This is a genomic window from Citricoccus zhacaiensis (assembly GCF_014645315.1).
Lineage (GTDB): Bacteria > Actinomycetota > Actinomycetes > Actinomycetales > Micrococcaceae > Citricoccus > Citricoccus zhacaiensis.
On record NZ_BMLQ01000006.1, the window covers coordinates 230,686 to 282,420 of the forward strand.

Below are 51,735 nucleotides of genomic sequence, written 5' to 3' on the forward strand. Positions count from 1 at the left end.
AGCGAGTTGCCGGAGCCGGAGCCGATGATGATCAGGTCAAACGATTCGGTGATGTCGGTGCCCATGGACCCAGCCTACGGTCCACGGGCACCGTCCCCGGCCCGATCTCACTCGACGACCCCCGTGTCAGTCCACGACGAGGAGCAGGTCGCCGCCCTCCACCGGTGTGGTCCCGCTCAGCACCACGCGGGACACGGTCCCACTGGCCTGGGCCGTGATGGCCGCCTCCATCTTCATGGCCTCGATGGTGGCAACCGTGGCGCCGGCCTCCACCGCATCACCCTCGGCGACGTTGACCGTCACGACCCCGGCGAACGGCGCCGCGACGTGACCGGTGGCCGCGGGGTCCGCCTTCTCGGCGGCACGGGCCGTCGATTCCACGGAGCGATCCCGGACCGTGATCTGGCGCGCCTGCCCGTTCAGGGTCACCATGACGGGTCGCAGGCCCTTGGCATCGGGCTCGCCAATCGCCTGGAGCGTGGCCAGCAGGCGGACGCCCTTGCCCAGGGAGATGACGTGCTCCTGCCCCGTCACCATCCCGTAGAGCCAATCGCGGGTGTGGAGGACCGAGGTGTCTCCGAACTCGTCCCGGTTGGCCTCGAACTCCTGCGTGGGGCCCGGGAACAGCAGCCGGTTGAGCGTCGCCTGGCGAGGGGCGCCGGGCTCGGCCAACGACGCGCGGTCCTCGGCCGTGAGCTCCGCCTCCGGGCGGCGCTGTCCCCGGTTCTGCAGGGCCCGGCTGCGGAACGGTTCCGGCCAGCCTCCGGGCGGATCTCCCAGCTCACCGGAGAGGAAGCCGATCACGGAGTCCGGCACATCGAAGTCCTGCGGGTTCTCGGCGAAGGCCGCGGGGTCCACGTCCATGCCGACCAGCTGGAGGGCGAGGTCGCCGACCACCTTGGAGCTGGGCGTGACCTTGACGATGTTCCCCAGCATCGCGTTGGCCGCCTCGTACATCTTCTCGATCTGCTCGAATCGGTCCCCCAGTCCCAGGGCGATCGCCTGCTGGCGCAGGTTGGAGAGCTGGCCGCCGGGGATCTCGTGGCGGTACACACGACCGGTGGGTGCGGAGAGGCCGGATTCGAAGGGACGGTAGATCTCTCGGATCGTCTCCCAGTACGGCTCGAGTCCCGCGGCGTGGTCCAGTCCCAGTCCGGTGTCCCGCTCTCCATGCTCCAGGGCGGCGACGAGGGCTGACATGGGGACCTGGCTGGTGGTCCCCGCCATGGACGCCACGGCGGTGTCCACGGCGTCGACTCCGGCCTCGGCCGCGGCCAGCAGGGTCGCCAGCTGGCCGCCCGCCGTGTCATGCGTGTGCAGGTGCACCGGCAGGTCGAACTCGCTGCGCAGGGCACCGACCAGTTCCCTGGCCGCCTGGGGGCGCAGCAGTCCGGCCATGTCCTTGATGGCCAGGATGTGCGCGCCGGCGTCCACCATCTGCCGGGTGAGCCCCAGGTAGTAGTCGAGCGTGTACAGCTTCTCGGCCGGATCCAGCAGGTTGCCCGTGTAACACAGGGCCGCCTCCGCGACGGCGGTCCCCGTGGCACGGACCGCCTCGATGGCGGGGGCGATCTGATGGACATCGTTCAGGGCGTCGAAGATGCGGAAGATGTCCACGCCGGTGTCCGCGGCCTCCTGCACGAAGGCGTTGGTCACCTCGACCGGGTACGGGGTGTAGCCCACCGTGTTGCGGCCGCGCAGCAGCATCTGCAACGGGATGTTCGGCAGTTCCTCCCGCAACAGCCGCAGCCGGGCCCACGGGTCCTCGGCCAGGAAGCGCAGCGCGACGTCATAGGTGGCCCCGCCCCAGGCCTCGACGGAGAACAGCCCCGGCAGGGTGTGGGCGACAGCGGGCGCGGCGGCCAGCAGGTCTCGAGTGCGGACCCTGGTGGCCAGCAACGACTGGTGGGCATCACGGAAGGTGGTGTCCGTGACGGCAAGTTCGGTGCGGGAGCGCAGCTCCGCGGCGAAGCCCTCCGGCCCCTGCTCCAGCAGCACCTGACGCCATCCGGCCGGTGGCTGACTGGACGACGGGCCGTCGAAGGGGCTGCGGTCCGGCTCCTCGGACTTGTCCCCGGGGAAGTGCGGCAGCTTGTCCCGGGGATCGATGCCGTCCACCCGCGGACCGTGCGGTTGGTTCACGGTGACGTCGGCCAGGTACTGCAGGGCCTTGGAACCCCGGTTCTGGCTGCGGTTCACCTGGGCCAGCTCCGGGTGGGCATCGATGAAGTCGGTGGCCACGTCCCCGGCCACGAAGGTCGGGTCGTCCAGCACGTTCATCAGGAAAGGGATGTTGGTGGCGACGCCGCGCACACGGAACTCGGCCAGGGCGCGCCGGGTGCGGCGCACCGCCGTCGGGTAGTCGCGTCCCCGGCAGCTGAGCTTGACGAGCATCGAGTCGAAGTGCGGACTGATCTCGGCGCCGGTGTAGATGGTGCCGCCGTCGAGCCGGACGCCGGAGCCACCGGCCGAACGGTAGGCGGTGATGGTGCCGGTGTCCGGCCGGAAGCCGTTCGACGGGTCCTCGGTGGTGATGCGGCACTGCATCGCCGCCCCACGGATCCGCAGGTCCTCCTGGTGGATGCCGAGTTCCTGCAGGCTGTGCCCCGCCGCGATCCGCAGCTGGGAGGCCACGAGGTCCACATCCGTGATCTCCTCGGTGACCGTGTGCTCCACCTGGATGCGGGGATTCATCTCGATGAACACGTGCTGTCCGGCCCGCTCACCGGCAGTGTCCACGAGGAACTCGACCGTGCCGGCGTTGACGTAGTCCATGGCGCGGGCGAACTTCACCGCGTCGGCGTACAGCGCCTCACGGATGGAGTCGTCCAGGTTGGGCGCCGGAGCGATCTCGATGACCTTCTGGTGGCGCCGCTGCATGGAGCAGTCGCGTTCGAAGAGGTGGACCGTCTCCCCCGTCGCGTCGGCCAGCACCTGGACCTCGATGTGCCGGGGCCGCAGGACGGCCTGCTCCAGGAACATCGTGGGATCACCGAAGGCGGTCTCGGCCTCGCGCATGGCAGCATTCAGGGCGTCCGGCAGGTCGGCCGAGGTCTCGACCCGGCGCATGCCGCGGCCGCCGCCGCCGGCCACGGCCTTGACGAAGATCGGGAAGCCGATGTCCTCGGCCTGGGAGACGAGCCAGTCCACGTCCGAACTCGGCTCCGAGGACTTCAGCGTCGGGATCCCGGCGGCCTTGGCCGCTCGCAGGGCCTCGACCTTGTTGCCCGTCAGCTCGAGGACGTCGGCCGGCGGACCGACGAAGGCGATGCCCGCCTCCTCGCAGGCACGGGCCAGCCCTGCGTTCTCGGACAGGAACCCATACCCGGGGTAGATGGCGTCACATCCCGACTCCGTGGCCACCCGGATGATCTCGTCCACATCCAGGTAGGCGCGGATCGGGTGGCCTTCCTCACCGATCCGGTAGGCCTCGTCCGCCTTCTGCCGGTGGATGGAGTTCCGGTCTTCGTAGGGGAACACCGCCACCGTGCGGGCACCCAGCTCGTAACAGGCGCGGAAGGCGCGCACGGCTATCTCGCCTCGGTTGGCCACCAGCACTTTGGTGAACATGCCATCGGTCGTCCTGGGGGACATGGGACCTCCTCGGTGGCCGGCGGATCCGCCGGCCGACGCTATCGCGCTGGTCGCGCTCGGGTGAACCACCTCGTTGTGGTTCACATCACGCGCCAGTTTTGCACACGCCGGAGCCCTGCCCCTATGACGCCCGTCACATGGCGACCGGCACTAGACTAGGGGCTGGTCCTCCGGCCTTTCATCGGCCATGGCCCCACTTCGCCTACCGTGCCCCACCACAGTCAGGATTCCCACGCCGTGCAGATCATCTCCATTTCCAGCCTCAAGGGCGGGGTCGGCAAGACCTCGGTCACCCTCGGACTGGCCTCCGCGGCGCGGGCCCAGGGCATCCCCACCCTGGTGGTGGACATGGACCCCCATGCTGACGCCACCACCGGGCTGGGCGTCAAGCAGGGCCAGGACATCGAGGGCCGTGAGGACATCGGCACCCTGCTGGACCGCCCCCGGCGCGTGAGCCTGGCCGACCACGTCATCGCCTCCGGTTGGCCCGACCTCACGCCGGGGGCCACGGAGACCGGCGTCCCGGGAGGAACGAAGGTCCTCGACGTGGTGCGCGGCTCCTCTCGCACGTCCCTCTTCGAGCGACCCACCACCCGCCTGCGCGAACTGCGGCGGCTGAGCACCCTGCTGGAATCCGTGACCAAGTACGCCTTGGTGCTGGTCGACTGCCCGCCCGCCCTGAACGGCGTCACCCGCATGGCCTGGGCCGCCTCCACGGATGTACTGCTGGTGGCAGAGCCGAGCCTGTTCTCCGTGGCAGGCACGGAGCGGACCCTGCGGGCCCTCGATCTGTTCCGGAAGGAGTACGCCCAGGGGGTCCGTTCCACCGGTGTGGTCGCCAACCGGGTGCGCCCGGCCAGCACGGAGCACCAGTTCCGCCTGGGCGAGATGGAGCGCATGTATGGCGACCGCCTGCTCCCCGTTGCCATCCCCGAACAGGGCAATTGGCAGCAGATCCAGGGCGCCGCCTGGCCGGTGCATGCCTGGCCCGGAGAGACCGCGGCCCAGTCGGCCGAGCTCTTCGAGGAGCTGCTCTCCGCGTTGCACCGGCCGCAGGGCCGCCGCAGTCAGCGCCGGCACTGAAGTATGCGCTGATACATCGCTGGTCCACCGCTCAAACCTTGACTGCGCCCTCTCCGGCCCGGCACGGAACGACCACCAGGACCGGACACGACGACGGCCCCGCACCTCTCTCGGAGAGGTGCGGGGCCGCCGTCGTGAGGCTCAGGAGGCGGACTTGCGGCGCGTGCGCCGCTGGGACAGTTCGTCACCGGGGAAGTCCTCGGGGGCGCCCGCGTGGAGTTGCTCGGACGGAAGCTCGGCCAGCGAGCCCTCGACCTCGCGCCACACGCGGCCCACGGCAATGCCGAACACGCCCTGGCCGCCCTGGACCAGGTCGATGACCTCATCGGCAGACATGCACTCGTAGACCGAGGCGCCGTCGCTCATGAGGGTGATCTGTGCCAGGTCGTCCACGCCGCGTTCACGCAGGTGTTCCACGGCCGAGCGGATCTGCTGCAGGGAGACCCCGGTGTCCAGCAGGCGCTTGACGACCTTCAGCACGAGGATGTCACGGAAGGAATAGAGCCGTTGGGTGCCAGATCCGCTGGCGCCTCGGACGGTGGGGACCACCAGGCCGGTGCGGGCCCAGTAGTCGAGCTGACGGTAGGTGATGCCGGCGGCCTTGCACGCGGTCGGACCGCGGTAGCCGGCGCCCTCGTCAAGGACGGGTAGGTCTTCGGTGAACAGCATGCCCTGCGCAGGGGTGCGCGGGGGTGACTCGTGATGCGGATCCGGGGACTGCCCGGCCTCGCCCTTCGGACTCACTGGAACCCTCCTGGTCATGGTTCCACACTGGGGAAGGAAGTGCCCGGCGGTCCGGATCGGCGATCAATGCCGGGCATCGGCCCGGCACCAAACCGCCGATCGGTGCGATTGGACCGATAGGCAATGTGGAACCTCTGAACATGACGGTATGCCCGGACGGGTCCACGGTCAAAGACCTCGTGCATTCGTCCCCGCGCGTGTCGCCGTGCCGCCCGTGGTCAGGCACGGGTTTCCGGACTTCCGGTCACGCACGCCGGCCGCCGGAATCCGGGGTGGGTCCGGCGATCAGGACTGGCTGGAGCCGCCGTCGGCGAAGTCCTCCGGGTCCACGTTGTCCAGGAACTCTCGGAACCGGTTGAGTTCCGCATCACGCTCCGCGGCGCCAGTGACTCCGGTAACGGCCTCATCGACCCCGTCTTCGGAGTCCTCGTCGACATCCTCCGCCTGTTCAGGGTCCAGCCCGGCCGCCTCCAGCACCTCGGCCGCACAGAGCACCGGCGCCTCGGCCCGCAGTGCGCAGGCGATGGCGTCCGACGCGCGGGCGTCCACTCGCGCGCCATTGTCCAGAATCAGCTCGGCATGGAAGACGGCATCCTCGACAGATCCGATCCGTACCGACTCCAGAGCCGCACCCGTGGCCGCGAGGACCTCGATCAGCAGGTCGTGCGTCATGGGACGGGGCGGGGTGAGCCCCTGTTGCCACAGGGCGATGGCACTGGCCTCCGGTGCCCCGATCCAGATGGGAACGAGGGTGCCCGTGCCGGGATCCTGGAGGAGGACCAGGGGCTGGTTCCCGGGCAGCTCAACTCGCACGCCCAGCACCGTCATCTCGACATCCGGCAGGTTCATGCGGGTACCCTCACGTGTCCAGGTCAGCCACGGCTGCCGCCACAAGGGCGCTGTGCAGCCCCAGGCAGGCCTCGCTGAGCTCCCGCGCGGCATCGGCCATCCGGGCGTTGGCGGCGGCGTCCTTGCGGGTCGCCAGAGAGGCCGTGGCCCGTTCGATGAGGCCGAGCTCGCGATCGGCCGCAGCCCGGAAGGGACGCAGATGGCGCGGCTCCAGGCCGTGGGCGGCCAGGACGACGGCGGACCGCGTCGCCTTGAGGGCGTGCTCGGAATAGCGTCCGTTCTCATCCGGCGACACCATGCCGAACTGCTCCAGGGAGTCCAGCAGCTGTGTGGTGGCTCCGGAGATCCCCTGCAACTCGGCGCGGGTGAGCGGGCGGGTGTGCCCGGCCAGCTCCTGGGCCAGCTGGTCTGACACCGAACGCGGGGTCAGGGTGAGCCCCCCGGGCAGGGACTCGGGGTGCTCACCGCGGTCCACGGCATCGAGGTAGTCCTTGATGACCTTCAGCGGCAGGTACTGGTCTCGCTGCAGGGCGAGGATGAAGCGCAACCGGTCCACGTCGGCATCGGTGTACTTGCGATAGCCCGCGGCGGTGCGGCGGGGCGTGATGAGCCCCTTCTCCTCGAGGAAGCGGATCTTCGAGGCGCTGACCTGAGGGAAGTCGCCCTTCAGCTCCGCCAGGACCTCACCGATGTTCATGACGGCGCGGTTGCCTCCGGTCGCGGCGGCGGATGCGGCGGAAAGGGGGCGGCGGGAAGCTGCTGCGCTCACGGATGTCCTCGGTCGTTGGTCGAAGTGGCGGTCGTCGTCAGGGCGTCCTGGCCCTCGCAGGCCGGTTGACTCAGACGGCGGGGCGCTGGGTGCCGGCGTAGAACGTGAGCCGGAACTTGCCGATCTGCACTTCCATCCCGGACCGCAGGGCCACGGAATCCACCCGGTCGTGGTTCACGTAGGTCCCGTTCAAGGAGCCGGAGTCCACGATCACGAAGCCCTCGCCGGAGCGACGGAACTCGGCATGCTTCCGCGACACGGTGACGTCATCGAGGAAGATGTCGGCGTTCGGGTGGCGGCCGGCCATCGTCGAGTCCTGGTCCAGGAGGAACCGCGCACCCTGGTTGGGCCCGGCATGGGCCACCAGGAGAGCCGAGCCGACGGGCAGGGCGTTGATGGCCGCGCGGTCCTCCGCCTCGAGCGAGCGGTCAGGCGACGAGTCCAGATCGGGCAGGCCGATGCTGGTGGTCATCGCCTCCGGTTCGGTACCCGTGTTCCGGCCGTCCGGTTGCTGGGTCCCGTCCTGTGACATGGCTCCTCCGAGGATGTGTCCGACCTATCGTGGCGAACCCGATGGTCGTGGTGGCTTCGTGACCTGACTAGCCTACCTGCTGGCGGTAACCCTCCGCATCGAGCAGGCCTTCAACCTGTGCGGGATCCGAGACGGTCATCTCCAGGAGCCAGCCGTCCCCGTACGGATCGGAGTTCACCTTGGCCGGATCGGCGTCCAGGGACTCATTGCGGGCCGTGACGGTGCCGGAGACCGGCGCGAAGAGGTCGCTGACTGACTTGGTGGACTCCACCTCGCCGACCGTGGAGTCCGCGGTGATCTCCGCGCCCACCTCGGGCAGGTCGACGTAGACGACGTCACCGAGGGCATCCTGGGCGAAGTCGGTGATGCCGATGCGGACGACACCCTCGGCGTCTGGCCCGGAGACCCATTCGTGTTCGGCGCTGTAGCGAAGCCCATCGGGAATATTGCTCATGGTTCCTCCAGATCACAGGTGTGAGGTCCGGCCCGTGCAGGCCTCGCGGTACACCGACGACACTACTGGCCTCCGTGGCGGGGTGCCAATGCTGCAGGAGGCGGATTCCCGACGGCGGCCAGCACCTCGACGACCCGGTCCCGCTCGGCCACGGGCACCGGTTCCAGGATCCGCTCCTGGACCCGATTCACGGCGGGCCAGAGTTCGTCGACGAGCGCCCGGCCCACCGTGGTCAGGGAGACCAGGCGCGAGCGACGGTCGTCCGGGTCGGGGCGGCGCGCCGTCCAGCCCCGGGCCTCGAGCCGGCGAAGTACGTCGGAGGCACTGGACCGGTCGAGCGCGGCCCGTCCGGCCAGAGCGCCCTGACCAGTGGGACCGGACGTGACCAGGACCAGCAGGACGGCGAACTGCGGACCGGTGATGATGCCGCCCAGCTCGTCGGCCCACAACAGCGTGTGCCGTTGCTGGGCCAGCCGGATCAGGTGGCCGGGACGGAGGTCCTCCTCCACCTGGCCCACCTGGCGCACCCCGTGGCGGTCGGAATCGTCAGCTGTCCCCGCCGCGTCGTGATGACCGGAGAGGTCGACCAGCCGGCGCCCGAGCCAGACACGATCGGCTGCAGCCAGGGGCGCCACCAGCCGCTCCTGCACGGTGCGGACTGCCGGCGCCAATCCATCCAGGGCCACCGCAGCGGGTACGGGCAGGGTGACGACTTGCCGCCGTGCATCGGCCGGGTCACGCTCCCGCCGCAACCACCCCTGCTCCTCCAGGCGGCGGATCACTCCGGCCACCGTGGTCCGGTCCAGCCCTGCGGCCCGACCCACGGAGAGCTGGTCCAGGGGCCACTCGGCTGCGGCCACGGTGAACAGCACCGAGTACTGCGGCGATGTCAGCAATCCACCCACGGCGTCCGCCCAGACCGCGTTGTGCACCTGGTGGCACCGGCGCAGCTGATGCCCCACGAGGGCCCTCGAATCCATGCGGATCTCCCTTGATGTTCAGTACACGGATGAAGAATTGTCTCCACTCTACTGTGGTTCGCGTCACCAGCGTGCGCTATGCTCGGCACAGAATCGTGCAGTACACGGATGATTTAGTTGACGTTGGAGAAGGAGTCCCATGCAATACCACCTGGACGGCTACCGCTACGGCGATCCCACGATTGAGCCGGCGGCACTCGGCCGTGACGCCGGGCAGGGGCCCCTGCCGGAGGAGGTCGATGTCCTGATCGTGGGCACCGGCCCGGCCGGCACCGTTCTGGCAGCGCAGCTGGCCGAGTTCCCGGAGATCACCACCCGCGTGGTGGAGCGCCGCCAGGGGCCGCTGCCCGTGGGCCAGGCCGATGGGGTCTCCTGCCGCACCGTGGAGATGTTCAATGCCTTCGGCCTGGCCACCACGCTGTTGGACGAGGCGTACTGGGTCAATGAGACCACGTTCTGGGCCCCGTCCTCCCACGATCGCGGGGGCATCACCCGCACCGGCCAGATCCAGGACGTCGCGGACGGGCTCAGCGAGTATCCGCACGTGATCGTCAACCAGGCCCGCATGCAGGAGATGCTCCTGGCCAAGGCGTCGAAATCCGCCTCCCGGCTGGAGGTCGACTACGGGTTCAAGGCCCTCGGCGTGGACATCCCGGAGGATCCCGAGGCGCGGGTGACGGTCACCCTGGAGGTGACCGACCAGGACGGCAAGGGCACCGGAACCACCCGCACCGTCCAGGCCCGCTACGTGGTGGGATGCGACGGTGCCCGCTCGGTCATCCGCACCTCGATCGGACGGTCCCTGCATGGAGACGCCCAGAACCACGCCTGGGGCGTCATGGACATCCTCCCGGTCACCGACTTCCCGGACGTCCGCAAGAAGGCCGTCATGCAGTCTGCGTCCGGCTCCCTGCTCCAGATCCCACGCGAGGGCGGGAACCTGGTGCGCTACTACGTCGACCTCGGCGACCTGCCCGAGGGTGACCGCAGCGTCCGCGAGCGCACCACCTTCGAGGACATCCTCGCTGCCGCCCAGAAGGCACTGCACCCCTACACGCTGGACGCCAAGGACGTGGCCTGGTGGAGCGTGTACGAGGTCGGCCAGCGGGTGACGGACGGGTTCGATGACGTGCCGGCAGAAAGCGTCGGCGTCCTGGACCCGCGGGTGTTCATCGCCGGGGACGCCTGTCACACGCACTCCGCCAAGGCGGGGCAGGGCATGAACGTGTCCATGCAGGACACCTACAACCTGGGCTGGAAGCTGGCGGCCGTGCTGCAGGGCCGCTCAGCGAAGTCGTTGCTGGCCACCTACTCCGGCGAGCGTCAGAAGATCGCCCGGGAACTCATCGACTTCGACAAGCGCTGGTCCAGGATGATCGGGTCCAAGGTCTCCGACCCGAACGACCCGGAGTCCGGAGGCGTCGCCGCGAACGACGTCGAGGCGCACTTCGTGGCCGGTGGGAAGTTCACCGCGGGACTGTCCACGGTGTACGAGCGCTCCCTCCTGACGGGGGGGACGGAGTATCAGGGACTGGCCCCCGGGTTCGAGGTCGGGACCCGGTTCCACTCGGCTCCGGTCGTCCGAGTGGCGGATGCGAAGCCGGAGCAGCTGGGACACGTGCACGAGGCGGACGGCCGCTGGCGCCTCTACGCCTTCGGTGATGCCGCGGCAGTCGGGTCAGAGGACTCGGCCCTCGGCGAGCTGCTGAAGTTCCTGGACACCTCCGAGCAGTCCCCGGTCCGTCGGTTCACCCCGTCCGGCGCCCCGGACGACGCCGTGTTCGATGTCCGAGCGATCCTCCAGCAGGAGCACCGTTCCGTGGACCTGAACACCCTGCCGCCGTTCCTTCTCCCGGCCAAGGGCAGGTTCGGCCTGCGCGACTACGAGAAGGTCTTCTCTGCCGAGAGGACCAATGGTCACCTGCTCGGCACGGTGCCCGGCCTCCAGGCCACCCAGGACATCTACGACCTGCGTGGCGTCGACCGTGAGCGGGGCGCCCTCGTGGTCGTCCGCCCGGACCAGTACGTGGCACAGGTCCTCCCGCTGGGAGCCCATACCGAGCTGGCGGACTTCTTTGCCGCATTCATGATCGATCAGGGCGTCAATCAGGGACTCGATCAGGGCTGAGCCTCAAGGGGCGGGGCCCGGTGGAGCGGATTCTCAGTCCACCGGGTCCATCCCGACCACGTAGGCCGCCTGGCCCACGTGCTGCAGGGCGTCGGCATAGACGCTGACCAACCGCACCGCACGAGTGACCGGCGGGTCCCACTGCCGGTCGATCACCTCGTCGAGGTCCGTCTCTGACAGGGTCCCCAGGTAGTCCAGGGACTGTTCGGTCACGGCCGCCAGGTACCCGCGCAGCACCTCCTTGTCCTGGACGACGACGGCGCGTGCCGTGTCCGCCGACTGGCCGTAGCCGTGCTTATCGGCCGGCACGTCCGGGCCGAACCGATCGGCCCAGCCCTGCGCGGTCCACAACTGCTCGTGCCCGCCCAAGTGGGCGACCTGGGCGTCGATCTCACGGCCAGAGTGCCACAGCAGCCAGGCGATGGAGTTGGGGTGGCCGCCCGGGTGGGCGTTCACGTCGGCGGGGCCGATGCGGTCCCAGACCAGGTCCAGCTCATCGAGGGGGCGGCGGGCGAGTTCCTGCAACACGGCGATCGAGTTCATGGCCCCAGTGTGCACCCTGCGCCCACGTCATCTCCACCGACTCCACCATCCCTGTCTGCGCATACCAGCACATCGGGGGACGGCCCAGCTGGTGTACTTTCGTGGCCTCGTGGGTACCGTGTCCCCATGAGTATCGACATACCCTCCGCTGAAGACTTCGCCGAACTCACGCAGCACCGCCATCCCGCGAGCGTGACCGTGTATGTTGCCCCGTCCGGTTCGAGCGAGAGTCGATCGCCGATCGGCAGGAACCCCGAAGCAGCCCAGTTGTCCCTGCGCACGGCCGTGGGTGAGGGCGTCGCCCAGCTGACTGCCGCTGAGGTCCCTGCCGAGGATCTGAATCGGATCACTGAGGCCGTGGACCAGCTCGTGGACGACCGGGACTTCTGGTCCACCCAGGCACGCTCCCTCGCCGTCTTCGTCTCCCCGCTCGGGTTGCGGGCATTCCGGCTCATGAACAACCTCCGCACCCATTCTGGCGTCGGTGACCGTTTCGACGCGGGGCCGTTGATCCGGGCGACCACCTTCGCCCACAGTGGTTTCGTGCTCGCTCTGACGAAGGGCTCGGTCCGCCTGCTGGTGCTGGAGTCCGACGCCTCCTGCCATGAGGTGGAACTGACCGGACTGCCCGGGGACCTCGGCCTGGAGTTGCAGACGGCGGACAACGAGGGCCGGATGGACCGCCAGCGGGCGGACGGCGCCCTGCGGCCCAAGATCCAGCGCCGCGACTACTGCTCCACCGTGCAGGAGGCGGTCCTGCGTCAGATCAACGGCTCGAACCACCCGCTGGTGCTGGCGGCCAGCCCCGACCTCGAACCGGCCTACCGGGAGATCAACACCTACCGGCGTCTGGTCGACGAGGGCATCACGGCCAATCCTGCCTCCCTGGGTCTGGACGACCTCGCCCGCCGGGGACGCGACGTCCTGGACCGCAACTACGCCGCCCAGCTCGCCGACTGGAGGGAGCAGTTCGGCACCCTCCGCGCCCATGGCCGGGCCAGTGCGAAGCTCCGCGAGATCGCCAAGGCCGCCACGGCCGGCCAGGTGGACGTCCTCCTGTTCGATCTCACCGCGGAACGCGAGGGCACGATCGACGAATACGGCAACGTCACCCCCGCGGACGAGCCGAGCGCCCACACCTATGGACTGGCGGACGAGGTCGCGGCCCGCGTCCTGCGCACCGGCGGCACGGTCAAGGCGGTCCGCGGGGCGGATCTTCCCGACGGCGCCCGGATCGCCGCGACGTTCCGTTCGGCCTCCTGAGGGCACCAGGCCCCTGCGGTCCCCCGGCGCGTGGCGACGCTCAGGTACTGTCCATCAGGCCGGCGTCACGGGCCACGAGTGCAGCCTGGGTGCGTGACTGGACACCAAGCTTGGCCAGCACCCGGGAGACGTGGGTCTTCGCCGTGGCCTCGGAGATGCCCAGCTCGCGCGCCAGCTGACTGTTGGAGGCGCCCGCCCCCAGCTGGGCGAGGACATCGCGTTCCCGCACCGTGAGGCTTTCCAGCAGCGCCGTGGCCTGGCCGTCCCCGGTCGGACTGTTCCGGGCACTGGCGGTGGAGAGTTCCCGGAACACGCGCCGGGTCACCTCCGGGGCCACCACCCCGTCTCCGGCGGCCACCCGGCGCACGGCGGACACCAGTTCCCCGGCCTCAGCCGTCTTCAGGAGGAATCCGGCCGCGCCGGCGCGGATCGCGGACAGGACCACCTCGTCCTCGTCGAAGGTCGTCAGGACCAGCACGGCGGCGGTGCCCTCGGACACGATCTCCCGGGTGGCGGCCACGCCGTCCACCACCGGCATCCGGACATCCATCAGCACCACGTCCGGGCGCAGGGCCCGGGCGTTGACGACTGCCGCCGCGCCATCGGAGGCCTCCCCCACCACCTCGATCCCCTCGGCCCGCTCGAGGAGGGCCTTCAGGCCGGAGCGCACGGTGCCGTGGTCATCGGCCAACACCACCCTGATGCTCATGCCGCAGACTCCGAGGAACCCGGAGAGTCGGAGGACCCTGCCGGCTCCACGGGCACCTCGGCGCGGATTCGCCATCGTCCGTCGGCCCGCGTGATCTGCACCGTGCCGCCCACGGCCCGCAGCCGCTCACGCATGGAGGACAGCCCGATGCCGGGACCGGCCTCGCCGGAGGCCGATGGCCCGACGGGAGGGACCGGCGTCGGGTTCTCGATGTCCAGGCGGACCACCGTGGGGAGGCCGGACAGGCGCAATCGGACGGTGCCGGTCCCATGTTTGGCGGCATTGGCCAGGCCCTCCTGGGCGAACCGCAGCAGCGCTTGGCCCGCGGCGGGGCCGACCTCGACCGGCTGCAGCTCGGCGGACACCTCCACCCCGGCGGCCTCGGTGCGTTGGAGCAATCCGGGGAGGGCGTCCAACCCGTCCCGCACCTGGAGGTCCAGTGGTTCGCCGGGTTGGTGCAGCAGTCCGATCATGGTGCGCATCTCGTCCAGGGCCGCCAGCGATGCACTCCGGGTGTGCTGCAGGGCTCGACGGTCCAACTCGGCATCCGGTGCACCGGACAGGGCTGCCGCCGAGTGCAGGGCGATGCCGGACAGGTGCGCCGACACGGTGTCGTGGAGTTCACGGGCCATGGCGGTGCGTTCGCGGCGGACCGCCTCGGCCCGTTCCCGTTCCGCCTCGCGCCGTGCGGTCTCGGACCGTTCGCGTTCCCAGAGGGTGGCGGCACTGGCGCGGGCCGCCCGCTCGTCGCCGTTGCGCACTTCGGCACCCCACCAGAACGGGATGGCGACGCCGGCGGTCAGGGTCAACGCCACGGGCAGGGCATACTGATCACCGCCGGGGAGGGTGGCCAGCACGGCCCACAGCACGATGACGGCCAGACCAGTCAGCCCGATGGTCATCTGCCGCTGGCGTCGTTCGGCGCGACGGGCCACGGCATAGGCAGTGTCGGTCCAGGCCAAGAAGACACCCAGGTGCAGTCCCAGCGACGCGTCGGCCAGCGTGGCCACGGCCGCCAGGGCGAAACCGGCCACGGTATACCGGCGCTGGACGACGATCGCCGCACAGACCACCAGCAGTGGCACCACGTGCCACCCGGCGGAACCGGCGGCCGTAGGGACCAGGGGTGGGGTGATCTCCCAGGTCTCGCCGGACGCCAGCAGAGCTATTCCGACCGCCAGATACAACAAGGGCGAGAAGGTGGCCAGTCGGGATCGGTTCACGGTCTCCATGCTAGACATCGCCGAATGGTCGGCGAGTCATCCGAAAGGGGTACCTCCCCGGTCAGTCCTTTGGCGGACGACAATCCGGGACGGTGCCGGAAGGCTGGACGCCATGGACTTCCCTGACGCACTCTCCGGCGGACCGCTGTTCGCCATCCTTGCCGTCCTCGCCCTGGTGGACAGCACCAGTTTCGGCACCCTGGCCATCCCCGTGTGGCTCCTGATGGCTCCGGGCAGGGTCCGGGTGGGCCGGATGCTGCTCTACCTGGGGACGATCACCCTGTTCTACTTCGTGGTCGGGCTCGCCGTGCTGTTGGGTGCCGGGTGGATCGTGGAGAACCTGGGAGAACTGATGGAATCCCGGCTCGCCATGGCGTTCGGGATGATCCTGGGCGTGGGGCTGTTCCTCTGGAGTTTCCGCCTGGACTCCCCCGCCGCCAAGGAGCGGGCCCGGTCCGGCAACGGGCGCCTGGCGGCGTGGCGTCGGCGGGCCACCGGACAGGAGCCGGGCGGGTTGGGCTCCCTGGTGGGTCTCGCCCTCGGGGCGGGACTGGTGGAGGTGGCCTCCATGCTGCCGTATCTGGCCGCCATCGGGCTGATCGCGGCCCAGGGACCGGGCTGGCCGGCGTCGCCGCTGTGGCTGGCGGGCTACTGCCTCGTGATGGTCCTGCCCGCGTTGGTGCTGCTCGCGGCGCGGTGCGGAGCCGGGCGGCTGGTCGAGCGCCCGCTGGCGCGGCTGGACGCCTGGTTCGCCCGGCATGGGGCGAGCACGGCCGCCTGGGTGGTGGGCGCCGTCGGCGTGGTGCTGGTGCTGAACACCGCACCGGCCGTACTCTCGCCCGATGCGGTGTCCGATTCGGTGCCCGGTGGACTGCCGGCTGGGCTGTCCGCTGCCGTGAGGGCGCACGGCTGGTGAGGCCCGCGGTCGGCGGTCAGCGCTGGAGGGCCGTCCGGCCCTCCAGCGCGTGGGCCAGTGTCAGTCGACGCCCTTCATGGCCTTGTGGATCGGCTTGGAGACCAACAGCATGAGGACGCCGATACCGATGGTCACGGCCCCGAGGACACCGAAGTAGGTGCCCTCGTTGTCGGCACTGTAGAACCCGGCCAGCGAGCCGGCCAGCGCGGTGCCCAGCGCGACGGACAGGTTGTACAGGGCCACCATCATCACCGGGAAGTTCAGCGGGGCGAGCTTGGTGGACAGGGACAGCCCCACCGGGGAGACCAGCAGCTCACCCATGGTCGCGGCGAAGAGGATCAGCGCGATCCACAGCACCGGGACGGCCGCGGTGCTCACCATCGGCAGGAACAGCAGGAACGCAGAGCCCATCAGGGCGATGCCCAGGGCGAACTTCACCGGGGTGTTCGGCTGCCGCTGGCCCAGCCGGGTCCAGAGCCACGCGAACACCGGGGCGAAGAGGATGATGAAGATCGGGTTGATGGACTGCACCCACGGGATGGGCATCTCCCAGCCGAGGATCTCGCGGTCGAGCCGGGTGTCGGAGTACAGGGTGATCACGGTGAACTGCTGCTGGAACAGCGCGAAGAAGGCAGCCGAACCGATGAACAGCGGAATGAACGCGATGACGCGGGACCGCTCCACCCCGGTCACCTTCGAGGACGCCAGGAGGTAGGCGAAGATGGCGACCGCGGCCGCGGCCGCGAGGATCACCACGACGTCGGCCAGGTTGCCGGCGTGGACGACACCGGTCCCGAGCAGGACGCCCACGATCACCAGGGCGGCCGCTGCGATGGCGATCCACTTGGGGTACTGGCTGCGCGGCAGCGGATCCGGAACGGCGTGCACGTCCTCGGGGAGGTCCTTCCGGCGGATCGAGTACTGCAGGAGGCCGATGCCCATTCCGAGCGCGGCGAGCCCGAAACCGAGGTGGAAGCCCCAGCTCTGCTGGACCCAGCCGGTCACCAGCGGCCCGAAGAGCCCGCCGATGTTGACGCCCATGTAGAAGATGGAGAAGCCGGCGTCCCGGCGCGGGTCCTCGCGAGTGTAGAGGTGTCCCACGAGGTTGGCCACGTTGGCCTTGAGTCCGCCGGAGCCCACCGCCACCAGGAGCAGTCCGAGCACGAGCCCGGGGATGCCCGGCACGAGGGCGAGGGCGATGTGGCCGGCCATGATGAGCAGCGCGCTGTAGAACATGGCGCGTTCGGAGCCGATCAACCGGTCCGCCACCCAGCCGCCGAGGATGCAGAAGACGTAGACCATGCCGCCGTAGGCGCCCACGATGCCCGTGGCGACGCCCTCGTCGATCCCCAGACCACCCTCGGTGGTCTGGAAGTACATGTAGATCAGCAGGATGCCCTGCATGCCGTAGAAGGAGAACCTCTCCCACATCTCGACGCTGAACAGATTGGCCAGGGCGCCAGGCTGGCCCAGGAACGTCCGTCCCGAGGGGTTGCGGTCCACTGCGTCCGGCTCGGCGGTCCGGGTCTCGGTGACATGTGTCAGGCCGGGGTCGCCGGTTCCACCCAGGTCATGGGGCTCGTTTGAGGAGGGTTTTTTCACCCGTATACCGTGCTCCTGTTTGCCCGCCATTGCAAATCCCGGCACGCCCGGGCCATTCCGGGCGTACGGTGGGGTCATCCTGAAGGCGCGCAGGGCGGGGCTTCTCGACCGGGCCGCCAGTCATGCTGTCGATGCGAAAGGACCATGATGACGCAGAACTTCTCCGTGGGCGACCACGTGAGCTGGAACTCCGAGGCCGGGCGGGTCTCCGGGACGATCACCAAGGTGCATACCGCGGACTTCCAGTACAAGGGCCACACCCGCCGGGCCTCGAAGGATGATCCCCAGTACGAGATCCGTAGCGACAAGACCGACCATGTGGCCGCCCACAAGGGCGGGGCGCTGACGAAGCTGGCAAAGAAGAGCGGTTGAGCCGTTGGGCACGGAAGCCACGCCGTTCTACACGGTCGGTCACTCCAACCGTCCCCTGGAGGAGTTCCTGGACATCCTGGAGGCGGCCGGAGTCGGCCTCGTGGTGGACGTGCGCAAGCTGACGGGGTCCCGGCGGAACCCGCAGTTCAACGACGATGCCCTGGAGGCCTCGCTGTCAGCAGCGGGCATCGGCTACCGGAAGCTGGAGGCCCTCGCGGGGCGGCGGACGGTGTCCCACGAGACCCCCTTCGAGGTGAATGCCTTCTGGCAGAACCGCAGCTTCCACAACTATGCCGACCACGCGCTGACCGACGGCTTCCGGGACGGCCTGGACACGCTCCGCGAATGGGGTGCCGCGCAGACGGTCACCGTGATGTGTTCGGAGGCCGTGTGGTGGCGGTGTCACCGCCGGTTGATCGCGGACCATCTGCTCGCCCGCGGGGAACAGGTCCTGCACCTGATGGGACCGGAGAAGGTGACGCCGGCCCAGATGACGGCCGGCGCCGTCGTCGGCCCCGGGGAGGGGAACGTCACCTATCCGGCCCGGTGATCGGCGCCCTCTCCAGACGCCGCCAGCGCGTATTCGACCGAGACACGCCGGTAGACGGGCGTGAGGAACGCCAGGGCGGCGGCCACCACCATGATGAGCCCGGCCAGGAGGAAGACCAGCGCGATACCGCGGGCGGTGCCTTCCCCGAGCAGTGGTGCCAGGGCGGCGGCACCGGCCTCGCTGCGGGCAAAGGGGATGATCCACACCTCGGCGAGCGGCGCGACCACCAGTGCCGTGACCGGGGCGGCGGACGCCTCGAAGGCCAGGGCGAAGCCGAACACCCGGCCCTGCCGCTCGAGCGGGACCACGCGTTGGATGACGGTCTGTTCGGCCGCCTCCACCGCCGGGATCAGGCACATGTACAGCCAGATGCCCACGACGTACAACCACCCCCATTCGCGCAGGGTGAAGGTGGCCCCGATCAGGCCCATCACCATGACCACCACCAGCATGGTGCGCAGCGGGTTGCGACCCAGGCCGACCTTTCCGATCACGGCACCACCGATGATGAATCCGGTGGAGGCCAGTGCGAAGACCAGACCCCACGCCTCCACGCTGAACAGTTCGAGGCCGTAGGGGTCCATCAGGGCCATGTAGACGCCGCCGATGAAGTTGTTGAAGGTACTGAACAGGATCAGCGCGAAGAGGCCGGACACCGCCATCACCGCCCGCCAGGACCCGGCCAGGTCGAACCCGCCATGGGCATCGGAGAGTACGGGGACCGTCTCCTCCGGAAGGCTCACCGTCAGCAGGTGCAGGTACGCGGCCGCCGTCAGCACCAGCGCGATGACCACGGTCGGCCCCATACCGAGCATCCCGATGGACAGTCCGGAGAGCACGGAGGTGACCATGAAGGCGATGCCCTGCACCATGCCGACCAAGCCGTTGGCGTTCGCACGGCGTTCATCCTCGATCAGGATGGTGACCGTGGTGGACAGCGCGACGTTGCGCAGGTTCTCCACCACGGCCCCGATGAGCACCAGCAGGGCGAAGACCCAGAACCAGGGCCCGTCCAGCCGGGCGATCTCGTCCGCCGGAGCCAGGAGGAACACGGCTCCCGCACCCAGGAACATCGCCAGGGTGAACAGGGCCGCCAGGCGCATCAGGTCGAGTTTGCGGTAGCGGTCCACCAGCGTGCCGAAGCTGATGGAGGATCCGGCGAGCAGCAGCATGTAGACCCCGCCGGTCACGCCGGTGGCGATGACATTGCGGGTCTCGAGGTAGATCCAGAAGGTCAGTCCGAACCACAGGTAACTGGTGGTCAGGTTGGCCACTGCCGTGTTCGCGAGGATCTGGGCAAAGGTGCGCCAGCGTTCTTGGGCGGGGCGCGTGAGCTGATCCACGCGTAGAGCGTAGGCCCGGCCCGGGCCCCGGCGGTAGGCTCGGACGACGGCGGCCGTGGCGCGTTCGCGGGCACCGGCACTGGCACCGACCCCCGCGACCGTGGATCAGGTCCGAATGGCGCGGACGACCACGTCCTGCAGGGTGACGGAGCGTTCCCCCGTCTCCACGGTGCGGGTGGCCTCGTAACCGCGTTCCACGGTCCAGCCCGGCACCGAGAACAGTCCGGTGATCCCGGCCAAGGTGGCCGTGGACCCTTCAGGATGTCCGGATCCGGCCTGTCCAGCATGGCCGCCATGCTCACGTTGCTCGCCGTGATCACCGTGGCCGCTGTCCACCCCGTGCTCGTCGTGCGCGTGGTGTCCGGCGTGCGGCGCGTGCAGGTGCCCCACGATCAGCAAGGTGCCGCCAGGCGCCACCCAGGAGGCGATGCGCTCATAGAACGCCAGCTGCCCGGAGTCGGGGTGTGCGTAGTGAGTCATCACCAGGTCCCACATTCGGCCCGGTTCCCATCGGGTCAGGTCCGCTTCCGTCCAGGACACGCGATCAGCCATGCCCTCGGTCTCGGCCCGGGCAGACGCGGCCGTCAAGGCCGTCGCGGAGATGTCGGCGCCGGTCACCTGCCAACCTCGGTGGGCGAGCCAGAGCGCCTCGGTCCCGGTCCCGCATCCTGCGTCCAACGCGGTGGCCGGCCGCAGGTGGCCGATCTCGGCCTCGAGATAGGGGCTCACCGGCACCGGCGGGCGGGCATCCTCCCCCGTCTCGGCGTCGGGCATCCAATGCCGCTCCCAGTATTCCCGGTCGAAACGGTGCTGCTCTCTCGGATCGTCCTCTGTGTGCATGCCTCTGTCCTTCGTGCGCGGGTGCCTACATACTTACGTCGTTGCAGTGTCCCCTCCAGACTCGTCCTCAATTTCCCGAGATGCAAACCCTTGTGCCAAATGGCAAACTGAAGGGATGAACGAAACACCCGAACAGACGCTGGACGCCGTGGGGCCACGCCTCAAGCAACTGCGGCTACGCCGCGATGTCACGCTCACCCAATTGGCGGCCGAGACCCGGATCTCGGCCAGCACCCTTTCCCGGCTGGAGGCCGGACTGCGTCGGCCGACCCTGGAACAGCTGCTGCCCCTGGCCCGCTACTACGGCGTCACCATCGACTCCCTCGTGGATGCTCCGCGCACCGCGGATCCCCGGCTCGACCTACGGCCGATGTCCTGCCCCGACGGGTCCGTGATCATCCCCCTGAGCCGCAGACCGGGAGGCGTCCAGGCCTACAAGTTCGTCCGCCCCACCGGCAGCGATGATCTCGTCCCCGATCCACGGACCCACGAGGGGCATGACTGGGTGTACGTCCTCAACGGGACCCTGCGCCTGGTCCTCGGGGACCAGGACCTCCGCCTCAAGGCCGGCGAGGCTGCCGAATTCGACACCCGCACCCCGCACTGGTTCGGGGCCACCAGCGACGGACCGGTCGAGTACCTCTGCCTGGTCGGCCGGCAGGGCGAGCGTGCCCACCTCCGGGTCAACGAAAAGCCCGGACCCAATCATGGGTCCGGGCTGTCGCCGATCTCCTGAGAGATCACAATGGTCGGGCTAGCGGGATTTGAACCCACGACCTCTTCACCCCCAGTGAAGCGCGCTACCAAGCTGCGCCATAGCCCGTGGAACCGATCCTCACCGGATCAATCCACCAGTCAACTGTACACCAACGTTGAGGTGCCCAAGGACCATTGGGGCGGTGGCGGCAGCGGCGAGACCGTCGGCAGCGTCCGCAGCACGGATCAGCCGACCTTCACCACCATCTTGCCGGTGTTGCCCCCGTGCATCATGTCCCGGAACGCGTCCACGGTGTGCTCGAAACCCTCCGTGACAGTCTCCTCGTGGGTGATGTCTCCGGCCGACAGCCACCCGGTCATGCGCTCCCGGAACTCCTCGGTGACCCCCGGACGCTCGGAGGCCACCTCGGCCACGATGAACCCCTGCATCCGCAGGCGGCGGGTGACCATGTTGCCCATGTTGTCCGGTCCGGCAGGGCGTTCGGTGTCGTTGTAACCGGAGATCGCCCCGCACAGGGCCAGCCGGCCGAAGTCGTTCATGACCTCCAGGGCGGCCTCCAGGTGGTCGCCGCCCACGTTGTCGTAGAACACGTCCACGCCCTCGTGTCCCAACGCGTCCACCAGCTGCTCGCGGATCGGCGCGTCCCGGTAGTTCAGCGCCACGTCAAAGCCGTACTTGTCCTTCAGCAACCCGACCTTCTCACCGGACCCGGCGGACCCGATCAGGCGGGCGGCGCCCAGTTGCCGGGCGATCTGGCCGACGGCGGTGCCCACCGCTCCCGCGGCCCCGGAGACGAACAGGCTGTCCCCCGGTCGCAACTCGGCGACCCTCGTCAGCCCCACGTAGGCGGTCAGTCCCGGCATGCCGAGCAGGCCCAGGTACAGCGAGAGGGGCAGACCCTCGAGCTCCGGCACGGCCTGGAAGGTGGAGGCATCATCCTGGACCGCATCGGTCCATCCGTGCTGGTGCAACACCGCGGTGCCCTCGGGCAGGTCGTCCGCAGCGGACTGCACCACCCGGCCGACGGCACCACCGGTGATCGTCTCCCCCAGGCCGTAGGGCTTCACGTAGCTGCGGCCGGCACGCATCCGGCCACGCATGTAGGGATCAACCGAGATGAACTCGTTGGACACCCGCACCTGGCCGGGTCCCAGCTCGCCGTGGGCAACCTGGTCGACGGTGAAGTCCTCGGGCCTCGGCATCCCCTCGGGGCGGGAGGTCAGGCGGATCTCGGAACTGGTGAACGGGGACATGCACACTCCTTCAGGTCGGTCGTCTCCTGGACCGACCCTACGCCCCGTGTCTCAGCGCGGTCACCGCTTGCGTGAGCGCTTCTCACGCACCCGCATGCCCAGTTCGATCGGGCTTCCCTCGAAGCCGAAGGTCTCACGCAGGCGCCGGATGATGAAGCGGCGGTAGCCGGGCTCCAGGAATCCGGTGGTGAACAGCACGATCCGCGGCGGCTGGGTGGAGGGCTGCGTCGCGAACAGGATGCGGGGCTGCTTGCCGCCACGCACGGGGTGCGGGTGGGCTGCCACGAGCTCCCCGAGGAAGGCGTTGAGCTTGCCCGTCGGGATACGGGTGTCCCACGAGTCCAGCGCCGTGTCCAGGGCGGGCACGAGGCGGTCCTTGTGCCAGCCGGTCTTGGCCGAGAGGTTGACGCGCGGAGCCCAGGCCACGTGGGCCAGGTCCCGGTCGATCTCCCGTTCCAGGTAGGTGCGGCGGTCCTCGTCCATGAGGTCCCACTTGTTGAACGCCAGGACTACGGCCCGGCCGGAGTCCAGCACGAGCTGCAGGATGCGCACGTCCTGCTCGGAGAGCACCTCCGAGGCCTCCAGCAGCACCACGGCCACCTCGGCCTTGTCGAGGGCCGACTGGGTCCGCAGCGAGGCGTAGTAGTCGGAGCCGTGGGCCATGTGCTGCCGGCGGCGGATGCCGGCGGTGTCCACGAAGCGCCACATGCGGCCGCCCAGCTCGACGAGCTCGTCCACCGGGTCGCGCGTGGTCCCGGCCGTCTCGTCCACCACCACGCGGTCAGAGCCGGCGAGCTGGTTCAACAGTGAGGACTTGCCCACGTTCGGACGGCCCAGCAGCGCCACACGACGGGGGCCGCCGCGCGGGATGAGCCCACCGTAGGCGGTCACCTCGGGCAGGGCCTCCATGGCCGCGTCCAGCAGGTCACCGGTCCCCCGGCCGTGCACGGCGGAGACCGGGAACGGTTGGCCCAGCCCCAGGCCCCACAGGGAGGCCGCGTCGGCCTCCTGGGAGATGTCGTCCACCTTGTTGGCCACGAGCAGCACGGGGCGGCCCTTGCGGCGCAACAGCTTGACGACGGCCTCGTCGGTGGAGGTGGCGCCCACCGTGGAGTCCACCACGAACAGGACGGCGTCGGCCACGTCCACCGCGCGTTCGGCCTGCTCGGCCACGCGCTGGTGGATGCCCTTGGCGTCGTGCTCCCAACCGCCGGTGTCCACCACCGTGAAGGTCTTGCCGCCCCATTCGGACTCGTAGCTGACGCGGTCGCGGGTCACGCCCGGCACGTCCTCCACCACGGCCTCCCGGCGGCCGATGATGCGGTTGACGAGGGTGGACTTGCCCACGTTGGGGCGCCCGACGACGGCGAGCACCGGGGGTGCCGGTGCCTCCTCGGGCTCGGGGTCACCGTCCTCCCAGCCACGCAGCAGGGCAGCGTCCTCCTCGTCGAGGTCGTAGTCCTCGAGTCCGGCCCGGAGGGCCTCGGCCCGCTGCTGGGCCTCCTCGTCGGAGAGGGCGGCCAGCTTCTCCTCGATCTGGTCATTGCCGGTCGGCTGGTACTCGGTGCCGTCGTCGTCCGGCGTCAATGCTCCGGCGTCGCGTGACGCACTGTTCTCGGTGCTCATGCGCGGTCCCCTTCCGGGTTGGTCGTCTGCTTGGTCGTCCGGTTGGACTGTTGGCGGGTGATCTCGGCCAGCATGGCCTCGATGGTCGCCTCGACATCGAGTTCGGTGGAGTCCACCAGGCCCACCCCGTCGGACGGGGTCATGAAGTCCACCACCGTGGAGTCCTTGGCGTCCCGGCCGGACACCTGTTCTGCCAGGTCCTTCGCCTCCACAGCGCCTCCCAGCTGGGCGGCACGCCGGGCCGTTCGTGCCTCGGCGGACGCGGTGAGCAGGATCCGCGCGTCGGCGTCGGGAGCCACCACGGTGGTGATGTCCCGCCCCTCGGCCACGATCTTGCGGTGCGCGTCGATCTCTGCGCGCTGGCGGGCCACGAGCAGCTCACGTACGGCACGGTTGGTGGCCACCACGGACACGACGGCGGAGATGCCGGGTTCACGGATGGCCTCGGTGATGTCGTCGGTGCCCACTACCACGCGCTCGTGGTCCGGATCCACGGACAGGACCAGGTCCATGTCCTGGACCGCGGCGACGACCGCGTCAGGGTCATCGAGGACGCCCTGATGGCGGCAGTGCCACGCGACCGCCCGGTACATGGCACCGGTGTCCAGGTAGGCGGCACCGAGCCGGCGGGCGATGGCCCGGGAGACCGAGGACTTGCCGGAGCCGGAGGGCCCGTCCACGGCCACGACGAGGCGCTGGCTCGGGGGCTGGAGCCCGGTCGGGGTTGTCGTCTCGGTCATTCAGACCACCTTCCATCCCTGCGCTGTCAGCGCGTCCGTCAGATCCTGTTTGCGGCCGGGCAGCACGGAGATCTCCAGCATCCCGACCTCGTGGCCGGCGGAGTGGTCCATGCGTAGGTCCTCCACGTTGACGCCAGCCTTCCCCACATCCTGCAGGACGGCGGAGATCTGCCCCGGGGTGTCGTCCACGATCACGGTGACCACGGCGAAGGCCTGCGGCGGGGCGCCGTGCTTGCCCGGGATCCGGGCATGGCCGGCATTGCCCTCGGCGATCAGCTGGGCGATGTCCAGCCGGGCCCCGGGGGCCGTGGGCTCCTCCATGGTGGCGATCAGCCGGTCCAGGTCCTCGCGCACCCCGTAGAGGATCTCCAGGATGTCCGGGGCGTTGGCCGCCAGGATCTGCACCCACAGTTGGGGGTCGGAGGCCGCTATGCGGGTGGTGTCCCGCAGACCGTTGCCGGACAGGGCCAGGGACTGGGCCGGAGTCTCCTGCAGCCGCGATGACACGAGGGAGGCGGCGATCTGCGGCAGGTGGGAGATCAGGGCCACCGAGGCATCATGGTCCTCCGCGGACATCCGGTGCACGGTGGCCCCGAGCACTCGGGCGATCTCCTCCGCGACGGACACGGCCTCCGCCGAGGTGTCCCCCTTCGCGCAGACCACCCACGGGGCGGCGGTGAACAGGGCACCGCGGGCGGCCACCGGACCGGATCGTTCGCGCCCGGCCATGGGGTGGGTGCCCACGTACCGTGCGGCCTGCGCCGGTGTCAGATGCCCGCCCACGACGGCGGCGTCCACCTCACGCCGGATCGCCCCCTTGACAGAGGCGATGTCCAGCACGACGGCGCCCGGGAACCGTACGAGCGAATCGATGACGACGCGCCCGGCGACATCCGGCGGCGCGGCCACCACGACGACACCCGGCACGGGAGCTGTCTCGGCACCGGTGGTAGTGCCGTCGGCGCTGCCGGCCTCCACAGCAGCGGAAGCCGCCGAGGATGCCGTGAGGTCCCCCGGAAAGGCCTGGCCGGCACCGATGTCCACGGCGACCGCCTGGGCCGACGGGGAGGGGTCGGAGAGGTAGACGTCCGCACCGGCCGACCGCAGACCGAGGCCGATGGAGGTGCCCAGCAGCCCGGTTCCGCGGATCAGCACCGGTTCGGGGATACCCCGTGGGGCCATCACAGGTTCACAGCGGCCATGAGGTGGCCCTGTTCCTGGCGGCCCATCTGACGGATGGTGCCCTGCTTCTGGTCGCCGAGGCCGATCGGCCCGAACTTCACCCGGACGAGGCGCTCGACCGGGTACCCGACCTCCTTGAACATGCGGCGCACGATCCGGTTCTTGCCGGAGTGCATGACGACCTCCACCAGCACGTGGCCCGGGGTCGAGTCCACCAGCTTGAACGAGTCCACCTGCGCGAAGCCGTCCTCGAGCTGCATGCCCTCCTTGAGCTGCGCGCCGACGCCCTTGGCCATCGGGCCGTGGACCTGGACGAGATACGTCTTGGGGATCTCGAAGCTCGGGTGGGTCAACCGGTTGGCCAGTTCTCCGTCATTGGTCAGCAACAACAGGCCCTCGGTCTCGGTGTCCAGGCGGCCGACGTGGAAGAGGCGCGTCGAGTCGTACTTGCCCTTCTTGAGGTAATCGGAGATGCAGGGCCGGCCATCGGGGTCGTCCATGGTGGAGACGACGCCGCGGGGCTTGTTGAATGCGAAGTAGCGCAGGGTGGTGTCCAGCTGCAGGCGGATGCCGTCCACGTGGATGACGGCCGTGTCCGGATCCACGCGGACACCGGTCTCGGTGACGACCTTGCCGTCCACCTCCACGCGCCCCTCGGCGATGAGGTCCTCACAGACGCGGCGGGAGGCCACCCCGGCGGAGGCCATGACCTTCTGCAGTCGCACGCCTTCGGGGGTGTGGACGGACGAGAAGTTCTGGTCCCGCTGGGCGCGGTTGGGGCGGGCCGGCTTCCGGGCCGCTCCGAGGTTGCGGTCGTACCCCTTCTGGGAGTCCTCGCGGAACGGTCCGCCCCTCTGCCCGGGGCCCGGGGTGCCCCAGGACTTGCGCGGCTGCCCCGGGGAGGACTGGCCCTTGCCCGGCTTGCCTGGCTTGCCCTGCTGCGGCTTGCCGCGGTAGCTGTAGTTCTTCTTTCCGGAGCCTCCCGGCTTGCGGTCATTCATCAGTGCACTGTCCTGTTCGTTGCGTTGCGTTGGATTGGTGTGCCGTCTCGCCAGAGGGCGGTCAGGTGTTGAGTTCAGTCTGGTCCATGCCGGCCAGTTCCGACAGGCCGGGCAGGTGGTCCGAGAGCTTGGGCAGCTCCTGAAGGCTGCCCACCCCCAGTGTCTCCAGCAGGTAGCCCGTGGTCTCGTACAGCACCGCCCCGGAGTGCGGGTCGCTGCCGGCTTCCGCCACGAGCCCCCTGCTGACGAGGGTTCTCATGACCGAATCGGAGTTCACGCCGCGGATTCCCGCCACGCGGGTTCGCGTGACCGGCTGCAGGTAGGCGACCACGGCCAGTGTCTCCAGGGCGGCCTGGGTCAACCGTGCCGTCTGGCCTTCGACGATGAACCGCTCCACCACCTCTGCATGGGCCGGGCGGGAGTAGATTCGCCAGCCGCCGGCAAGTTCGCGTAGCTCGAAGCCGCGCCGTGGGGAGCCAGACAGTCCATCATAGTCGCTGGCGAGGGCTGCGAGCACATCGGCCACCTGCCGGGCGTCTGCACCGGTCGCCTCGGCCAGTTGGGCCACGGTCACGGGCTCGTCCACGACCATCAGCACGGCCTCAAGTTGTCCGCGCACGTCCTCGGGCTCGCTCATGACCACTCCTCGTCGCCTTCCGGACCGTCGTCCGGCCTCTCATCGGGGGCATCCGGGTCCCAGCGGACCAGCAGCTCGCCGAGCGGGACCTCCTGATCGAAGGTGACGGCGCGGTCCCGGAACATCTCCAACAGCGCGAGGAAGCGGGCGACGATCACGAGGGTGGAGCCGGCGTCGGACACCAACTCCCGGAAGGCGAGCCGGCCGGCCTCACGCAACCGGGCGGCCAGCAGGCCGGCCTGTTCCCGGACCGAGACGGGCGGGGCATGCAGGTGCTCCAGGCTCACCTGCTCCGCCGGCTTCGGGGTCCGGGCGAGGACGTCCTCGGCCAGCGCACCGAACTGTTCGGGGCTCAACGTCCACACCAGCTCCGGCAACAGGGACGCGAAGCGCGGGTCCAGCGTGGTCTGTCGCGGGAAGCGGCGGGCCTCGGCCCGCATCTTCTCGCCCAGGAGCGTGGAGATGTCGCGGAAGGCCTTGTACTGCAGCAGCCGGGCGAACAGCAGATCGCGGGCCTCGAGCAGGGCCACGTCCTCCTCCGCGTCCGTGGTGCCGGCCGGCAGCAGCCGGGCCGTCTTCAGGTCAAGCAGGGTGGCCGCGACCACCAGGAAGGCGCTGGAGGCGTCCAGGGCGGCCAGGTCCGGCCGGCCTCGCTGCCCCATGGTCCCGCCGGGACCCAGTTCGGGGTCCGGTCCGGTGCCGGCGTCATGCCGGAGGGTCCCGACGTAGGCGATGAACTCGTCTGTCACCTCGGCCAGCGCCACCTCGGTGATGTCCAACTGGCGGCGGGCGATGAGGGAGAGCAACAGGTCGAAGGGTCCGGCGAAGTTGGTCAGGGTGACGGAGAACCCGGAAGGGACACCGTCCTCACCATCCAGGTTCTCGGACAGGCCGCCGGCCAGATCCCTGGCGACGTCCGGGGCGGCTACCCCGGCGCCTGGGGTCACGGCGCCCCGCCGCGCCAGATCAGCTCGCGGGCCAGCGTGCGGTAGGCCTTGGCACCCTCATGGGTCTGGGCGAACGTGGTCATGGGTTCGGCGGCCACGGTGGCATCGGCGAACTTGATGGAGCGCTTGATCACGGTCTCGAAGACCCGGTCGCCGAAGGCCTCGACGAGGCGGCTGACGACCTCCTTCGAGTGCAGTGTCCGGGCATCGAACATGGTGGCCAGCACGCCGTCGATCTCCAGGTCCGGGTTGATGCGGTCCTGGATCTTCTCGATCGTCTCCACGAGCAGCGCGACGGCGCGCAGGGCGAAGAATTCGGCGGTCAGCGGGATGATCACGCCGTGGGATGCGGTCAGGGCATTGACGGTCAGCAGGCCCAGGGACGGCTGGCAGTCCACGAGGATGACGTCATAGTCGTCCCGGACCTGGCGCAGCGACCGCTCCAGGACTTGTTCCCGGGCGACCTCGTTGACGAGCTGGACCTCCGCCGCCGAGAGATCGATGTTGGCCGGCAGGAGGTCGATCCCCTCGAACTCGGTCTCCACGATGGCATCCCGGGCGGTGACGGACCGTTCCATCATGACGTTGTAGACGGTGGTGTCGAGTTCGTGGGGGCTGACGCCGAGGCCGGCGGAGAGGGCCCCCTGGGGGTCGAAATCGACCATGAGCACCCGCCGGCCGTAGCTGGCCAAGGCGGCTCCGAGGTTGATGGTGGAGGTCGTCTTGCCGACCCCGCCCTTCTGGTTGACCATGGAGATCACCCTCGCTGGACCGTGGGATTCCAGCTGCACCGGCTCCGGGAATTCGTGCTTGGGCCGTCCCGTGGGTCCGATGACCGGGTCACCGGTGATCATGAGGACTGGCGTGGGCTCTTCCTGGTTCACGATGCTGCCGTCTCCTGCCGTAGGTCCATGTGTCCGCCGTGCTGTGAGGTCGCCCACGTTGAACAACGTCAGCTGCTGCGGCATGGATACACCCTAGTCCGGATCGGCGTCCGCCCGGAAAATTCCCCTCTCGTCGCGGCGAGCCTTGACGTTCAACCGCAGACTGAAGGTGATATGTCTCAGGGTCTCAGCGCTGCGGGACCGAACCCACCACGTTGAGGCTGGACTCCGGGTGTCCCTCGAAGGCCTGCTCGGCCACTGTCGGCGACTCGCGGGGGTCGAAGCGTCGATCCTGGGACGCGGACTCGGGTGAGCCCTGACCGGCGCCCGGCTCCCCCCGTTCCGAGGAACGATCAGCGGAACGATCGGCAGAACGATCGGCCGGACGATTGTCGGAGTAGTCGCCCAAGCCATGCCCGGCCACCATCTCCTCGTCGAACGCGTCCCGCCCGGAGAGCACGTTGTCAGCCTTGACCCGGTCGAACTCCCCTACCCACTTGCCGATGAGCATGGTGGCCACGGCGTTGCCGGTGAAGTTGGTCAGGGCGCGGGCCTCGGACATGAACTTGTCGATGCCCACGATCACGCCCATGCCGCCGAGCAGCTGCGGCTGGTGTGCCTGGAGCCCCGCGGCCAGGGTGGCCAGGCCGGCTCCGGTGACACCGGCGGCGCCCTTGGAGGCGATGATCATGAACACCAGCAGGCCGATCTGCTCGCCGAGGCTCATCTCCAGGCCCATGGCGTTGGAGACGAACAGGGCGGCCATGGTCAGGTAGATGGCTGTGCCGTCCAGGTTGAAGGAATACCCGGTGGGCACGGTGACACCCACCACGGACTTGTGCACGCCGGCGTGCTCCATCTTGGCGATCAGGCGCGGCAGGGCGGATTCAGAGGAGGAGGTCGCGAAGATGAGCAGGTACTCGCGGCCCAGGTACTTCATCAGCTTGAAGATGCTCACGCCGGTGACGAGACGGAGCAGGGTACCGAGCACCACCACGATGAACACGATGCAGGTGGCATAGAAGGCGCCCATCAGCAGGGCCATGGCACCGATAGCGGACCAACCGGTGGAACCCACGACGGCGGCGATGGCACCGAAGGCGCCCACCGGGGCGATCCACATGATCATCATCAGGATGCGGAACACGACGCCCTGGATCAGGGTGAGACCCTTGAGCAGCGGCTTTCCGGACTCCCCCATCCCCTGGAGGGCGAAGCCCACCAGCAAGGCGACGAACAACACCGGCAGCACCGGCACCGACCCGGGGATGATGTCCAGCAGGAACGCGACGGTCGGATCCAGGTCCGCCTGGGCGGCGTCGGGATCGTAGGGGGTCAGTGCGAGGCCCTCACCCGGGTGGACGAGGTTGCCGACCACGAGGCCGAGGCCCAGGGCGAAGGTGGACATGGCCATGAAGTACAGCAGCGCCAGGCCGCCCACCTTGCCCACGGTGGCGGCCTTCGCGATGGAGCCGATGCCGAGCACGATGGTGCAGAAGATGACCGGGCCGATCATCATCTTGATGAGCGAGACGAAGCCGTCGCCCAGCGGCTTGAGGGACTGGCCGAACTCCGGGAACAGGAGTCCGACGGCGGCCCCCAGGATCACCGAGGCGATCACCATGATGTACAGCCAGTGGGTGCGGTCCTTCTTCTTCGCCGTCGTGGCCGGCGCCCGGTCTTCTGCGGGACCCGACGCCGGCGGGCCGGCGGGGGCGTGCCGCGTGGCGGCCTGGTCGGATGGGTTCGTCATGGAGGTGTCCTCTACAGTGGGGGCCGGTGACGCACGGTCTCTTCGTTGGGACGATCATCACCGTGGGACGTGTGTCACATCACCCTTGCGGTCATAAAGTTCATGGCGCAGACCACATCCGGGAGCCGGCGAGACATCACCTCGACGGACCAGAGCGAGGATTCACGGTGGTGAGAACAGTGGGATCGACGATGGGAGACGGGGTGGACGAGCGGCGTCTGCGCGCCCGCCGCGACGCGTCCAGACCCTCCCGGCGTCCGTGGAGCATCGCCCGCCGCCTGGCGACGGCCCACCTGGCCGCGCTGCTGATCCTCACCGTCGCCCTGGTGGCCTTCAGTTATCAGCAGACCCAGCGGACCGTCTATGGGTTGGAGCGGGCCAATGTGCTCTCCACGGCGCGCCTGATCGCCGACGAGGAACGGATCCGCGACGGCTTCAGGGCCGCCGACCCCAGCACAGCGCTCCAACCGCTCACCACCGAGCTGGCCGCCCAGGCCCAGGTGGACTGGGTGACGTTCTTCGGCACCGACTACACCCGGGTCGCCCACCGGGACCCGGCCCAGAACGGCACCCGGTACCCGGAGGACCTCTCGGCGGTCCTGGCCGGCCGGGGTCAGGTCGACACGGTGGCCACCGGACCCGCCGGCCTCTCCCTCCGCGCCCTGGTCCCCGTCCTGTCCTCGGACGCCCCCGGGGCCGAGGTGGTCGGCATCGTCGGCGTGGGCCACCGCGTCTCCGAACTGGACATCGCGGTGACCGCCCAGATCCCGCGCATCCTGCTGGGCATGGGACTCGTCGCCGCCCTCGGGCTGGCCGGCTCCATCGCCCTGGGCCGCTACATCCGCCGGACCACCCATGGTCTCGGCCCGGAGGAACTGGCCCATCGGTTCACCGTGCTGGACACCGCCCTGCACAACGTCAATGAGGGAATGGTGCTGGTCTCCGGCACCGGAGAGCTGAGCCTGTACAACGACCGCGCGGCCGAGCTGCTGCATCTTCCGCCCTTCGGCCACCGCGCGGACCACACACCGGGGACCGTCTCGCTCGCGGACCTTCAGCTGCCCGGCCCGTTGGCCGGGCTGCTGGAGTCCGGACGGGACGCGCGGGACGAGCTGTTCGCCGTCCCCGGCCGCATCCTGGTGGTGAATCAGCACCGCACGCGTCCGGCCGGTCCGGTGGCGCGGCTGCGGACACCCGTTGCGTGGCGGCGTGGACGGAGACAGCAGGCCCCGGCCGGGCCCGACGGGGGCACGGTGGTGACGTTGTACGACCGCACGGAGGTCCAGGAGATGAACCGGGAGCTGGAGAACATCCGGTCCCTGACCGATGCGCTGCGTGCCCAGACCCATGAGCACGGCAACCGGCTGCACACGGTGCTGTCCCTCGTGGAACTGGGCCGGATCGATCAGGCCCGCGACCTGTTGGCCTCGGGTGTGGCGGCCGGCGCCGCCCAACCGGGCCCGCTGGATCCCACCGGCGAACCGGCGGTGCAGGCCCTCTTGGCGGCCAAGGCCGCCCAGGCCCGCGAGCGCGGGGTGCGGATGGACTACCGGATCGCGGTGGACTCCCCCACCGGGTTCTCCGCGCAGGACCTCGTGACGATCCTCGGCAACCTGGTGGACAACGCGATCGACGCCGCGGCGGACCCCGCACGGCCGGCGGAGGACCGCTGGGTGGAGGCAGAGGCCCACGCCGACGCCGGATGGCTCGTCCTGCAGGTGGCCGACGGCGGCCCCGGCCCTTCCGCGGAGAATCGCGGACACGTGTTCGACCTCGGTTTCTCCACCAAGCCCGCGGGCACCGCCGGCCGGGGCATCGGCCTGGCCCTGGTCCGGCAGACGGCACTCTCGCTGGGCGGGGATGTGGAGCTGACCCTGGATTCGGGCACCGTGTTCACCGTGGAGCTGCCCCTGCCCGCAGACGCCGTCCACCCACCACGGCGGACGGCAGACAACCCGCCACCCACCATGGCTGGAGGAGGCCACCATGACCGGTGAGCGAGTGCTGGTCGTCGAGGACGAGGCCCTGACAGCAGACACCTACGGGGAGTACCTGGCCCGGGTCGGCGGGTACCAGCAGGTGCACCTCTCCCCCACCCTGGCCGACGCGGTGCGGTTCCTATCCACCCAGTGGCGCGAACACGGCTCCTTCGGCGTGGACCTGGTGCTGCTGGACATGAACCTCCCGGACGGACACGGCCTAGAGGTGCTCCGCCGGATGCGATCGGCGGGATTCGCCGGGGCGGTGGTGGCCATGACCGCCGCCACCGACGTGCCCACCATCCGCCAGGCCATGGCCCTGGGCGTGGTCCAGTACCTGGTGAAGCCCTTCGGCTATCCGGAGTTCGCCGAACGCCTGCGGGCGGCACGTGAGTTGTCCACCGGCCTCGCCGGAACCGGGTCGGTCCGCAGCCAGGCGGAGGTGGACCGGGCGTTCCGCCACCACGGCAGCACCGGCCCGGCTGCCCTGCCCAAGGGACTGACCGAGGGCACCCTCGACGCCATCGTGGATCTGCTCCGCTCCGACCTTGCAGCGGTCCAGGGACCTGACCCGGACTCCAGCAGCAGGTCCGGCCGCGGGTCCTCCGGGGCCGAGGCCGGCCCGGTGGCCGGACGCAGCGCCGGTGAGGTGGGGGCCGCCGTCGGGACGTCCCGGGTGACGGCACGGCGCTACCTGGAGCATCTCTTCCGGCAGGGACTGGTGGACCGCTCGCCCCGCTACGGCACACCGGGACGGCCGGAGAACGAGTACCGCTGGTCCGGGCGGGGCTCCGCGCCCGGATAGCCTACGGGCCGGTGCGGAGGGTGGGCGCGAGGGCGTCGAGCACGGAACGGTCCTCGATGGTGGAGGGCACCACGTACTCCTCGCCATCGGCCATCTGCCGCATGGTCTTGCGCAGGATCTTCCCGGACCGGGTCTTCGGCAACGCGTCCACCACCGCCACCTGCTTGAAGTCCGCCACGGCGCCCACCGAGGTGCGGACGGTGGCGCGCAGCTCGGCCAGCAGCTCCTCCAGCCCGGCGGCGCCCTCGACCTCCACCCCGGATTTGAGCACCACGTAGCCGGAGGCCCGCTGGCCCTTGAGCGGGTCCGCCAATCCGATCACCGCGCACTCGGCCACGGCGGGGTGGGCGGCGAGCGCCTGCTCGAGGGCGCCCGTGGAGAGCCGATGGCCGGCCACGTTGATGACGTCGTCCGTCCGGCCCATCACGAAGAGGTAGCCCTCCTCATCCACCAGCCCCGAGTCGCCCGTGGCGTAGTACCCCTCGAAGGCGCTGAGGTAGGAGTCGATGAAGCGTTGGTCGTTGCCCCACAACGTGGTCAGGGTCCCCGGCGGCAGGGGCAACCTCAGACAGATGTTGCCCTCGACCCCCGGCTCCACGGGTTGCCCGCTCCCGTCCAGGATCTCCACGGCGTAGCCCGGAGTGGGCCGGGTGCAGGAACCGGTCTTGACGGGCAGCGCCTCCAACCCCACCGGGTTGGCGCCGATCGGCCAGCCGGTCTCGGTCTGCCACCAGTTGTCCACGATCGGCACGCCCAGGAGGTCACCGATCCACCCCTGGGTCTCCGGGTCCAGGCGCTCCCCCGCTGCGAACAGGGTCTGGAGTGCCGACAGGTCGTGTTCCCGCGCCAGGTCACCCTCCGGGTCCACCTTGCGGATGGCCCGCAGGGCGGTCGGTGCCGTGAACAGTGAGCGCACCCCGTGCTGGGCGGCCACCCGCCAGAACGCCCCGGCGTCCGGGGTCCCCACGGGCTTGCCCTCGTAGAGCACGGTGGTGGCCCCGACCAGCAGCGGCGCATAGACGATATAGGAGTGCCCCACCACCCAGCCGACGTCCGAGGCGGTGAACATCGTCTGGCCGGGGCCGACGTCGTAGATGTTCGCCATGGTCCAGGCCAGGGCGACCGCATGCCCGCCGTGGTCCCGCACCACGCCCTTGGGCGAGCCGGTGGTCCCCGAGGTGTAGAGGATGTACAGCGGGTCCGTGGCGGCCACGTCCACGGGCGCCGCCGGCTCGGCCTCGGCCACGGCTTCGTCCCAGTCGACCCACCGGGTTCCAGCCTCGGCTACGTTCCCGGTCTCGTTCCTGGCCTCATTCCCGACGCCGGCCGGTACGCCGTCCCGCACGCTGGCCCGCACGTCTTCCAGGCGGGTCTCGAAACCCTCGCGTTGCTTGGCCACCACGGCCCCGACCCGGTGCTGCGCCAGGGCCACGGCCTCGGCCACCGCGGGCAGGTACTCCACGCGCCGGTTCGGCTCGATGCCGCCGGATGAGGTCACGATCACCGTCGGTTTCGCGTCGTCGATGCGCGCCGCCAGTTCCCGGGCCGCGAATCCGCCGAACACCACGGAGTGCACCGCTCCAATCCGGGCGCAGGCCAGCATGGCGACGTGCGCCTCCGGCGTCATCGGCAGGTAGATGACCACACGGTCCCCGCGGCCGACGCCCAGGGACACCAGCGCTCCCGCGAAGCGGGCCACCCGGTCCGTCAGGTCCGCGTAGCTGATGTGCTCCACGGTGCCGAGCACCGCCGAGTCATAGATGATCGCGGTGCGCTCGCCGTGGCCAGCCGCCACGTGCCGGTCCAGACAGTTCACCGCCGTGTTCAACCGGGCCCCGGGGAACCACCGGTAGATCGGCGCCCCGGCATCATCCAGGGCCCGGGTGGGCGGCTCGGTCCAGTCGATGGCAGCGGCCGCCTCCAGCCAGAACCGTTCAGGGTCCTCGATGGACCTGCGGTAGACGGACTCGTATGACTCAGAGGGCTGGCTGGGCTCGCGCAGGGGAGACGTTGAGGACATGGGACCAACCTAGAACGTGAGTCACGCCACGTCCACCCTGTGTATACGCAATGCTGGCCCAAAACGGAGAAATACGCGGATTCCGGCCCGGTTCTCGTCCAAATCACCCGCATTCGGAGATTTGTGTATACGCTGGAGCCTGTGAGAGCCAGTGAACGTGCGTACCGGACGCTGCGGCAGGAGATCATCGAAGGTCAGCTGCCTCCCGGATCGATCCTGGGCGAGGTCGAGCAGTCGGCCCGCCTGGGCCTGTCCCGCACGCCGCTGCGCGAGGCCATCGGACGCCTGGTCTCCGAAGGCCTGGCAGCCCCCTCCAGCGGGCGCGGGACCGTGGTCACGGAGGTCTCCCTGGACGAGGCCGACGACCTCTTCGACCTGCGCACGGTGCTCGAGGTGCTGGCCGCGCGCCGGGCCGCGGTGCACGCCGACCCGGAGGTCTTCGCGCAGCTGGCCGCACGCTTCGAGTCCGCCGTGGAACCGCTCCGCCGCGGTGAGGATCCGGAGTCCTACTACCGGCTGACCACGGAGTTGGACGCCGCCGTGGACGCTGCCTGTGCCAACGCCTATCTGGCCCAGCACCTGAGGTCCCTGCGCGTTCACCTCGCGCGGCTGCGCCGCTTCTCCCGCAATGACCCGGCGCGGCTGGCGGCGTCTGCCACGGAGCATGCCTCCATCGCCAGGGCCCTGGCCGATCGGAACCCCGAACTGGCCGCCGCGACCACCACCCTGCACCTGCACCACGCACTGGCTCACCTGCAGTCACACCAGCCCACCGGCACCCAGACCCATCAGACCCACGAGACCCACCAGAGCCGCCAGACCGGACCGGCCGAACCAGCCGGATCCGCCACCGACCACCCCACATCCACCTTGGAGAGGACCCCATGATCAACCACGACGTCCGCGTCTACCGTTCCGAAGAAAACCTGCAGCGTCAGGACCAGCTCGCCTGGAAGATGGCCGAGGTCGCCACCGACACCGTGGCCATCGACCCCGAGGTGGAGGAGATGGTCATCAACCGCATCATCGACAACGCCTCGGTAGCCGTCGCCTCCCTGAACCGCGGACCGATCATCGCCGCCCGGGCACAGGCCCTGACCCACGCGCCCACGTCCGGCGGACAGGGAGCCTCCGTCTTCGGCATCACCGAGAAGGTCTCCCCGGAATGGGCCGCCTGGGCCAACGGCGTGGCCGTGCGCGAGCTGGACTACCATGACACGTTCCTGGCCGCCGAGTACTCCCACCCCGGTGACAACATCCCGCCGATCCTGGCGGTCGCCCAGCACAGCGGTGCCAGCGGCGCCGACCTGATCCGGGGCATCGCCACCGGCTACGAGCTCCAGGTGGACCTGGTCAAGGCCATCTGCCTGCACGCCCACAAGATCGACCATGTGGCCCACCTCGGCCCCTCCGCTTCGGCCGGCATCGGGACCCTGCTGGGCCTGGACACCGAGACGATCTTCCAGGCCATCGGCCAGGGCCTGCACACCACGACGGCGACCCGCCAGTCCCGCAAGGGCGAGATCTCCACGTGGAAGGCCCACGCCCCGGCCTTCGCCGGCAAGATGGCCGTCGAATCTGCTGACCGTGCCATGCGCGGCCAGACCTCGCCCGTGCCGATCTATGAGGGCGAGGACGGGGTCATCGCCTGGATGCTGGACGGACCGGACGCGAAGTACACGGTGCCCCTGCCGGCGCCCGGCGAGGCCAAGCGCGCCATCCTGGACACCTACACGAAGGAACACTCCGCCGAGTACCAGGCCCAGGCCTGGATCGACCTCGCGCGCAAGCTGCACGGCGAGTATCCCGAGCTGGCCGATCCCGCCAACGTCGCCTCGATCGTCATCCACACCTCGCACCACACGCACTACGTGATCGGTTCCGGCGCGAACGACCCGCAGAAGTATGACCCGAAGGCCTCCCGCGAGACCCTCGACCACTCCATCCCGTACATCTTCACGGTGGCCCTGCAGGACGGCGCGTGGCACCACGTGGACTCGTACTCCCCGGAGCGGGCCGGACGGCCGGACACCGTGGAGCTGTGGCACAAGGTCACCACGGAGGAGGACCAGGAGTGGACCCGCCGGTACCACTCCCTGGACATCTCGGAGAAGGCCTTCGGCGGCCGGGTCGTCATCACCACCGCCTCCGGCGAGACCATCACGGACGAGATCGCCGTGGCCGATGCCCACCCGCTGGGCGCCCGCCCGTTCGCCCGGGAGCAGTACATCCACAAGTTCCGCACCCTGGCCGAGGGCCTCGTGTCCGGCGAGGAGATCGAGCGCTTCCTCGACGCCGCCCAGCGCACCGCGTCCCTCGGCGCCGGTGAGCTGGACCAGCTGAACATCACCGCGGCCCCCGGCGTCATCGACCTGGCCGACGCCCCGAAGGGACTCTTCTGATGCTGTATTCGTCACTGACCGCTGCCGAGAAGCGCGTCCGTCTGCGGCAACTGCTGCAGCCCGGTGCCGCCGTGCAATTCCCCGGGGCCTACACGCCCCTCTCCGGCAAACTGGTGGAGGAGCAGGGGTTCCAGGGGCTGTACATCTCCGGTGCGGTGCTGGCCAACGAGTTGGCCCTGCCGGACATCGGCCTGACCACGCTGACGGAGGTGGCCCAGCGGGCCGGGCAGATCGCGCGCGTCACGGACCTGCCGGCGATCGTGGACGCGGACACCGGCTTCGGGGAGCCGATGAACGTGGCCCGGACCATCCAGGAACTGGAGAACGCCGGGCTCGCCGGATGCCACATCGAGGACCAGGTCAACCCCAAGCGCTGCGGCCACCTGGACAACAAGGCCGTGGTGGACCTGGCCACGGCCACCCAGCGGGTGGCCGCGGCCGCGAGCGCCCGCCGGGATGAGAACTTCCTGATCATGGCCCGCACCGATATCCGTGGGGTGGACGGTGCCGGCGGGCTGAACGCCGCCATCGACCGGGCCAAGGCCCTGGCAGACGCCGGCGCGGACTCCATCTTCCCGGAGGCCATGAAGGACCTGTCCGAGTTCGAGGCCGTCTGCAACGCCGTGGACGTGCCCGTGCTGGCCAACATGACCGAGTTCGGCAAGTCCGAGCTGTTCACCCGCGAACAGCTGGCCTCCGCCGGCGTGGCCCTGGTGATCTACCCGGTGACCCTGCTGCGCTCGGCCCTCGGCGCCATGGAGCGCACCTTGTCCACCATCCGCTCCGAGGGTACCCAGCAGGGCGCCGTCGGTGAGATGCTGACCAGGGCACGCCTCTACGAGCTCGTGGACTACGAGGGCTACAACGGCTTCGATTCCTCCGTCTTCAACTTCCCGGTTCCGGGGTTGGAGACCCGGACGGACTCCGGCGCAGACGCCTGAACCCGACCCGAATCCCGTCCCGAAAGGACACTTCCATGACTGACACTGAGATCAAGAAGGGCCTCGCCGGAGTGGTGGCGGACTACACCGCCATCTCCAAGGTCAACCCGGACACCAACTCCCTGCTCTACCGTGGCTACCCCGTGCAGGAGCTCGCCGCGTCTCTGCCGTTCGAGGCCGTGGCCTACCTGCTGCTGAACGGTGAGCTGCCCACGGACACCCAGCTGGCTGCCTTCAGGGACCACGAGCGCTCCAACCGGGCCCTGTCCCCGGATGTCAAGGCCGCCCTGGACGTGCTGCCGGTGGACTGCCATCCGATGGACTCGGTCCGTACCGCCGTGTCCATCCTGGGAGCCCAGCACCCGAAGTCGGAGGACTCCTCCCCCGAGGCCGAGATGGAGAAGGCGACGACCCTGTTCGCCCAGCTGCCCGCCGTCGTCGCCTATGAGCAGCGCCGGCGCACCGCCGGCGGTCCCACCGAGCCGGTGGCTGCCCGGGAGGACCTGGACTACTCCCAGAACTTCCTGTGGATGACCTTCGGCGAGGAGGCGGATCCGGCTGTCGTCGATGCGTTCCGCGTCTCGATGGTGCTCTACGCGGAGCATTCCTTCAACGCCTCCACCTTCACCGCCCGCGTCATCACCTCCACCCTGTCCGATCTGCATTCGGCGGTGACCGGGGCCATCGGCGCGCTCAAGGGCTCGCTGCACGGCGGCGCCAACGAGGCCGTCATGCACACCTTCGACGAGATCGGCATCCGGCCGGACGAGTCCCAGGAGGAGGCCAAGGACCGTGCCAAGGCCTGGATGGAGGACGCCCTGACCCAGAAGAAGAAGGTCATGGGCTTCGGCCACCGCGTGTACAAGCACGGCGACTCCCGCGTGCCCACCATGAAGAAGGCGCTCGACGCGATGATCGAGCACTTCGGCCGCCACGAGATCCTGGGCCTCTACAACGGTCTGGAGGCCGCCATGGAGGAGGCCAAGCAGATCAAGCCGAACCTCGACTACCCCGCCGGCCCCACATATCACCTGATGGGCTTCGACACCGAGCTGTTCACGCCGTTGTTCATCGCCGCCCGCGTCACCGGGTGGACCGCGCACATCATGGAGCAGCGCGCCAGCAATTCGCTGATCCGGCCGCTGTCCGCCTACAACGGTCCGGACGAACGGCACGTGCCGGGCGCCTGAACCTGACTGCACCGAACGACGACGACCCGGGCGGGGAGGGAACACTCACGTTCCCTCCCCGCCCGGGTCGTTGCTCAGCGCCGGTGTTCCGGCATCCGGATCAGGGTGCTGCGACCTCCATGGAGGTGGCCACGGACCGGAGCTGGCCGTACTCCTCGGTGTCGAGGAACGCCCTCATGGCCTCCTCGTCCTCGAGGCCGGTGACCTCCTCCGCCGTGTCCTGGGTGACGCTGCCGGACAGCAAAGTGGCCGTCCCCTCGCCGTCGCCCTGGACCGAGGGCTGCGCATAGGTCCACGAGGACCAGAAGGAGTCATCGGTCGCCTCGGGATCGAGGTCCTCAGCCACGTTGACCACCTGCACGGACAACAGGAATTCCCCGCCCTCGAAGCTCTTGGGGTCCGGCCAGTCCTCGCTGGCCTGGTAGAGGGAGGCCCGATACCAGACGGGCCCGGAGCCCGTGGCCTCCGGGACGTCCGGCAGTTCCTCGGCTTCTAAGACCTCCACCACGTCCGGCTTGGGACCGTCGTTGTCCGTGGGGGCGACCCCCGTGGTCGTGCGGTACTCCACGGTGCCCTCGGGATTCTGGAAGAGCACCACCTCGTAGGGCACGCCCAGATAGTCCAGGAACTCCTCGTTGTAGTCCTCCTGGCTGGCGCTCCAGGTCTCCGGGAAACTCCATGTGAAGACCCCCGACTCGGAGGTGTAGCTCTGGGTGAGCCCCGTGGTCTGCTCTCCGGACCCGCCGGCGGTCGGTGAGGCGGAGGCCGTCTCGGTGACGGTAGCGCTCGCGGTCGCTGTGTCACTCGGACTCGCGGTCTCCGTGATGGTCTCGACCGGGGTCGAGCTGGGATCGGCCGTGGCGGAGGGCGATTCCGCGGGCTCGTCACCGGTGCCGCAGGCGCCCAGCACCAGTCCGGCACTGAGCCCGATCCCCACGGCGGCCGCCAGGCGGCGACGGCGGGCGGCTGCTGGGGTGCATCGCCCTGTCAGGAAGGTTCGGTCGGCGGTGCTGATCATCATGATCCCCTCGTCTGCCTCCGGGTGCCCCGTTCGGCACCGTTGCGGCGGGTGGTGGTCCGGTGGTGGCCGGGCGGTCTTCCGCCCGGGGGACGTCGTCCGGCTCTCACCATCTGAGCATCACCCCGTGATCGATGTCATCACCGTCCGGCCGGACGTTGTGGGATCGTGATGCCCTCTCCCCGGCCTAGTGGAGGGCGCGGGGGTGCGCTGCGGCGTAGACCTCGCGCAGGGTATCCGCCGTGACCAGGGTGTAGACCTGCGTGGTGGTGACGGAGGCGTGCCCCAGCAGCTCCTGCACCACGCGCACGTCCGCTCCGCCCTCCAGCAGGTGGGTGGCGAACGAGTGACGCAGCGTGTGCGGGGAGACCTCGCCCTCGATGTGCGCCCGTTCCGCGGCCTTCTTGAGGATCGTCCACGCGGACTGTCGGGAGAGCCGTCCACCGCGCTGGTTGAGGAACAGCGCGGGGCCTCCGGTCCCGGACTGGCCGGCCAGCGTGGGACGTCCACGGACCAGCCAGGCGTCCAGGGCGGTGGCCGCGTAGGAACCCAGCGGGACGATGCGCTCCTTGGAGCCTTTCCCGAATAGGCGGACGACGGCGGTGCCGGACTCCCCCGGTCCCGCCGCCCCGGGCTCGGGGCGGTTCCCCTGGAGGTGGGCACTCTCCGAGGGGCCGCGGACGGCTCCGACCACGTCGTCCACGTCCAGCCCGACCGCCTCGGAGATGCGGGCGCCCGTGGCATAGAGAAACTCAAGCAGGGCGCGGTCCCGCAGGCCGGCCGGGGTGTCCGTGGGCACGGCCTCCAGGAGGGCGGTCACCTGGTCCACCCGGATCGCCTTGGGCAGTTCCTGGGCGGGGCGGGGCGGGGTGACGTCCTGTGCCGGGTCCGTCTCCGTGACGTGTTCCAGGGTCCAGAAGCGGTGCATGCCGCGGACGGCGACGATGGTCCGCGCCGCAGACCGCGGTGAGAGCGGATGCCCGCCATCGGCACCCGTGGCCAAGGCCTGGAGGAAACCGGTCACATGCCGGCGCTCCACCTGGCGGGGTTCGTCCACTCCCTGGCCCTGCAGCCACGCCAGGTAACGGCTCATGTCCCGGCGGTAGGCGGCCAGGGTATGGGGAGACATGCCCCGCTCGACGGTCAGGTGGTCCAGATACGCCTCTGCCGGACGGGAAAGGCTGCGCGGCGGACCGTCCGCGGACCCGGCACCCACCACCTGCTCACTCATGACTGGTCACTCACCCGCCGAGGGGACGGCCGTGCCAGGGCGCGTCCGCAGGGCGGAGGTCGGCGAAGCCGCCGTCCCGGTGGGCGAAGAGGGCGAGGAGGCCCACCACGGAGGAGGGATTGCGCAACCGGCCGGCCAGCACGGCCTGTACGGCGTCTGCCACGGGGACCCAGGCCAGCGGCATGCCGGCCTCCTCACCGGTGCGTTCGTGGCGTTCCCCCGCCGGGACCGGGGAGAGGCCCCGGGCCAGGAACACCCGGATGCCCTCCGAGGAGGACCCGGGGGTGGTGTAGAAGTCCGCGAGGACATCCCACCGGTCCGCGCGCAGGTCGGCTTCCTCGGCCAGCTCCCGCCGGGCGGCCTCGACCAGGTGCTCTCCCGGGACGTCGAGCAGTCCGGCGGGGATCTCCCAGAGCTCCTCGCCCACGGGGTGCCGGTACTGCCGGATCATCCGGACCCGGTCCTGATCATCCAGGGCCACCACGGCCACGGCACCGGGGTGGCGGATGAACTCCCGGACCAACAGGTCCGCCCCATCGACGTCCGGCTCGCTCGCGTCCTGCTCCGCTGCGGCGCCAGGCGCCATCAGGAAGGCCTCGCGGGTGACGTCCCACACCGCACCCGCGAAAGCGGTCTCGGTGCGGACCGCGGGCCGCGCGGCGGGCAGGTCCGCGAGCGGGCCGCCGTCGTGCTCGGTGTACGGGGCGGGTGGAGGAGTCAGGTGCGTCATGGGGTGGTGGGTGTCCCTGCTGATCAAGCTGATCAACTCACCCTGCGGGAGTTCCGGTGGTCCAGTCCCGCGGCCACGAGTCCGGCGAACAGCGGATGCGGGCGGGTCGGCCGGGACTTGAACTCCGGATGGGCCTGGGTGGAGACGTAGTACGGGTGGACGTCCGCCGGCAGCTCCACGAATTCCACGAGCGTACCGTCCGGGGAGGTTCCGGAGATGATCAGCCCGGCCTCCTCCAACCGCTCGCGGTACTCGTTGTTGACCTCGTAGCGGTGGCGGTGCCGCTCAGTGACCTCGGTGGCCCCGTAGGCTTGCGCGACCGTGGAGCCCTCCCGCAGGGTGGCCGGATAGGAGCCCAGGCGCATGGTGCCGCCGAGGTCACCGCCGCCGGAGACGAAGTGCTCCTGCTCCGCCATGGTGGCGATCACGGGGTGTTCGGTGTCCGGTTCGAACTCGGTGGAGGAGGCCTGGGTGAGTCCCAGCACGTTGCGGGCGTACTCCATGACCATGGTCTGCAGCCCCAGGCACAGGCCGAGGGTCGGGATGCCGTTCTCCCGGGCGTAGCGCAGGGCGCCGATCTTGCCGTCGAGCCCTCGGACCCCGAAGCCGCCCGGGACACAGATGGCGTCGACACCGTCCAGGGCCTGGCGTGCTCCGGCCTCGGTCTGGCAGTCATCCGAGGGAACCCAGCGGATGGAGACCGTCGCGTCATTGCCGAAGCCGCCGGCGCGCAGGGCCTCTGTGACGGAGAGGTAGGAGTCCGGCAGGTCGATGTACTTGCCGACCAGGGCGATCTCCAGCGCATGCCGCGGATGGTGGACCACGCCGATCAGGCGGTCCCACGTGGACCAGTCGACATCCTTGAACTTCAGGTCCAGGGACTGGACCACGTAGGCGTCGAGGCCCTGGGCGTGGATGATCTTGGGGATGTCGTAGATGGACGGGGCATCGGCGCAGTTGATGACCGCATCAGTGTCCACGTCGCACATGCGGGCGATCTTGTCCCGCACCTCGGCCGGGACCTCACGGTCCGAACGGATGACGATGGCGTCCGGCTGGATGCCGATCGAGCGCAGCGCCGCCACCGAGTGCTGCGTGGGCTTGGTCTTCAGCTCGTGGGAGGGGCCGATGTAGGGCACCAGGGACACGTGCACGAAGAACACGTTGTCCCGGCCGATGTCCTGGCGGACCTGCCGTGCGGCCTCCAGGAACGGCTGCGACTCGATGTCACCGACCGTGCCGCCGATCTCCGTGATGATGACGTCCGGCGCCGGACGGTCTGCGGCGGCCCGGTCCTGCTGGTCCCCGCCCACGGTGGCGTCCTCCGTGGCGGGCAGGCGCATGCGGCGCTTGATCTCATCCGTGATGTGCGGGATGACCTGGACGGTGTCCCCGAGGTAGTCACCCCGGCGTTCCTTCTCGATGACGGTCGAGTACACCTGTCCGGTGGTCACGTTGTTCAGGCCGTCGAGGTCCTCGTCCAGGAACCGTTCGTAGTGGCCGATGTCCAGGTCGGTCTCGGCCCCGTCCTCCGTGACGAAGACCTCGCCGTGCTGGAAGGGGTTCATGGTGCCGGGATCGACGTTCAGGTACGGATCCAGTTTCTGCATGGTCACGGAGAGGCCTCGTGCCCTCAGGAGATGACCCAGGGAGGACGCCGTGAGCCCCTTTCCGAGGGAAGAGGCCACGCCGCCGGTCACGAAGATCTGGCGGGTAGCGTTGGGCGTTTTCTGGAATCGAGAGGATGTATGCACCACGGAGTTCGATCGTAGCACCCGTTCAGGCGTGCGAGGCCTCGAGGAGTTCACGGGCGTGATCGCGGGCCGACCCGGAGTCGGCTCGGCCGGCCAGCATCCTGGCCAGCTCCCCCACCCGCTCCTCACCCTCGAGGGTCGCGACGTCCGAGGTGGTGAACCCGGCATCGCCGTCCGAGTTCTTCGTGACCTTCAGGTGCCGGTCCGCGAACGCCGCCACCTGCGGCAGGTGCGTGACCACGATGACCTGGACGTGCCGGGCCAACCGGGCGAGCCGCCGGCCGATCTGGACGGCGGCCTCTCCGCCGACACCGGCGTCGACCTCGTCGAACACGAAGGTGGGGACCGGGTCCGTGGCGGCCAGGACCACCTCCAGCGCCAGCATCACGCGGGAGAGCTCACCGCCGGAGGCGCCCTTGCCCAAGGGCCGCGGTTCGGCGCCGGCATGGGGCTGGAGGAGCAGTCGGACCTCGTCGGCCCCGTGGGGACCCGGCTGGCCGCCCGCGGTGACGGTGGCGTGGAACGTGGCGTCCGGCATCGACAGGGCGTGCAGTTCGTCGCTGACCAGTCCGGAGAGGGTGACCGCGCCGGCCGTCCTCAGCCGGGTCAGCTCACTCGCGCCGGACAGCACGCGTTGTTCGAGGCGGGTGACCTCGGCGGTGAGTTCCTCGATGCGCCCGGAGTCCCCCTGCAGGGCCTCCAGCCGTGGCCGGTGGGTCTCCGCCCACCGGATCACGTCCGAGAGCTCGGGCCCGTAGAGGCGCATCAGTCGGGTCAGTTCGGCCAGCCGGGACTGGGCACTGTCCAGGTCGGAGGCGGCATCGTCATCCAGGCGGGCCGCGTAACCGGCGAGGTCCGCGGAGGCATCGGCCAGGAGGATCCCCACCTCGGCCAGGCGCTGGGACAGTCCGGTGAGCTCGTCGTCCTGTCCGGGGGCCTGCAGCAGGGACTGACGGGCGGCCTCGATGAGGGCCTCGGCCGACGGGATCTCCACCGCGTCGGCAGCATCCCCGCCAGCGAGGTGGGTGTGGGCCCCCAGGGAGGCCGCGCGCAGCTCCTCGACGTTCTCCAGTCGCTGGATGAGGGCCCTGACCTCCTCGTCCTCCCCCTCCCGGACGGCGGCGTCATCGATCTCCTCGAGGGAACGCTGCAGGTTCTCGGCCTCGCGGGCACGGTCCTGCTCGTTGCTGGTGATCTCCTCGAGTTCCGCGGCCGCCCGCCTCCAGGCCTCGAAGTCCCGCTGGTAGGCGGTCAGGGTCTCGGCCAGCTCCGGCCCGGCGAAGGAGTCCAGGGCATGGCGCTGGGCAGCCGGAGACTTCAGCCTCAGCTGGTCGGTCTGGCCATGGACGGCCACGAGGTGTTCGCCGAGCTCGCCCAGCAGGGCCACGGGCACGCCGCGCCCTCCGGCCGAGGCCCGCGAACGTCCCGAGGACCCGGCGGCCCCCACGGACCGGGTGACCACGAGCGCCACGTCCCCGCGGCCTCCTGCCGGTGCGCCGCCGTCGGGCTCGGGCACAGCGTCAGCATCCGTGCCTGGTCCGCGGTCCGGAGCCTCCTCGTCCAGCACGGCTCCGGCATCCGAGGCGATCCCGACGGCGGCATGGCCGGCGTCCAGCAGGAAGCCGGCCTCCACGGTGGCCCGGGAGGCCCCGTGCCGGACGGCGCCGGCATCCGCGCGGGCGCCCAGCAGGAGGTTGAGGGCCGTGACGACCATGGTCTTGCCGGCGCCGGTCTCGCCGGTCACCACGGTGAAGCCGGGATCCAGCTCGACGGCCGCGTCACCGATGACGCCCAGACCGTTGATGGACAGGTACTCGATCATGCCTGGTCGGCTCCTCCGCTGTACGTGTCCGGCTCCTCGCTGCCCTCGTCCGGGGTGATCCCCGACCGCGCGATGCCCAGGCGCTCGTCCCGTGCCGACACCACGGGCAGGGCGGCCGTGGCCGGCGGCACGACTCCGGGGCGGGGGGCCAGGTGATGGGGTTCCACGATGGAGACTCCGCGGGAGGTGGGGTCCCCCTCGGGCCGGCGGGACGCGGTCCGGGCCTCTCGGGCAGCGGCCTCGGCGCGGTCCTGTTCGGTGACGGGACCGCGCCAGCCCTTGGTGGGCAGGTTGAACTTGCGCACCAGCCTCTCGGTGAAGGGCGTGCGGGACAACCGGGCGATCCGCACCGGTTGCGGTGAGCGGGTGACCTCGACGCGGGAGCCGAGGGGCAGGTCCACCGTGCGACGGCCGTCGCACCAGAGCACGCCCGGCTCGTTGGTGCGCGGCAGCACCTCGACGGTGAGCACCGAGTCCGGGGACACGACGAGGGGCTTGGCGAACAGGGCGTGGGCACTGATGGGCACCATGAGCATGGCCTGGACCTCCGGCCACACCACGGGGCCGCCGGCCGAGAAGGCGTACGCCGTGGACCCCGTGGGCGTGGCCATCACCACACCGTCGCAGCCGTACGTGGAGATGGGGCTGCCGTCCACGGCGGTCACGACCTCGAGCATGCGCTCACGGTTGGACTTCTCCACGCTGGCCTCGTTCAACGCCCAGGTGCGGGCCACGAGTTCCTCCCCCTGGAAGACCCGGACGTCGATCGCCATCCGCTCCTCGACGCTGTAGTCCTGCGCCACCACGGCCTCGACGGTGCGGGAGAGATCGGTGCGCTCGGATTCGGCCAGGAAGCCCACGTGGCCCAGGTTGACGGCGAGCAACGGCAGGCCGGAATCACGGACGAGCTCCGCAGCGCGCAGCACGGAGCCGTCCCCGCCGAGGACCACACCCAGGGAGATCTCGCTCAGGGAACAGTCCACGTCCAGGGTCCGCGGGACGGACACCAGCGGGGGCACGACGCCGGCCCGTTCGGCCTCGCGGATCGCCGTCACGTCACGGGCCATGAGCACCGGGACCAGCCCGGCCTCCTGCAGTTTGGCGCAGGTGTGGACGGCTGCCCGGATGGCGTCCTCGCGGCCGGTATGGGCAAGGACCAGGATTGAACGGGGCATGGCCCCAAGGATACCCACGTCCAGGCCGGGGGCCCGGCCGCACCTGCCGGGCTGGGGACAAGGGTGGCTACTTCAGGCCCAGTCGACCGTCTGCGAGCCGAGCCACTCGGCACCGGTGCCGGTTGCCGTCGCGTCGGCGATCGCCTCCACTGTCCCTCCGGGGTGGTCGAGCCACAGGAAGAACTCCACATTGCCGTCCTGCCCCGGCAGCGGAGACCGGGCGATGCCGCGGGGCCGCAGCCCTGCGTCCAGAGCGGTGTCCAGCACATCGGCGACCGCCCGGCGTCGCTGTTCCGGATCCAGCACGACGCCGGTCTTGGGCAGAGCTCGCCGTCCGACCTCGAACTGCGGTTTGACCATGAGGACCAGGTCGGCGCCCGGCCGGCACACCCCGGCCAGCGGTGACATCACCAGGCGCAGGGAGATGAAGGAGAGATCCGAGACCACCAGGTCCACCGTTCCGCCGAGGTGCTCCGGCGTGAGGTCGCGGACGTTGCACCCCTCGTGGACGTCGACGCGGTGATCGGCACGCAGCGTCTCGACCAGTTGGTCATGCCCGACATCCACTGCGACCACCTGCTGGGCCCCCGCCCGGAGCAGGACATCCGTGAACCCGCCCGTGGACGCCCCGGCGTCCAGGCACCTCCGGCCTGATGCAGTGACGTCGGCGAACAACTCCAACGCTCCAGCCAGTTTGTGTCCGGCCCGGGAGACGTACCGTGGTCCGTGGGGGCGCAGTGCCACCACATCATCGGGCGCGCACCGCAGGGACGCCTTGGTGGCGACGGCGCCGTTGACGATCACCTCGCCCGCGCTGATGAGTCCGGCCGCCTCGCTGCGGGAACGGGCCAGGCCCCGATCCGCCAAGGCGATGTCGAGGCGGGTTCGGTCACCGCTGCCCGTGGTCCTCGGGCTGCTCATGACAGTCCAGGGAGCCGAGGTTGTTCCTCCAGCAGTTGCGCCAAGGCGTCCAGGGCCTCACGGTACGCCGCGATCTCCTCGTCGGGGCTCAGCTCCCCGGCTCCGGTCAGGCCAGACAGGATCTGGTCGGCGGCCGGGTCACCGGTGCTGGCCGGAGTCCACTCGGCCGGTTGGGATGGCTCGAACGGTTCAGACGACTCGGTCATGGCTGCCGCTCCTCCTGGGTTGGAGGGCGGTCGCTCCCACGGCGGGTTCGGCCAGGAGCGTTGGCAGCGAGGGGATGATCAACGTGGGCTGGTGGTCCGCTGGCGCAGCCGCAGCAGTGGCTTCAGTATCCACGCCGGTCAGCACGAGGGCGGTGTCGAAACCAGCCCGATTGCCTCCGATGATGTCCGTGTCCAGCCGGTCGCCGACCACCAGTGGACGCCGGGCGCCGACGGCCTGGGCGGCCAGGCGGAACAGGACCGGCTCGGGCTTGCCCGCTGCCAGCGGGCGGGTCCCCGTCGCCCGGGCCACCGCCTCGATCAGGGCACCGTTGCCGGGCGCGATCCCCTCGGCACGGGGAATGGTCAGGTCAGTATTGGTCGCGATCCACCGGGCACCCCCGTTGACGGCATAGGAGGCCTGCGCCAGGTCTGTCCAGGACACCGAGGGGTCGAATCCCTGGATCACAGCATCGGGGTGTTCGGCCGCCGTCCTCACCACCTCGTGGCCAGCCTGCGACACCAGGCCACGCAGGTAATCCGAGCCGACGACCAGGACCTTCGCCGGGACGGGACGCCCACCGGAGGCTGTCCCGGCCGCCGTCGGACGCGATCCGGTCCCGGATAGCTCCTGGCTCAGCAGGGCCACCCCCGCGGCAGCAGATCCGAAGACCTGGTCCCCAGTGACCTCGAGACCGAAACCGCGTAGGTGGTCGGCCACGGATTCAGGAGACCTCGAGGCATTGTTGGTCACGTAGACGACGGGGACACCGCGCCGCCCCAGTTCCCGCAGGGTCGGCACGGCGCCGTCGATGGCCTCGGTCCCAGCGTAGACGACGCCGTCCAGGTCACACAGGACGGCGTCATGGCCTCCGAAGAACACCGCTTCCGTCATGGGTCAGCGGTCTCCGCGGCCCTGATCGTCAGCGGAGACGTCACCGTCGGTCTCCTGCGGTTCATCCCCCTCCGGAGACGGTTCCTCGGCCTGAACCGGCTGAGAGGTCACCATGGACCCGAGATCCTCCTCGTCCAGCTGTCCGGCGTCCGCCTGGCCGTCCTCGTCCTGACCGCCCTCCTCCTGGCCCTCCGAAGACGCGCCCGGGGGCACCAGGTCACGGGCACGGGGCCGGCCCTCAGAGCCGTCATCGTCCAGTCCGAAGTCGATGATCTCCGGATCCTCGAAGGCACCGATGCCCAGCGCGCGCTCGGCCACGCTGGCCTGCCGACGCCAGGCCTTGGCCTCCTCGGCACGGCCGGCTTCCGTCAGGACATCCGCATAGGCGCGGAACAGACGGGGGCTGAATGAGAAACCGCGACGACGATCGAGGTCAGGAATCTGCAGCACTGCCAGAGCAGTGTCGATATCCCCCAGATCACGATGAATGCCGGAGAGCACCATGGCCAACTCTGCCCGGATCGCCTTCTCCAGGGACGCATGGTCGACGTCCCCCGCGAGTTCCAGGGCCTTGTCATGCCGACCGAGGGCACGTTCACTGTCCACCATCTCCGGCAGGTGGGTGTTGTCCCCGGTGATGCGGCGGTAGGTCCGGAACTCCCGCAGCGCCTCCGCGTACTGTCCAGCCCCATAGGCAGTCAGCCCGACGGCCTCCCTGACGCAGCCGAGACGTCCGCCACGTCGGCTGGCGGCCAGGGCGTGCTCGAAGGCCAACTGCGGATCGATGTCCAGCAACCGGCCGGCCATCACCAGGTGACGCGCCACCCACGGACGGTTGCGTTCGTCCAGGGTGTCCAGCTCACGGCTGGTGGCGCGGTCAAGCTCCTTGCCGGTGACATCCTCATCGATCTCAGGAGACTTGGCCCGGTCCGGCCGGTTGGAACTGCGCAGGTCGCCCGGGTTGTGGGCAGCACCCCGGCGCTCGACGCGCGGGCGACCGTCACGTGAGCCACGGCGGTCATGCCGGGCTCCACCGCGTTCCGGCCTGCCCTCCCGACCCTCCCGACGGGGACCGCCAGCACGGGAACCGGAACCGGATCCCCGCTCGGGCCGTCCACCGCCATGACGGCGCGGACGATCAGACGAGCCGGAGCGCTCCTCGTTCTCGGACATCCTGATGATCCTCTCCTCGGTCTTGATGACGGCGGCAGCACGGCATGGCGTACTCCGACGGACAGCTTCACAATCGTAGCCGACCCGGTTAAACAAGAAGGGCCCCGCACTCGTGTGCGGGGCCCTTCCCTCAATGGTTGTCCGGCGGCGTCCTACTCTCCCACATCCTCCCGGATGCAGTACCATCGGCGCAGTGGGCCTTAGCTTCCGGGTTCGGAATGGGACCGGGCGTTTCCCCCAC

47 protein-coding genes, 1 tRNA gene and 1 rRNA gene (1 of these 49 only partly in view) are annotated in these 51,735 nt (G+C 69.8%); 13 read left to right on the forward strand and 36 right to left on the reverse strand.

What is annotated here, in order from left to right; genetic code table 11:
* Together IEX49_RS11640 and IEX49_RS11645 are read right to left on the reverse strand one after the other, a co-directional pair.
* A protein-coding gene (locus IEX49_RS11640) for a mycothione reductase (protein WP_188806310.1) crosses the window boundary here: on the reverse strand, window positions 1–65 show its 5' end (the start). It extends 1,366 nt beyond the left edge of the window; only the first 65 of its 1,431 coding nucleotides appear in the window; the start codon lies at window positions 63–65; its stop codon lies off the left edge, out of view.
* A gap of 61 nt (window positions 66–126) precedes the next feature.
* On the reverse strand, window positions 127–3,570 hold the full coding sequence (locus IEX49_RS11645) for a pyruvate carboxylase (protein ID WP_188806382.1): 3,444 nt from the start codon (window positions 3,568–3,570) through the stop codon (window positions 127–129).
* A 261-nt stretch (window positions 3,571–3,831) separates the two neighbouring features.
* Between IEX49_RS11645 and IEX49_RS11650 the strand changes: the two genes are divergently transcribed.
* Window positions 3,832–4,677: a ParA family protein gene (locus tag IEX49_RS11650; protein ID WP_188806311.1), complete on the forward strand. Its 846-nt coding sequence runs from the start codon at window positions 3,832–3,834 to the stop codon at window positions 4,675–4,677.
* 141 nt (window positions 4,678–4,818) lie between these two features.
* On the opposite strand, the gene IEX49_RS11655 is transcribed toward IEX49_RS11650, so the two are convergent.
* From IEX49_RS11655 to IEX49_RS11680, 6 genes are all read right to left on the reverse strand, one after another.
* The gene (locus IEX49_RS11655; RefSeq protein WP_188806312.1) at window positions 4,819–5,421 is read right to left on the reverse strand and encodes a MerR family transcriptional regulator; all 603 of its coding nucleotides are present in this window, start codon (window positions 5,419–5,421) and stop codon (window positions 4,819–4,821) included.
* A gap of 285 nt (window positions 5,422–5,706) precedes the next feature.
* Complete coding sequence (locus IEX49_RS11660) at window positions 5,707–6,270, reverse strand: bifunctional nuclease family protein (RefSeq protein ID WP_188806313.1); 564 nt, start codon at window positions 6,268–6,270, stop codon at window positions 5,707–5,709.
* A gap of 10 nt (window positions 6,271–6,280) precedes the next feature.
* Window positions 6,281–6,967 carry a transcriptional regulator FtsR gene (gene ftsR, locus IEX49_RS11665; RefSeq protein ID WP_188806383.1) on the reverse strand — a complete coding sequence of 229 codons (687 nt, stop codon included), beginning with the start codon at window positions 6,965–6,967 and terminating at the stop codon, window positions 6,281–6,283.
* A 142-nt stretch (window positions 6,968–7,109) separates the two neighbouring features.
* Entirely contained in the window at window positions 7,110–7,571 is a 462-nt protein-coding gene (locus IEX49_RS11670; RefSeq protein WP_373286728.1) for an FHA domain-containing protein, read from the reverse strand.
* A gap of 67 nt (window positions 7,572–7,638) precedes the next feature.
* A complete protein-coding gene (gene gcvH / locus IEX49_RS11675) occupies window positions 7,639–8,025 on the reverse strand; it encodes a glycine cleavage system protein GcvH (RefSeq protein WP_188806314.1) in 387 nt (128 codons plus the stop codon).
* 62 nt (window positions 8,026–8,087) lie between these two features.
* Window positions 8,088–9,005, reverse strand: a complete 918-nt coding sequence (locus IEX49_RS11680) for a MarR family winged helix-turn-helix transcriptional regulator (RefSeq protein WP_188806315.1) — start codon at window positions 9,003–9,005, stop codon at window positions 8,088–8,090.
* A gap of 139 nt (window positions 9,006–9,144) precedes the next feature.
* Between IEX49_RS11680 and IEX49_RS11685 the strand changes: the two genes are divergently transcribed.
* Window positions 9,145–11,133: an FAD-dependent monooxygenase gene (locus tag IEX49_RS11685; protein ID WP_188806316.1), complete on the forward strand. Its 1,989-nt coding sequence runs from the start codon at window positions 9,145–9,147 to the stop codon at window positions 11,131–11,133.
* A 33-nt stretch (window positions 11,134–11,166) separates the two neighbouring features.
* Here the strand turns inward: IEX49_RS11685 and IEX49_RS11690 are convergent, their stop codons facing one another.
* On the reverse strand, window positions 11,167–11,676 hold the full coding sequence (locus IEX49_RS11690; RefSeq protein WP_188806317.1) for a mycothiol transferase: 510 nt from the start codon (window positions 11,674–11,676) through the stop codon (window positions 11,167–11,169).
* A gap of 126 nt (window positions 11,677–11,802) precedes the next feature.
* Here IEX49_RS11690 and IEX49_RS11695 point away from each other — a divergent pair, with 126 nt between their 5' ends.
* Complete coding sequence (locus tag IEX49_RS11695; RefSeq protein ID WP_229672590.1) at window positions 11,803–12,939, forward strand: baeRF11 domain-containing protein; 1,137 nt, start codon at window positions 11,803–11,805, stop codon at window positions 12,937–12,939.
* Between the two features lie 40 nt (window positions 12,940–12,979).
* On the opposite strand, the gene IEX49_RS11700 is transcribed toward IEX49_RS11695, so the two are convergent.
* The gene (locus tag IEX49_RS11700; RefSeq protein WP_188806318.1) at window positions 12,980–13,648 is read right to left on the reverse strand and encodes a response regulator; all 669 of its coding nucleotides are present in this window, start codon (window positions 13,646–13,648) and stop codon (window positions 12,980–12,982) included.
* Entirely contained in the window at window positions 13,645–14,871 is a 1,227-nt protein-coding gene (locus tag IEX49_RS11705) for a sensor histidine kinase (RefSeq protein WP_188806319.1), read from the reverse strand. Before IEX49_RS11705 ends, IEX49_RS11700 begins: the two co-directional genes overlap by 4 nt.
* Window positions 14,872–14,983: 112 nt before the next feature.
* On the opposite strand from IEX49_RS11705, the gene IEX49_RS11710 reads away from it, so the two are divergent.
* Window positions 14,984–15,787 (forward strand): GAP family protein, encoded by an 804-nt coding sequence (locus IEX49_RS11710; protein WP_188806320.1) that lies wholly within the window; start codon window positions 14,984–14,986, stop codon window positions 15,785–15,787.
* A 60-nt stretch (window positions 15,788–15,847) separates the two neighbouring features.
* Here IEX49_RS11710 and IEX49_RS11715 read toward each other — a convergent pair whose 3' ends face one another.
* Window positions 15,848–17,332, reverse strand: a complete 1,485-nt coding sequence (locus IEX49_RS11715) for a peptide MFS transporter (protein WP_373286730.1) — start codon at window positions 17,330–17,332, stop codon at window positions 15,848–15,850.
* Window positions 17,333–17,536: 204 nt separating this feature from the next.
* Here IEX49_RS11715 and IEX49_RS11720 point away from each other — a divergent pair, with 204 nt between their 5' ends.
* Together IEX49_RS11720 and IEX49_RS11725 are read left to right on the forward strand one after the other, a co-directional pair.
* Entirely contained in the window at window positions 17,537–17,761 is a 225-nt protein-coding gene (locus IEX49_RS11720; RefSeq protein WP_188806321.1) for a hypervirulence associated TUDOR domain-containing protein, read from the forward strand.
* A 4-nt stretch (window positions 17,762–17,765) separates the two neighbouring features.
* Window positions 17,766–18,311: a DUF488 domain-containing protein gene (locus IEX49_RS11725; RefSeq protein ID WP_188806322.1), complete on the forward strand. Its 546-nt coding sequence runs from the start codon at window positions 17,766–17,768 to the stop codon at window positions 18,309–18,311.
* Here the strand turns inward: IEX49_RS11725 and IEX49_RS11730 are convergent.
* Both IEX49_RS11730 and IEX49_RS11735 read right to left on the reverse strand, forming a co-directional pair.
* Window positions 18,296–19,654 carry an MFS transporter gene (locus IEX49_RS11730; RefSeq protein WP_188806323.1) on the reverse strand — a complete coding sequence of 453 codons (1,359 nt, stop codon included), beginning with the start codon at window positions 19,652–19,654 and terminating at the stop codon, window positions 18,296–18,298. The two genes, IEX49_RS11725 and IEX49_RS11730, sit on opposite strands and share 16 nt — an antisense overlap.
* A gap of 105 nt (window positions 19,655–19,759) precedes the next feature.
* Window positions 19,760–20,494, reverse strand: coding sequence for a class I SAM-dependent methyltransferase (locus tag IEX49_RS11735; protein WP_188806324.1), 735 nt, complete (start codon window positions 20,492–20,494; stop codon window positions 19,760–19,762).
* Between the two features lie 115 nt (window positions 20,495–20,609).
* Between IEX49_RS11735 and IEX49_RS11740 the strand changes: the two genes are divergently transcribed.
* The gene (locus IEX49_RS11740; RefSeq protein WP_188806325.1) at window positions 20,610–21,230 is read left to right on the forward strand and encodes a helix-turn-helix domain-containing protein; all 621 of its coding nucleotides are present in this window, start codon (window positions 20,610–20,612) and stop codon (window positions 21,228–21,230) included.
* Between the two features lie 10 nt (window positions 21,231–21,240).
* On the opposite strand, the gene IEX49_RS11745 is transcribed toward IEX49_RS11740, so the two are convergent.
* The 10 genes from IEX49_RS11745 to IEX49_RS11790 all read right to left on the reverse strand — a co-directional run bounded on the left by IEX49_RS11745 (window position 21,241) and on the right by IEX49_RS11790 (window position 31,235).
* Window positions 21,241–21,317: transfer RNA gene (locus tag IEX49_RS11745), tRNA-Pro, on the reverse strand.
* 119 nt (window positions 21,318–21,436) lie between these two features.
* Window positions 21,437–22,465, reverse strand: a complete 1,029-nt coding sequence (locus tag IEX49_RS11750; protein ID WP_188806326.1) for an NADP-dependent oxidoreductase — start codon at window positions 22,463–22,465, stop codon at window positions 21,437–21,439.
* 60 nt (window positions 22,466–22,525) lie between these two features.
* Window positions 22,526–24,091, reverse strand: a complete 1,566-nt coding sequence (gene der / locus IEX49_RS11755; RefSeq protein ID WP_188806327.1) for a ribosome biogenesis GTPase Der — start codon at window positions 24,089–24,091, stop codon at window positions 22,526–22,528.
* Window positions 24,088–24,831 (reverse strand): (d)CMP kinase, encoded by a 744-nt coding sequence (gene cmk / locus IEX49_RS11760; RefSeq protein ID WP_188806328.1) that lies wholly within the window; start codon window positions 24,829–24,831, stop codon window positions 24,088–24,090. The genes der and cmk overlap by 4 nt, the downstream gene beginning before the upstream one ends.
* Window positions 24,832–26,013 (reverse strand): prephenate dehydrogenase, encoded by a 1,182-nt coding sequence (locus IEX49_RS11765; protein ID WP_188806329.1) that lies wholly within the window; start codon window positions 26,011–26,013, stop codon window positions 24,832–24,834.
* On the reverse strand, window positions 26,013–27,092 hold the full coding sequence (locus tag IEX49_RS11770; protein ID WP_425549750.1) for a pseudouridine synthase: 1,080 nt from the start codon (window positions 27,090–27,092) through the stop codon (window positions 26,013–26,015). Before IEX49_RS11770 ends, IEX49_RS11765 begins: the two co-directional genes overlap by 1 nt.
* Complete coding sequence (scpB, locus tag IEX49_RS11775) at window positions 27,076–27,651, reverse strand: SMC-Scp complex subunit ScpB (RefSeq protein ID WP_188806331.1); 576 nt, start codon at window positions 27,649–27,651, stop codon at window positions 27,076–27,078. The genes IEX49_RS11770 and scpB overlap by 17 nt, the downstream gene beginning before the upstream one ends.
* Window positions 27,648–28,553, reverse strand: a complete 906-nt coding sequence (locus IEX49_RS11780; protein WP_229672616.1) for a segregation and condensation protein A — start codon at window positions 28,551–28,553, stop codon at window positions 27,648–27,650. Before IEX49_RS11780 ends, scpB begins: the two co-directional genes overlap by 4 nt.
* Window positions 28,554–28,594: 41 nt before the next feature.
* A complete protein-coding gene (locus IEX49_RS11785) occupies window positions 28,595–29,452 on the reverse strand; it encodes a ParA family protein (RefSeq protein WP_188806387.1) in 858 nt (285 codons plus the stop codon).
* A gap of 217 nt (window positions 29,453–29,669) precedes the next feature.
* A complete protein-coding gene (locus IEX49_RS11790) occupies window positions 29,670–31,235 on the reverse strand; it encodes a cation:dicarboxylate symporter family transporter (RefSeq protein WP_188806333.1) in 1,566 nt (521 codons plus the stop codon).
* Window positions 31,236–31,405: 170 nt separating this feature from the next.
* Here IEX49_RS11790 and IEX49_RS11795 point away from each other — a divergent pair, with 170 nt between their 5' ends.
* Together IEX49_RS11795 and IEX49_RS11800 are read left to right on the forward strand one after the other, a co-directional pair.
* Window positions 31,406–33,232, forward strand: coding sequence for a sensor histidine kinase (locus tag IEX49_RS11795; RefSeq protein ID WP_188806334.1), 1,827 nt, complete (start codon window positions 31,406–31,408; stop codon window positions 33,230–33,232).
* On the forward strand, window positions 33,222–34,019 hold the full coding sequence (locus IEX49_RS11800; protein WP_188806335.1) for a response regulator: 798 nt from the start codon (window positions 33,222–33,224) through the stop codon (window positions 34,017–34,019). Before IEX49_RS11795 ends, IEX49_RS11800 begins: the two co-directional genes overlap by 11 nt.
* 1 nt (window position 34,020) lies before the next feature.
* Here the strand turns inward: IEX49_RS11800 and IEX49_RS11805 are convergent, their stop codons facing one another.
* On the reverse strand, window positions 34,021–36,039 hold the full coding sequence (locus tag IEX49_RS11805) for an AMP-binding protein (RefSeq protein WP_188806336.1): 2,019 nt from the start codon (window positions 36,037–36,039) through the stop codon (window positions 34,021–34,023).
* Between the two features lie 141 nt (window positions 36,040–36,180).
* Between IEX49_RS11805 and IEX49_RS11810 the strand changes: the two genes are divergently transcribed.
* The 4 genes from IEX49_RS11810 to IEX49_RS11825 are packed head-to-tail and all read left to right on the forward strand — an operon-like array spanning window position 36,181 to window position 40,572.
* Entirely contained in the window at window positions 36,181–36,927 is a 747-nt protein-coding gene (locus tag IEX49_RS11810) for a GntR family transcriptional regulator (RefSeq protein ID WP_188806337.1), read from the forward strand.
* Window positions 36,924–38,441 (forward strand): MmgE/PrpD family protein, encoded by a 1,518-nt coding sequence (locus IEX49_RS11815; protein WP_188806338.1) that lies wholly within the window; start codon window positions 36,924–36,926, stop codon window positions 38,439–38,441. Before IEX49_RS11810 ends, IEX49_RS11815 begins: the two co-directional genes overlap by 4 nt.
* Entirely contained in the window at window positions 38,441–39,382 is a 942-nt protein-coding gene (prpB, locus tag IEX49_RS11820; RefSeq protein WP_188806339.1) for a methylisocitrate lyase, read from the forward strand. Before IEX49_RS11815 ends, prpB begins: the two co-directional genes overlap by 1 nt.
* A 35-nt stretch (window positions 39,383–39,417) precedes the next feature.
* A complete protein-coding gene (locus IEX49_RS11825; protein WP_188806340.1) occupies window positions 39,418–40,572 on the forward strand; it encodes a bifunctional 2-methylcitrate synthase/citrate synthase in 1,155 nt (384 codons plus the stop codon).
* A gap of 100 nt (window positions 40,573–40,672) precedes the next feature.
* Here IEX49_RS11825 and IEX49_RS11830 read toward each other — a convergent pair whose 3' ends face one another.
* The 11 genes from IEX49_RS11830 to rrf form a co-directional block, all read right to left on the reverse strand.
* Complete coding sequence (locus tag IEX49_RS11830) at window positions 40,673–41,593, reverse strand: hypothetical protein (RefSeq protein WP_188806341.1); 921 nt, start codon at window positions 41,591–41,593, stop codon at window positions 40,673–40,675.
* Between the two features lie 184 nt (window positions 41,594–41,777).
* Window positions 41,778–42,821: a site-specific tyrosine recombinase XerD gene (gene xerD, locus IEX49_RS11835; RefSeq protein ID WP_188806342.1), complete on the reverse strand. Its 1,044-nt coding sequence runs from the start codon at window positions 42,819–42,821 to the stop codon at window positions 41,778–41,780.
* 10 nt (window positions 42,822–42,831) lie between these two features.
* Window positions 42,832–43,551, reverse strand: coding sequence for an NUDIX domain-containing protein (locus IEX49_RS11840; RefSeq protein ID WP_188806343.1), 720 nt, complete (start codon window positions 43,549–43,551; stop codon window positions 42,832–42,834).
* Window positions 43,552–43,583: 32 nt separating this feature from the next.
* Complete coding sequence (gene pyrG / locus IEX49_RS11845; RefSeq protein ID WP_373286729.1) at window positions 43,584–45,308, reverse strand: CTP synthase; 1,725 nt, start codon at window positions 45,306–45,308, stop codon at window positions 43,584–43,586.
* 22 nt (window positions 45,309–45,330) lie between these two features.
* Entirely contained in the window at window positions 45,331–47,127 is a 1,797-nt protein-coding gene (locus IEX49_RS11850) for a DNA repair protein RecN (RefSeq protein ID WP_188806345.1), read from the reverse strand.
* Window positions 47,124–48,302 (reverse strand): NAD kinase, encoded by a 1,179-nt coding sequence (locus IEX49_RS11855; RefSeq protein ID WP_188806346.1) that lies wholly within the window; start codon window positions 48,300–48,302, stop codon window positions 47,124–47,126. The genes IEX49_RS11850 and IEX49_RS11855 overlap by 4 nt, the downstream gene beginning before the upstream one ends.
* Window positions 48,303–48,374: 72 nt before the next feature.
* Entirely contained in the window at window positions 48,375–49,223 is an 849-nt protein-coding gene (locus tag IEX49_RS11860) for a TlyA family RNA methyltransferase (RefSeq protein ID WP_188806347.1), read from the reverse strand.
* Window positions 49,220–49,429 carry a hypothetical protein gene (locus IEX49_RS11865; RefSeq protein WP_188806348.1) on the reverse strand — a complete coding sequence of 70 codons (210 nt, stop codon included), beginning with the start codon at window positions 49,427–49,429 and terminating at the stop codon, window positions 49,220–49,222. The genes IEX49_RS11860 and IEX49_RS11865 overlap by 4 nt, the downstream gene beginning before the upstream one ends.
* Complete coding sequence (locus tag IEX49_RS11870) at window positions 49,413–50,321, reverse strand: HAD-IIA family hydrolase (RefSeq protein ID WP_188806349.1); 909 nt, start codon at window positions 50,319–50,321, stop codon at window positions 49,413–49,415. The genes IEX49_RS11865 and IEX49_RS11870 overlap by 17 nt, the downstream gene beginning before the upstream one ends.
* 3 nt (window positions 50,322–50,324) lie before the next feature.
* Window positions 50,325–51,494: a tetratricopeptide repeat protein gene (locus IEX49_RS11875; protein WP_229672597.1), complete on the reverse strand. Its 1,170-nt coding sequence runs from the start codon at window positions 51,492–51,494 to the stop codon at window positions 50,325–50,327.
* Window positions 51,495–51,633: 139 nt separating this feature from the next.
* Window positions 51,634–51,735, reverse strand: a 5S ribosomal RNA gene (gene rrf, locus IEX49_RS11880); the annotation flags it as partial.

Excerpts from the sequence above, each read along its gene's own strand:
- IEX49_RS11875 (WP_229672597.1), bottom strand. The coding sequence starts at position 51,494 with ATGTCCGAGAACGAGGAGCGCTCCGGCTCGTCTGATCGTCCGCGCCGT.
- IEX49_RS11700 (WP_188806318.1), bottom strand. The coding sequence starts at position 13,648 with ATGAGCATCAGGGTGGTGTTGGCCGATGACCACGGCACCGTGCGCTCC.
- IEX49_RS11695 (WP_229672590.1), top strand. The coding sequence starts at position 11,803 with ATGAGTATCGACATACCCTCCGCTGAAGACTTCGCCGAACTCACGCAG.
- IEX49_RS11865 (WP_188806348.1), bottom strand. The coding sequence starts at position 49,429 with ATGACCGAGTCGTCTGAACCGTTCGAGCCATCCCAACCGGCCGAGTGG.
- IEX49_RS11670 (WP_373286728.1), bottom strand. The coding sequence starts at position 7,571 with ATGTCACAGGACGGGACCCAGCAACCGGACGGCCGGAACACGGGTACC.
- IEX49_RS11830 (WP_188806341.1), bottom strand. The coding sequence starts at position 41,593 with ATGATGATCAGCACCGCCGACCGAACCTTCCTGACAGGGCGATGCACC.
- IEX49_RS11800 (WP_188806335.1), top strand. The coding sequence starts at position 33,222 with ATGACCGGTGAGCGAGTGCTGGTCGTCGAGGACGAGGCCCTGACAGCA.
- IEX49_RS11860 (WP_188806347.1), bottom strand. The coding sequence starts at position 49,223 with ATGAGCAGCCCGAGGACCACGGGCAGCGGTGACCGAACCCGCCTCGAC.
- scpB (WP_188806331.1), bottom strand. The coding sequence starts at position 27,651 with ATGAGCGAGCCCGAGGACGTGCGCGGACAACTTGAGGCCGTGCTGATG.
- IEX49_RS11690 (WP_188806317.1), bottom strand. The coding sequence starts at position 11,676 with ATGAACTCGATCGCCGTGTTGCAGGAACTCGCCCGCCGCCCCCTCGAT.
- IEX49_RS11850 (WP_188806345.1), bottom strand. The coding sequence starts at position 47,127 with ATGATCGAGTACCTGTCCATCAACGGTCTGGGCGTCATCGGTGACGCG.
- prpB (WP_188806339.1), top strand. The coding sequence starts at position 38,441 with ATGCTGTATTCGTCACTGACCGCTGCCGAGAAGCGCGTCCGTCTGCGG.
- IEX49_RS11825 (WP_188806340.1), top strand. The coding sequence starts at position 39,418 with ATGACTGACACTGAGATCAAGAAGGGCCTCGCCGGAGTGGTGGCGGAC.
- IEX49_RS11805 (WP_188806336.1), bottom strand. The coding sequence starts at position 36,039 with ATGTCCTCAACGTCTCCCCTGCGCGAGCCCAGCCAGCCCTCTGAGTCA.
- IEX49_RS11660 (WP_188806313.1), bottom strand. The coding sequence starts at position 6,270 with ATGAACCTGCCGGATGTCGAGATGACGGTGCTGGGCGTGCGAGTTGAG.
- IEX49_RS11790 (WP_188806333.1), bottom strand. The coding sequence starts at position 31,235 with ATGACGAACCCATCCGACCAGGCCGCCACGCGGCACGCCCCCGCCGGC.
- IEX49_RS11740 (WP_188806325.1), top strand. The coding sequence starts at position 20,610 with ATGAACGAAACACCCGAACAGACGCTGGACGCCGTGGGGCCACGCCTC.
- IEX49_RS11765 (WP_188806329.1), bottom strand. The coding sequence starts at position 26,013 with ATGGCCCCACGGGGTATCCCCGAACCGGTGCTGATCCGCGGAACCGGG.
- IEX49_RS11750 (WP_188806326.1), bottom strand. The coding sequence starts at position 22,465 with ATGTCCCCGTTCACCAGTTCCGAGATCCGCCTGACCTCCCGCCCCGAG.
- IEX49_RS11720 (WP_188806321.1), top strand. The coding sequence starts at position 17,537 with ATGACGCAGAACTTCTCCGTGGGCGACCACGTGAGCTGGAACTCCGAG.
- ftsR (WP_188806383.1), bottom strand. The coding sequence starts at position 6,967 with ATGAACATCGGTGAGGTCCTGGCGGAGCTGAAGGGCGACTTCCCTCAG.
- IEX49_RS11785 (WP_188806387.1), bottom strand. The coding sequence starts at position 29,452 with ATGATCACCGGTGACCCGGTCATCGGACCCACGGGACGGCCCAAGCAC.
- IEX49_RS11710 (WP_188806320.1), top strand. The coding sequence starts at position 14,984 with ATGGACTTCCCTGACGCACTCTCCGGCGGACCGCTGTTCGCCATCCTT.
- IEX49_RS11735 (WP_188806324.1), bottom strand. The coding sequence starts at position 20,494 with ATGCACACAGAGGACGATCCGAGAGAGCAGCACCGTTTCGACCGGGAA.
- IEX49_RS11855 (WP_188806346.1), bottom strand. The coding sequence starts at position 48,302 with ATGCCCCGTTCAATCCTGGTCCTTGCCCATACCGGCCGCGAGGACGCC.
- der (WP_188806327.1), bottom strand. The coding sequence starts at position 24,091 with ATGAGCACCGAGAACAGTGCGTCACGCGACGCCGGAGCATTGACGCCG.
- IEX49_RS11870 (WP_188806349.1), bottom strand. The coding sequence starts at position 50,321 with ATGACGGAAGCGGTGTTCTTCGGAGGCCATGACGCCGTCCTGTGTGAC.
- IEX49_RS11815 (WP_188806338.1), top strand. The coding sequence starts at position 36,924 with ATGATCAACCACGACGTCCGCGTCTACCGTTCCGAAGAAAACCTGCAG.
- IEX49_RS11685 (WP_188806316.1), top strand. The coding sequence starts at position 9,145 with ATGCAATACCACCTGGACGGCTACCGCTACGGCGATCCCACGATTGAG.
- xerD (WP_188806342.1), bottom strand. The coding sequence starts at position 42,821 with ATGAGTGAGCAGGTGGTGGGTGCCGGGTCCGCGGACGGTCCGCCGCGC.
- IEX49_RS11680 (WP_188806315.1), bottom strand. The coding sequence starts at position 9,005 with ATGGATTCGAGGGCCCTCGTGGGGCATCAGCTGCGCCGGTGCCACCAG.
- IEX49_RS11840 (WP_188806343.1), bottom strand. The coding sequence starts at position 43,551 with ATGACGCACCTGACTCCTCCACCCGCCCCGTACACCGAGCACGACGGC.
- gcvH (WP_188806314.1), bottom strand. The coding sequence starts at position 8,025 with ATGAGCAATATTCCCGATGGGCTTCGCTACAGCGCCGAACACGAATGG.
- IEX49_RS11645 (WP_188806382.1), bottom strand. The coding sequence starts at position 3,570 with ATGTTCACCAAAGTGCTGGTGGCCAACCGAGGCGAGATAGCCGTGCGC.
- cmk (WP_188806328.1), bottom strand. The coding sequence starts at position 24,831 with ATGACCGAGACGACAACCCCGACCGGGCTCCAGCCCCCGAGCCAGCGC.